General features: G+C 71.0%; 47 protein-coding genes (2 of these 47 cut by a window edge). 28 read left to right on the top strand and 19 right to left on the bottom strand.

Going from position 1 to position 57,671, the window contains the following annotated elements; translation table 11 throughout:
- The 4 genes from N553_RS0117400 to N553_RS25170 form a co-directional block, all read left to right on the top strand.
- A protein-coding gene (locus N553_RS0117400) for a PD-(D/E)XK nuclease family protein (protein ID WP_231505309.1) crosses the window boundary here: on the top strand, positions 1–2,224 show its 3' portion. 824 nt of this gene lie to the left of the window's left edge; only the last 2,224 of its 3,048 coding nucleotides appear in the window; its start codon lies off the left edge, out of view; its stop codon occupies positions 2,222–2,224.
- Positions 2,221–5,478, top strand: coding sequence for an exodeoxyribonuclease V subunit beta (locus N553_RS0117395; RefSeq protein WP_028047593.1), 3,258 nt, complete (start codon positions 2,221–2,223; stop codon positions 5,476–5,478). The genes N553_RS0117400 and N553_RS0117395 overlap by 4 nt, the downstream gene beginning before the upstream one ends.
- 362 nt (positions 5,479–5,840) lie before the next feature.
- On the top strand, positions 5,841–6,794 hold the full coding sequence (locus N553_RS25175; protein WP_156043886.1) for a hypothetical protein: 954 nt from the start codon (positions 5,841–5,843) through the stop codon (positions 6,792–6,794).
- 94 nt (positions 6,795–6,888) lie between these two features.
- Complete coding sequence (locus N553_RS25170; RefSeq protein ID WP_156043885.1) at positions 6,889–7,926, top strand: hypothetical protein; 1,038 nt, start codon at positions 6,889–6,891, stop codon at positions 7,924–7,926.
- Between the two features lie 224 nt (positions 7,927–8,150).
- Here N553_RS25170 and ggt read toward each other — a convergent pair whose 3' ends face one another.
- Both ggt and N553_RS23380 read right to left on the bottom strand, forming a co-directional pair.
- Positions 8,151–9,941, bottom strand: a complete 1,791-nt coding sequence (ggt, locus tag N553_RS0117385; protein WP_028047591.1) for a gamma-glutamyltransferase — start codon at positions 9,939–9,941, stop codon at positions 8,151–8,153.
- Between the two features lie 87 nt (positions 9,942–10,028).
- A complete protein-coding gene (locus N553_RS23380) occupies positions 10,029–12,992 on the bottom strand; it encodes a PQQ-dependent sugar dehydrogenase (protein WP_231505308.1) in 2,964 nt (987 codons plus the stop codon).
- Positions 12,993–13,018: 26 nt separating this feature from the next.
- Between N553_RS23380 and N553_RS0117375 the strand changes: the two genes are divergently transcribed.
- The gene (locus N553_RS0117375) at positions 13,019–13,312 is read left to right on the top strand and encodes a hypothetical protein (protein ID WP_156043884.1); all 294 of its coding nucleotides are present in this window, start codon (positions 13,019–13,021) and stop codon (positions 13,310–13,312) included.
- An 88-nt stretch (positions 13,313–13,400) separates the two neighbouring features.
- On the opposite strand, the gene N553_RS0117370 is transcribed toward N553_RS0117375, so the two are convergent.
- A complete protein-coding gene (locus N553_RS0117370; RefSeq protein WP_028047589.1) occupies positions 13,401–14,342 on the bottom strand; it encodes a hypothetical protein in 942 nt (313 codons plus the stop codon).
- 400 nt (positions 14,343–14,742) lie between these two features.
- Between N553_RS0117370 and N553_RS0117365 the strand changes: the two genes are divergently transcribed.
- Together N553_RS0117365 and N553_RS24465 are read left to right on the top strand one after the other, a co-directional pair.
- A complete protein-coding gene (locus N553_RS0117365; protein ID WP_028047588.1) occupies positions 14,743–14,934 on the top strand; it encodes a hypothetical protein in 192 nt (63 codons plus the stop codon).
- A gap of 275 nt (positions 14,935–15,209) precedes the next feature.
- Positions 15,210–18,167 (top strand): BTAD domain-containing putative transcriptional regulator, encoded by a 2,958-nt coding sequence (locus tag N553_RS24465; RefSeq protein WP_051640310.1) that lies wholly within the window; start codon positions 15,210–15,212, stop codon positions 18,165–18,167.
- Here N553_RS24465 and N553_RS0117355 read toward each other — a convergent pair.
- The 3 genes from N553_RS0117355 to N553_RS23370 all read right to left on the bottom strand — a co-directional run bounded on the left by N553_RS0117355 (position 18,142) and on the right by N553_RS23370 (position 20,211).
- Positions 18,142–18,831 carry a DUF998 domain-containing protein gene (locus tag N553_RS0117355; protein WP_028047587.1) on the bottom strand — a complete coding sequence of 230 codons (690 nt, stop codon included), beginning with the start codon at positions 18,829–18,831 and terminating at the stop codon, positions 18,142–18,144. The two genes, N553_RS24465 and N553_RS0117355, sit on opposite strands and share 26 nt — an antisense overlap.
- A 118-nt stretch (positions 18,832–18,949) precedes the next feature.
- Positions 18,950–19,300 (bottom strand): group 1 truncated hemoglobin, encoded by a 351-nt coding sequence (locus N553_RS0117350; RefSeq protein ID WP_034623220.1) that lies wholly within the window; start codon positions 19,298–19,300, stop codon positions 18,950–18,952.
- Positions 19,297–20,211 carry a DMT family transporter gene (locus N553_RS23370; protein ID WP_197030115.1) on the bottom strand — a complete coding sequence of 305 codons (915 nt, stop codon included), beginning with the start codon at positions 20,209–20,211 and terminating at the stop codon, positions 19,297–19,299. The genes N553_RS0117350 and N553_RS23370 overlap by 4 nt, the downstream gene beginning before the upstream one ends.
- A gap of 330 nt (positions 20,212–20,541) precedes the next feature.
- Between N553_RS23370 and N553_RS23365 the strand changes: the two genes are divergently transcribed.
- Positions 20,542–20,937: an ester cyclase gene (locus N553_RS23365; protein ID WP_034623216.1), complete on the top strand. Its 396-nt coding sequence runs from the start codon at positions 20,542–20,544 to the stop codon at positions 20,935–20,937.
- 10 nt (positions 20,938–20,947) lie between these two features.
- Here the strand turns inward: N553_RS23365 and N553_RS0117330 are convergent, their stop codons facing one another.
- The gene (locus N553_RS0117330) at positions 20,948–21,982 is read right to left on the bottom strand and encodes a Gfo/Idh/MocA family protein (RefSeq protein WP_081844732.1); all 1,035 of its coding nucleotides are present in this window, start codon (positions 21,980–21,982) and stop codon (positions 20,948–20,950) included.
- Between the two features lie 248 nt (positions 21,983–22,230).
- On the opposite strand from N553_RS0117330, the gene N553_RS0117325 reads away from it, so the two are divergent.
- Positions 22,231–23,127, top strand: coding sequence for an SDR family oxidoreductase (locus N553_RS0117325; protein WP_028047584.1), 897 nt, complete (start codon positions 22,231–22,233; stop codon positions 23,125–23,127).
- 4 nt (positions 23,128–23,131) lie between these two features.
- Here N553_RS0117325 and N553_RS0117320 read toward each other — a convergent pair whose 3' ends face one another.
- Positions 23,132–23,593 carry a hypothetical protein gene (locus tag N553_RS0117320; RefSeq protein ID WP_028047583.1) on the bottom strand — a complete coding sequence of 154 codons (462 nt, stop codon included), beginning with the start codon at positions 23,591–23,593 and terminating at the stop codon, positions 23,132–23,134.
- A 114-nt stretch (positions 23,594–23,707) separates the two neighbouring features.
- Between N553_RS0117320 and N553_RS0117315 the strand changes: the two genes are divergently transcribed.
- The 3 genes from N553_RS0117315 (at position 23,708) to N553_RS24460 (ending at position 26,344) form a co-directional block, all read left to right on the top strand.
- Positions 23,708–24,019 carry a putative quinol monooxygenase gene (locus N553_RS0117315; protein ID WP_028047582.1) on the top strand — a complete coding sequence of 104 codons (312 nt, stop codon included), beginning with the start codon at positions 23,708–23,710 and terminating at the stop codon, positions 24,017–24,019.
- 91 nt (positions 24,020–24,110) lie between these two features.
- Positions 24,111–25,451 carry an L-fucose:H+ symporter permease gene (gene fucP / locus N553_RS0117310; protein WP_028047581.1) on the top strand — a complete coding sequence of 447 codons (1,341 nt, stop codon included), beginning with the start codon at positions 24,111–24,113 and terminating at the stop codon, positions 25,449–25,451.
- 20 nt (positions 25,452–25,471) lie between these two features.
- Positions 25,472–26,344 carry a hypothetical protein gene (locus N553_RS24460; RefSeq protein ID WP_051640309.1) on the top strand — a complete coding sequence of 291 codons (873 nt, stop codon included), beginning with the start codon at positions 25,472–25,474 and terminating at the stop codon, positions 26,342–26,344.
- Between the two features lie 17 nt (positions 26,345–26,361).
- Here the strand turns inward: N553_RS24460 and N553_RS23355 are convergent, their stop codons facing one another.
- Together N553_RS23355 and N553_RS23350 are read right to left on the bottom strand one after the other, a co-directional pair.
- Entirely contained in the window at positions 26,362–27,039 is a 678-nt protein-coding gene (locus tag N553_RS23355; RefSeq protein ID WP_051640308.1) for a phosphatase PAP2 family protein, read from the bottom strand.
- A complete protein-coding gene (locus tag N553_RS23350; RefSeq protein WP_051640307.1) occupies positions 27,036–28,076 on the bottom strand; it encodes a diacylglycerol kinase family protein in 1,041 nt (346 codons plus the stop codon). Before N553_RS23350 ends, N553_RS23355 begins: the two co-directional genes overlap by 4 nt.
- A 188-nt stretch (positions 28,077–28,264) precedes the next feature.
- Here N553_RS23350 and N553_RS0117290 point away from each other — a divergent pair, with 188 nt between their 5' ends.
- Together N553_RS0117290 and N553_RS0117285 are read left to right on the top strand one after the other, a co-directional pair.
- The gene (locus N553_RS0117290; RefSeq protein ID WP_028047580.1) at positions 28,265–29,650 is read left to right on the top strand and encodes an ATP-binding protein; all 1,386 of its coding nucleotides are present in this window, start codon (positions 28,265–28,267) and stop codon (positions 29,648–29,650) included.
- A complete protein-coding gene (locus tag N553_RS0117285; protein ID WP_028047579.1) occupies positions 29,643–31,643 on the top strand; it encodes a VWA domain-containing protein in 2,001 nt (666 codons plus the stop codon). The genes N553_RS0117290 and N553_RS0117285 overlap by 8 nt, the downstream gene beginning before the upstream one ends.
- A 6-nt stretch (positions 31,644–31,649) precedes the next feature.
- On the opposite strand, the gene N553_RS0117280 is transcribed toward N553_RS0117285, so the two are convergent.
- The 4 genes from N553_RS0117280 to N553_RS0117265 form a co-directional block, all read right to left on the bottom strand.
- Entirely contained in the window at positions 31,650–32,099 is a 450-nt protein-coding gene (locus N553_RS0117280) for a hypothetical protein (RefSeq protein ID WP_028047578.1), read from the bottom strand.
- Between the two features lie 124 nt (positions 32,100–32,223).
- A complete protein-coding gene (locus tag N553_RS0117275) occupies positions 32,224–32,988 on the bottom strand; it encodes an SCO1664 family protein (protein WP_028047577.1) in 765 nt (254 codons plus the stop codon).
- Positions 32,985–33,533, bottom strand: a complete 549-nt coding sequence (locus N553_RS0117270) for a DUF3090 domain-containing protein (protein WP_028047576.1) — start codon at positions 33,531–33,533, stop codon at positions 32,985–32,987. Before N553_RS0117270 ends, N553_RS0117275 begins: the two co-directional genes overlap by 4 nt.
- A gap of 5 nt (positions 33,534–33,538) precedes the next feature.
- Entirely contained in the window at positions 33,539–34,255 is a 717-nt protein-coding gene (locus N553_RS0117265) for an MSMEG_4193 family putative phosphomutase (RefSeq protein ID WP_028047575.1), read from the bottom strand.
- A gap of 121 nt (positions 34,256–34,376) precedes the next feature.
- Here N553_RS0117265 and N553_RS0117260 point away from each other — a divergent pair, with 121 nt between their 5' ends.
- The gene (locus tag N553_RS0117260; protein WP_028047574.1) at positions 34,377–34,757 is read left to right on the top strand and encodes a toll/interleukin-1 receptor domain-containing protein; all 381 of its coding nucleotides are present in this window, start codon (positions 34,377–34,379) and stop codon (positions 34,755–34,757) included.
- On the opposite strand, the gene N553_RS0117255 is transcribed toward N553_RS0117260, so the two are convergent.
- Entirely contained in the window at positions 34,747–36,585 is a 1,839-nt protein-coding gene (locus N553_RS0117255) for a hypothetical protein (RefSeq protein ID WP_156043883.1), read from the bottom strand. The two genes, N553_RS0117260 and N553_RS0117255, sit on opposite strands and share 11 nt — an antisense overlap.
- Positions 36,586–36,648: 63 nt before the next feature.
- Positions 36,649–37,572 (bottom strand): L,D-transpeptidase, encoded by a 924-nt coding sequence (locus N553_RS23345; protein ID WP_034623322.1) that lies wholly within the window; start codon positions 37,570–37,572, stop codon positions 36,649–36,651.
- 111 nt (positions 37,573–37,683) lie between these two features.
- Here N553_RS23345 and N553_RS0117245 point away from each other — a divergent pair, with 111 nt between their 5' ends.
- The 7 genes from N553_RS0117245 (at position 37,684) to N553_RS23330 (ending at position 46,712) form a co-directional block, all read left to right on the top strand.
- Positions 37,684–38,484, top strand: coding sequence for a M15 family metallopeptidase (locus tag N553_RS0117245; protein ID WP_231505307.1), 801 nt, complete (start codon positions 37,684–37,686; stop codon positions 38,482–38,484).
- A gap of 124 nt (positions 38,485–38,608) precedes the next feature.
- Entirely contained in the window at positions 38,609–40,039 is a 1,431-nt protein-coding gene (locus N553_RS23340; protein ID WP_081844731.1) for a glycoside hydrolase family 18 protein, read from the top strand.
- Between the two features lie 81 nt (positions 40,040–40,120).
- Positions 40,121–42,199 (top strand): MFS domain-containing histidine kinase, encoded by a 2,079-nt coding sequence (locus N553_RS24455; RefSeq protein ID WP_197030114.1) that lies wholly within the window; start codon positions 40,121–40,123, stop codon positions 42,197–42,199.
- On the top strand, positions 42,196–42,588 hold the full coding sequence (locus N553_RS0117230; protein WP_028047570.1) for a response regulator transcription factor: 393 nt from the start codon (positions 42,196–42,198) through the stop codon (positions 42,586–42,588). The genes N553_RS24455 and N553_RS0117230 overlap by 4 nt, the downstream gene beginning before the upstream one ends.
- 8 nt (positions 42,589–42,596) lie before the next feature.
- Positions 42,597–43,601 (top strand): HEAT repeat domain-containing protein, encoded by a 1,005-nt coding sequence (locus N553_RS0117225; protein WP_028047569.1) that lies wholly within the window; start codon positions 42,597–42,599, stop codon positions 43,599–43,601.
- Positions 43,598–45,022, top strand: a complete 1,425-nt coding sequence (locus N553_RS0117220; RefSeq protein ID WP_034623209.1) for a glycosyltransferase — start codon at positions 43,598–43,600, stop codon at positions 45,020–45,022. Before N553_RS0117225 ends, N553_RS0117220 begins: the two co-directional genes overlap by 4 nt.
- Before the next feature lie 100 nt (positions 45,023–45,122).
- On the top strand, positions 45,123–46,712 hold the full coding sequence (locus N553_RS23330) for a M28 family metallopeptidase (RefSeq protein WP_081844730.1): 1,590 nt from the start codon (positions 45,123–45,125) through the stop codon (positions 46,710–46,712).
- A gap of 113 nt (positions 46,713–46,825) precedes the next feature.
- Here the strand turns inward: N553_RS23330 and N553_RS0117210 are convergent, their stop codons facing one another.
- Complete coding sequence (locus N553_RS0117210; protein ID WP_028047567.1) at positions 46,826–48,298, bottom strand: glutamate synthase subunit beta; 1,473 nt, start codon at positions 48,296–48,298, stop codon at positions 46,826–46,828.
- 112 nt (positions 48,299–48,410) lie between these two features.
- Positions 48,411–49,607 carry an acetyl-CoA C-acetyltransferase gene (locus N553_RS0117205; RefSeq protein WP_028047566.1) on the bottom strand — a complete coding sequence of 399 codons (1,197 nt, stop codon included), beginning with the start codon at positions 49,605–49,607 and terminating at the stop codon, positions 48,411–48,413.
- Positions 49,608–49,809: 202 nt separating this feature from the next.
- On the opposite strand from N553_RS0117205, the gene pdhA reads away from it, so the two are divergent.
- Genes pdhA through N553_RS0117190 form a run of 3 tightly spaced genes read left to right on the top strand, consistent with a single transcriptional unit; the run spans position 49,810 to position 53,383 of the window.
- Entirely contained in the window at positions 49,810–50,928 is a 1,119-nt protein-coding gene (gene pdhA, locus N553_RS23325) for a pyruvate dehydrogenase (acetyl-transferring) E1 component subunit alpha (protein WP_034623205.1), read from the top strand.
- The gene (locus tag N553_RS0117195; protein WP_028047565.1) at positions 50,928–51,935 is read left to right on the top strand and encodes an alpha-ketoacid dehydrogenase subunit beta; all 1,008 of its coding nucleotides are present in this window, start codon (positions 50,928–50,930) and stop codon (positions 51,933–51,935) included. The genes pdhA and N553_RS0117195 overlap by 1 nt, the downstream gene beginning before the upstream one ends.
- On the top strand, positions 51,932–53,383 hold the full coding sequence (locus N553_RS0117190; RefSeq protein ID WP_028047564.1) for a dihydrolipoamide acetyltransferase family protein: 1,452 nt from the start codon (positions 51,932–51,934) through the stop codon (positions 53,381–53,383). The genes N553_RS0117195 and N553_RS0117190 overlap by 4 nt, the downstream gene beginning before the upstream one ends.
- A gap of 6 nt (positions 53,384–53,389) precedes the next feature.
- Here N553_RS0117190 and N553_RS0117185 read toward each other — a convergent pair whose 3' ends face one another.
- Positions 53,390–53,986 (bottom strand): TetR/AcrR family transcriptional regulator, encoded by a 597-nt coding sequence (locus N553_RS0117185; protein WP_028047563.1) that lies wholly within the window; start codon positions 53,984–53,986, stop codon positions 53,390–53,392.
- 126 nt (positions 53,987–54,112) lie between these two features.
- On the opposite strand from N553_RS0117185, the gene N553_RS0117180 reads away from it, so the two are divergent.
- The 3 genes in view from N553_RS0117180 to N553_RS0117170 are tightly spaced (at most 5 nt apart) and all read left to right on the top strand, a layout consistent with a single transcriptional unit that may run on beyond the window.
- On the top strand, positions 54,113–55,711 hold the full coding sequence (locus N553_RS0117180) for a carboxyl transferase domain-containing protein (protein ID WP_028047562.1): 1,599 nt from the start codon (positions 54,113–54,115) through the stop codon (positions 55,709–55,711).
- Positions 55,712–55,716: 5 nt separating this feature from the next.
- Positions 55,717–57,648, top strand: coding sequence for a biotin carboxylase N-terminal domain-containing protein (locus N553_RS0117175; RefSeq protein ID WP_028047561.1), 1,932 nt, complete (start codon positions 55,717–55,719; stop codon positions 57,646–57,648).
- A protein-coding gene (locus N553_RS0117170) for an acyl-CoA dehydrogenase family protein (protein ID WP_028047560.1) crosses the window boundary here: on the top strand, positions 57,645–57,671 show its 5' end (the start). 1,149 nt of this gene lie beyond the right edge of the window; the window shows 27 of its 1,176 coding nt (coding positions 1–27); its start codon is at positions 57,645–57,647; its stop codon lies off the right edge, out of view. The genes N553_RS0117175 and N553_RS0117170 overlap by 4 nt, the downstream gene beginning before the upstream one ends.

Below are 57,671 nucleotides of genomic sequence, written 5' to 3'. Positions count from 1 at the left end.
GGTGCTGTACGCGAGCGCGAACCCGTACGGGCGGCTGCTGCACGAGCAACTCCAGGCGGCGCAGATCCGGGTGCAGGGGCCGGGGACGCGGCCCGTGGCGGAGCGGGCGATCGCACGGGCGGTGCTCGGCATCCTGCGCCTGGCCGACGACGACGTGCCGCGGGCGGAGCTGTTCCGGGCGCTCGCGGATGCGCCGATCCGCGACTACACCGGCCGCCGGGTGTCGGTGTCTCGGTGGGAACGGACGTCGCGCGAGGCTGGCATCGTCCGCGGCGACGACTGGGACGGCCGGCTGGCGTCCTATGTCGCGAGGGAAGCAGCCAAGGGCCTCGTGGTACCTGACGACGAGCGTCAGGGCGCCGACGACAGGGCGCGACGGCGCGCCGAGGCCGGTGCCGAGCTGGGTGCGTTCGTCGGTCGGTTGCGCGCCGAGCTCGCCGGCGCCGGGCGGATGACCTCATGGGCCGAGCTGTCGGCGTGGTGCCTCGAGCTGGTGAGCGACCTGATCGGCGTCGGCGAGGACCTGGCCACCCTGCCCCCGGAAGAGCGGAACGCGCTCGCGGTGCTCACGTCGGTGCTGCGTGGGTTGGACGTCCTGGACGACATCGGCGACGACGCGTCGCTGACCGCCCTGCGCGAGACCCTGGAGCTGGAGCTCGACGACGCCCTGCCGCGGGTCGGCCGGGTCGGGGACGGGGTGCTCGTCGCGCCGCTGTCCGAAGCCATCGGGCTCGACCTGGACGTGGTGCACGTCGTCGGGCTCAGCGAGGACCTGTACCCGGGGCGGCTCCGGGTCGACGCGCTCCTGCCGGACCCGGTGCGTGCGGTCGCGGCAGGAGGTCTGCAGACGTCTCGGGACGCGCAGGACCGAGCGTTCCGCAACCTGCTCGCCGCGTTCTCGTCGGCACCGGACGTCGTCGCGTCCTTCCCGCGCGGGGACCTGCGCAGCTCCAGCCGTCGACTGCCCAGCCGCTGGCTCTTGAGTTCCCTGCGTGAGCTGAGCGGTGACAAGGAGCTCGCCGCGACGGAGTGGGAGTACACCGAGTACCCCGCCGGGTCCGTGGACCGTGTCGGCTCGTTCGCCCGAGCGCTGCTCACGACATCCCGGGTCGCCACGGACCAGGAGTGGCGCACGCGCCGGGCACTCGAGGGTGGGCTGGAGGACGGCGTCGTCACCGCCGCCGGCGAGATGCTCCACGCCAGGGCCGGCGAGGCGTTCTCGCGGTTCGATGGCAACCTGGGACCGCTGACGGGCCTGCCGGACTACGCCGATGGAACCCGGACCATCTCGCCGACGGCACTCGAGAGCTACATCTCGTGCCCGCACTCGTTCTTCGTGCAACGGCTGCTGGGAGTCGCCCCGATCGAGGCCCCCGAAGACCTCGTGACCGTCAGCGCAGCCGACATCGGGACGCTCGTGCACGAGTGCCTCGACCGCCTCGTGCGGGACTTCGCCGACGACCTGCCCGGCGCCGGTGTGCCGTGGTCGCCCGAGCAGCGGGCCCGGCTGGTGACGATCGCGCAGGAGTTGGCCGCCGGCGTCGAAGCCGACGGGCTCAGCGGGCACCCCAGGCTGTGGAAACGGGAACGCGAGCGGATCGAGGCGGACCTGCAGGCGATGCTCGACCGCGATGACGCGTGGCGCTCGTCGGTCGGTGCGCGGGTCGTCGCGAGCGAGATGCCCTTCGGATCCGACGATGTGCCCGCCCTCGGCATCGCCGTCACGGGTGGGACGGTCCTGCTGCGGGGCAGCGCGGACAAGGTCGATGTCGGATCGGACGGGACGGTCTATGTGACCGACCTGAAGACCGGGAGCCGGCGCTCGTTCAAGGAGATCACGCAGGGCGACCCGCTTGCCGGTGCGACGAAGTTTCAGCTCCCGGTCTACGCGCTCGCCGCGCGCGAGCAGTTCGGCCGCACCACCTCGGCCGTCCGGGCCGGCTACTGGTTCGTGCGCAAGGACCCCGGACGCATCGACATCGATCTGACGCCCGAGGTCGAGGAGTCGCTTGCGCACGCCGTCGACGTCATCGTGCGGTCCATCGCCGCTGGCCGCTTCCCGCTGCGCGCCCCCGATGCGCCGGACTTCGCGTGGGTCCAGTGCTCGTACTGCAACCCCGACGGGATCGGGCACGGAGCCAACCGCGAGCGGTGGGAGCGCAAACGTCACGACGACGACCTGCGCGAGCTCGTCGAGCTGATCGAGCCGGAGGTGCTCTCGTGACCACCCCGGTGGACCAGGCCGCGCGCGAGCGGATCAGGACCGACACCGCATCCACGCTCTTCGTCAACGCGGGCGCGGGTTCGGGCAAGACGACTGCCCTGGTCAGTCGGATCCTCACGCTCGTGCTCGACGACGGCATCCCGCTGGCCTCGATCGCGGCGGTCACCTTCACCGAGAAGGCGGGCGCCGAGCTGCGGGACCGCCTGCGCGCGAAGCTCGAGGCGGAGCGCCGCTCCTCCGACGGCAGTCGCCGCGCATGCGCCTCGCAGGCGCTCGACGATCTGGACGGTGCCGCGATCGGCACGCTGCACGCATTCGCGCAGCGGATCCTGGCCCAGCACGCGATCGCCGCGGGCCTGCCGCCGGTCCTCGAGGTGCTCGACGAGGTCGGGTCGTCCGTGGCGTTCGCGGAGCGGTGGGCCGTCCTGCAGACTGCGCTGCTCGACGATGACGCGATGGAAGAGCCGCTGCTGCTGGGGCTCGCGATCGGGCTGAAGCTCGAGCACGTGCGCTCGCTGGCCAAGGCGCTGGGCGCGAACTGGGACCTGATCGCCACGCGGGTGCTGGTCGGCGAGCCCGCGCCGATCCGCCTGCCCGACCTGACGTCCCTCATCCGGCGCGCTCATGAGGTGGTGGCCAGCGCGGCGAGCTGCACCGACCCAGCAGACCTCCTCGTGCCCAAGATTCTCGCGGTGCGCGAACCGCTGGCCGCACTCGAGGCCGCCATCGACGACGGCGCACGCGTCGCCGCGGTCCGCGCGATCAGCGCGCTGAAGTTCTCGTACGGCAAGAAGGGCTCGTGGGCCGACATCGACTCCGTTCGAACGGAGGCCAAAGGGCTCGCCGCGGAGGCTGACGACATCGTCGCCGGTCTGCTTGACGCGTGCGTGCGCCGCGTCACCCGCTGGACCGCCGAGCGCGTCCTCGACGCCGCCGATGCACGTCGGCGTGACGGCCGCCTCGAGTTCCACGACCTGCTCGTGCTTGCGCGCGAGCTGCTCGTGCGCGACGCCTCCGCTCGGGCCGACCTGCACCACACGTACCAGCGGCTCCTCCTCGACGAGTTCCAGGACACCGACCCGATCCAGATCGAGATCGCCGTGCGGATCGCCGGCGGCGCCGACGCCGACCAGGCGCAGTGGACCGACGTCGTGGTGCCGTCGGGACGGCTGTTCGTCGTCGGCGATGCCAAGCAGTCCATCTACAAGTTCCGCCGCGCCAGCATCGCCACCTACCTCGAGGCCCAGGAGCACGTGGGCGAACCCGTCAGCCTCACCACGAACTTCCGCACCGTTGCGCCCGTCCTCGACTGGGTCAACACCGTCTTCTCGCAGCTCATCACGCCGACGCCCGAGGCGCAGCCCGCCTACGAGCCTCTGGACCAGTTTCGCGACGAGCTCGGCCGCGGCGACGCGGTCGTCGTCCTGGGTGCCGAGGCCCACACGGACCTGCCCCGTGCCGCAGCCGCTGTCCTGCGGGAGCGCGAAGCGGCCGACGTGGCCGGCATCGTGCGCCGAGCGCTCGACGACGGGTGGCAGGTGTACGACGAGCCCGCACGCGCATGGCGTCCGGCGCAGCTGAGCGACATCGCGATCCTGGTCCCCGCGCGCACCTCGCTGCCGTTCCTCGAGGACGCGTTCGAGGCGACTGGTGTGCCGTACCGGGCCGAGGCCAGCTCGCTCGTCTACGAAGCCGCGGAGGTTCGAGACCTGCTCGCCTGCGCGCGTGCCATCGCCGACCCGACCGACGAGCTCTCCCTGGTGACCGCGCTACGCTCCCCGTTGTTCGGGTGCGGCGACGACGACCTGTGGCGTTGGCGTCGCGACGGCGGACGCTTCGTCCTGTGGTCGCGGCAGGACGAGGATCTCCGCGGCCCGGTCGCGGACGCTCTAGCAGCACTCCGGCGGCTCTCGGCGGCGGCCCGATGGAGCTCGCCGAGCGAGCTTCTCGGCGCGATCATCGACGACCGTCGCATGCTCGAGGTCGCCGCCACCGGGCCGCGCGCCCGGGACGGCTGGCGACGGCTGCGGTTCGTCGTCGACCAGGCCCGCGCCTGGTCCGAGGTGTCGCACGGGGGACTGCGCGCCTACCTCGCGTGGGCCGCGTTCCAGGGCCAGGAGGCGACGCGCGTCGCCGAGTCCGTGCTGCCCGAGACCGACGTCGACGCCGTGCGCGTGATGACCATCCACGCGGCCAAGGGGCTCGAGTTCCCGATCGTCATCATGTCCGGCATGACGGCCCAGCCGAACCGCCCTCGCGGCGTGCAGCTGCTCTGGCCGCCGACCGGCGGGTACGCCGTGAAGCTCGGGGCGGGAGTGCAGACCGAGGACTTCGACGATGTCGCGCCCGTCGACGAGCAGATGGACGAGAAGGAACGACTGCGTCTGCTCTACGTCGCCGCCACCCGCGCGCGTGACCATCTGGTGGTCTCCCTGCATCGTGCCGCGGGATCGAACGCCGGGACCGCGGCGGCGACGCTCGCCGGCGCCGTCGGTGCGACTGCTGGGACGTCCTTCGTCGCGCCGACGGTCGAGAGACCTCCCCGCCCGGCTCAGCAGCCCCCCGCGGAGCCCGTCCCGCCATACGACGAGTGGCACAGCGGGGTCGTCGCGGCTCGGGCGTCTGCGGCGAAGGACGCCTCGATCGTCGCCTCGGGCCTGGAGGGGACCGAGCCGGACGTCGTCCTGTCGGACGCCATCGACCCTGGTCTCGCCAAGGGTCCGCGCAACCTCGAGCTCCCCCCGTGGTCGAAGGGTCGCTACGGCTCGGCCATCGGTCGCGCCGTGCACGCCGTCCTGCAGACCGCCGACCTCGCGACCGGTGACGGGCTGGCTTCCGCAGCTGCGGCGCAGGCGCTGGCGGAGGGCGTCACGGCGCAGGCGCAGCTCGTCGAGGACCTGGCCCGCTCGGCGATCACCAGCGACCTCGTGCGCCGGGCCGCGGCTCGGGAGAGCTGGCGGGAGACCTACGTCGGCACGCTCCAGGATGACGGAACGGTTCTCGAGGGGTACGTCGACCTGATCTTCCGCGACGACGACGGGACGCTGGTCATCGTGGACTACAAGACCGACGCCATCCCCGCCGGCGCGGTCGACAGCCGTGTCGTCTACTACCGGCCACAGCTCGAGGCGTATGCGCGGTGCGTTTCTGACGCCACCGGCGCACCGGTCAGGGCTGTGCTGCTGTTCCTGCACCCCGAAGGGTCGGTGGAGCGGGAGGTGGGCCTCGGCACCTCCTTCGCCGCAGCGCGCTGAGCGGCGGTCCGGCACCTGTCCGAGTGTGGGCGAGGGTTCGGGGTGACTCAGCGCGAAACGCAGGTGGTCAACCGGCACTACAGCAGTCGCCGACTCCACCGCAGGCAAGCCGGCGGCAGCCCGGGACTGCGCATCGCCCACGCCTAGGAATCGACTCGCGTCGGACCGGAGGATTCGGGTCTGCCACGACGCGATCCATACAGGCGAGAGCCGCACCTTCCCACCGGCGGGGACGGGCCACTAGTCTCCGATCCACCACGGTCGTCCGCTGCGAGTATGGAAACCCGTTGACTCACGCGTTGAGGAACTCATTGCTGGCGATCGCCGGACTCGCCACTGCGGTCCTTGGAGCGTATTCGTGCATGCAGTATGCCAAGACGCCGGTTGTGGCCACGCCCAGCGACTTTTCCTACATCGCCGTCGTCTCAGAGCAGAGCGGCGGATCCCTCTGGCTCGACGTAGCGACAAACACTCCGATCGATATCAGGGGTGATGATGTGATCCAGTTGACCATCGCGGTTTCCTCAGATCGTGACGCGCCGATTCGGCTCATCATCGGTGGCCCGATTTCTCGAGGCATAAGCACCTGCGTCGGAAACGGAGCTCACGTCACGGATTCGGCATGGGCTGATCGGTCGACAATCAGCCCACTCGACGCAGACAGCCTGATGAAATACTGGCGCCACCGACCGAGCACTGGGACGCTGTTTGGCTACGAACGGACCTACTCGGAGTCGGACGCGTCGGCACAAAAATGGCTCGATGGGCAGCAGTTCCTCACGACAAATGTTGTGCCAGCAGTGCCAGATTCGAAGCAATTTGATGGTGACAGCGACGGTGTCAAATCGATCGACGTAAAAAGCGCCACTCTGCAGTGCTCCATCGATCGCACGTCGATAGTGGCGAACAACAAGTATGTTTCAGCAATTCGCGAGCCGGATCTCGTCGCCACCGCCGCGGAGCAGGCCGGGGAAGGCCCCATCCAGATCTCGTATTCAACGTCGGTCCAGTTCAAACAGCAGATGCGCCGCATTTCGAATACGTTCCCGGATGCCGCGGAGCATGTCCAGCAAGACGGCGTGACCCGGCTCGTCACCTATTCCGGAAATTGGTGGATCAGAAATCAAGCCGGCAGCACGGGTACCGCCATAACCGGTCCGGTCGTGACGGTCGAGCCGACGGATAGGCAGAATTGGCGCACGTACTCGAGGCTGCTCGCAGGTTTCTTCGCATCGGTGACGATCGCTATCCTTACTCTTCTGGTCACCGCGATTGTCAAGCGAATCGAGGGCGATAGTGCAGCCCAGGCACCTTAAAGCCGGCGCTTTGATTGTGGTTTCTGCTGCAGCGCTCTACGGTGCAGGGTTTGTCGCGCACAAGGCGAGTCCCCGTGCCGTTGACAGGGGAGTGGTGAGCACTCTTTCGGCTGTATCGCTCCAACCTGCCCAGAGTGTCCTCGGCGACATCAACGTCCTGAACGTCACTCCCGAGGGGGGACAACACGGCCGGATCTCTGTCTACATCGCCGCCGGATCTAGCGTCAGCGCAGGCGGCGCGTTGGGTGCTCAAACGGCTTTGCAGACGGACGAGCGCTCGGATGATGGGTCTGTGGTGCCTCATGAGCACCGTGGTTTGGAACTGATTGCGGGCGGCGCGGCAGCTCCCGGATTTGCTGGATGCGCGTCCGACGGCATTCGGGTCCGCCAGGATCTGTCCTACGACGACCTCTCGGAGTCCGAGCAAAACGCCGTGATTCGTAGCGTGGAGCTGCAGAATGAGGATAGGTCCGTGCAGTACGGGTCGCGATCCGGCGGCGTCGAGGAGAAATCTCCCATCGAAACGGCGGGCGGCTTCCGCTTCACGACCCTGGAGGCAATCACTGTTGCGGGAGAGTCGTGGTCCATGCCCGCCTATTCGGGCGGCGCGTCGGGCTCGTCAGCGGCGTCGTCATCGGATTCTCCCGTCGCAGCCGAGGAAGCTTTTGGGTATGGTGTTTTCTTTCAATGCGATGTCGATTTTGCGAGTCTCTGGCTGCGACAGAGTTGGGGTGCGCGATTCGAGTTGCCAGCATTTACGGTCGCGACCGCGCCGATCCCGTCGGGTGTGCCCGCTCGCTCCGCGGCCTTCGTCGGGATCTATCGCTGGATCGGCTCTCCCCGGTATCTGTTCAGCACCACTCAGGGAATGGATGGCGCGGAGTTGCAAGAAAGCTCCGCTGGATTGTACGGCTCCCGTGCTGGTGTGACCACTTTCACCAGCGGCGGCGTTGCGGTAGCCTCTCGACCCGATGTGAGCGTCACCTATTCCCGCGTTTCATACTCGGAGCAACGGGACGCCAAACTGTTTCTCGCGGGTATATTGATGTCCCTTTTTGCGTCGACCGCCATCAAGGTGGTTCCGGTGGCCAGGGGGCGCAGGAATTCTTCGGGCGGGGCGCCACGGCCATGATGGCGTCTCATCCGCGCCGGAGCCGGTTCACGTGGTTGAACTAAGTCACTGATGTCCGTGCGAGACCTCGCCGGCCTTCTCGACCCTGGGTGCTCCGCCGAGTAGGCGCTCGATTCGATGCATGTCCGGCGCTCTCCACCGCGGTCGCGCCAAGTTCCAGCGCGCCTCGGCGGTTTGGTCGACTTCTTGCATCGCAGGCGAGCAGTCTGTCCGCGGCAGGTCTGTCAGCCTCCCTGCACGACCGCCGCGCTGCCGCCGCCGCGGCGGGCAGGTTCGGCCACGGCCAGCAGCGCCCCGCCGGGGAGGAACTCGATCCCGGTGGCCGCGCCGATCTCCGGGTTGTCGGTGAACACGTGGCCGAGGGCCTGCAGCGCCGTCCGGTCGAAGCCGGGCTCCGCCTGGACCGCGGCGGTGTTGCGCTGGCTGGCGCGTGGCGCTGCGACGGCGGCCGGCAGGTCCATTCCGAGGTCCAGGCGGTTCACGAGGATCTGCAGCACCGTCGTGATGATCGTCGACCCGCCGGGGGAGCCGAGCGCGAGGAACGGCTTGCCGTCAGACAGGATGATGGTCGGCGCCATGGAGCTGCGCGGCCGCTTGCCGGGGCCGGGCAGGTTCGGGTCGTTTCCGCCTTGGGTGTCGGTGAAGTTGAAGTCAGTCAGCTCGTTGTTGAGCAGGAAGCCATGGCCCGGCACCACCATGCCGTTGCCGCCGAGCGACTCGATGGTCAGCGTGTACGACACCACGTTGCCCCAGCGGTCCGCCGTGGTCAGGTGCGTCGTGGACTGACCGTCCGACACGTCCGCACCGACCGGTGCGGCCTCGCAGGAGCCGTAGTCGCCGTCCGGCACGCCGGGCGCCACGGGCTTCACCAGGGCGGCGGCCGGATTGATCAGGCACGCGCGCTCGGCCGCGAACCCGTCGGAGAGCAGCTGCTCCAGGGGCACGTCGACGAATGCCGGGTCGCCGACGTAGCGGTTGCGGTCGGCGAACGCCAGCGCGCTCGCCTCGAGGTACCCGTGCAGGGTCTGGGTGGTGTCGAACGGGCCGCCGGGTCGCGCCTCGAGGATGTTCAGGGCCTCGCCGACGGTCGAGCCGCCGGACGACGGCGGAGCCATGCCGTAGACGTCGAGCCCGCGGTAGGACACGCGCGTGGGTTCGCGAAGGGGTGCCTGGTAGGACGCGAGGTCGCTCAACTCGAGGAGGCCGGGGCGGACGACGAGCGGGCTGCGCGGCCTCACCGGCGGCCTCTGAACCGTGCGGACGATCTCGCTGGCGAGCCCGCCGGTGTAGAACGCGTCGACCCCGCGGTGGGCGAGCACGTCGTAGGTGCGGGCGAGGTCGCGGTTGCGGAAGACCGACCCGACCTCCGGGGGTGCGCCGCGCCGGAGGAAGAGGTCCGCCGAGGACCGGAAGGCGGCGAACCGCCCGGCGTTCGCGGTGGTCTGGTCCACGAACGTCTGGTCCACCACGAACCCCCGGCGCGCCACCTCCGTGGCCCCGCTCAGCGCCTGCCCTAGGTCCATCGAACCCCACTGGGCCAGAGCCGTCGCCCACGTCCGCGGCGTGCCGGGCACTCCCGCGGACAGACCCGACGTCACGGCATCCGCGAACGGGATCGGCACGCCGTCCTCCACGAACGCGTCGCTCTGCATCTGCATCGGCGCCGTCTCACGCCCGTCGATGGTGTGGACCTGGCCGGTCGCCGCGTCGTAGTACACGAAGAAGCCACCGCCCCCGATGCCCGACGAGAACGGCTCGGTCACGCCGAGCGTCGCCGCGGCCGCGACGGCGGCGTCCACGGCGTTCCCGCCCTGGCGCAGCACGTCGAGACCCACCCGGGTCGCGTCCGCGTCGACCGTGGTGACCGCCCCGCCGTACCCGATGGCTACCGGAACCTTGTCGCTCGGACCCGGCTGCTGCGGATGCGCAGAGGCGGGCGCGACGCCCAGCCCCAGTGCGAGGGTGACGGCGGCGACGAGCGCCACCCGCGAACCGGTCTGCCGGGACGGTCGCATCAGTTCTCCTCGGGCGAGAGGCGTTTAGCTCGGTCCTACCACGACGCCTCACGGGCCGCACGGGCGACGGGCATGGAGGGTGGCGTCTCAGAGCAGACGGACCTCGACGAAGCACAGCGTGTTGTTCACGGCGCCGGAGCCGTTGGTGACCGTCAACCGGCGGTCGCTGATCGTGACGACCGCGGTCGCATCGACCCAGCGCTGTGCCGACGTCGTCGTCCCGCTGGCCACGAGGACGCCCTCGGCGGACAGCCGGATCGTCGACCCCACGGACGACGGGTCGCCCCCGACCAGGCGCACGCTGTACGTGCCGTTGGGCAGGGAGAGCTCCCAGCGCGCGTCGGCGCCGAGCAGGGCCAGCGTGTCGTACCGCTGGTCCGGCGACAGGGTGGAGTCGCGGTCGCGCATGGCGGACGAGGTGTCCGCGTTCCAGCCGTATCCGAGGCCGGAGGACCGCTTGCCGTAGGCGGCGCCGGTGTCTCGCGTGTACCCGGCAGGCACAGGACGGCCCGCGGGCTGCATGTTCACCGCGTAGGAGGGCCGCAGCCGATCCGTCGGCACGATCTCCTGTGCCTGCGACGAGCTGGACCACCGCAGCTGCGCCACCGCGCCGCCCGTCGCCTCGAAGTACTCGAGGACGATGAGCGCCGGGACGCCCGCGGTGAGCGTGACCGTCCCGCTGTCGACCCGGCTCGCGTGCGTGGTCCACGCGTCGATGACCAGGGTGCCGTTCACCCATAGCCGGACGCCGTCGTCCGACGTGGTGGAGAAGGTGTACCTCTCCGAGTACCGCGGCACGACCGCCCCGGTCCAGCGCACGGAGAACGTGTCGGCGCCGATGCCCGCCACGGGCGCACCGGTTCCCCACGAGAACCCGACGGTCGGGTCCAGCCGGTTGACCGTCGCGCCCGTGAGGTCCTGGTTGTCGAAGTACAGACCCTGCAGTCCGCGCAACGACAGCGCGGCGGACAGCGTCGTCGCGGATGCCGGGGTCGTCCACGTGCGCGAGGCAGCCGTGGAGCCGTCCGACCAGCGGTCGAACCCGTAGGCCCGTCCCGCCGCGTCCGTCTGTGCCGGCACGGAGAGCTGCAACGCGAACCCGGCCCACGACACGACCGTCGTGGGGCCGGTGACCGTCTGCCCGTTGACGACGATCTGGCGTCCCGCAGGCTCCGTGGCGAGCGTGACCGCGACCTTGCGGGGCTGGAAGTCCCGCACGACCGTGGTCGTGACGCCGGCCGAGTCGGTGGCAGTCAGGCTGATCCGCAGGAAGCTGTTCGCGGCGGCTGCGAGGTCCTCCGGGCCGGGCGCGACGACGTCGATGCCCGTGCCGGTGACCGGACCGAGGAACGGGTGGGTGTGCTGGTCGTGGACGCGCAGGATCGTCCAGCTCAGCCTCGACGCCGGCAGGGTCCCGTCCTGCGCGTCGGTGGCGGAGCCGTCCAGCCGGAACGTCTCCCCGACCGCGAAGGTGGCCCCGGCGGCGGGCGAGGAGATGATCGGCACCGGGGCGGTGTTGCCGGAGCTGATCGTGACGTTCACCGCGGCGGACACCGCACCGGCAGGGTCGCGCACCCGCAGCGAGGCCGTCCACGTGCCTGCGGCGTAGGTGTGCGTGATCGTCGGGCTGGTCGTCGTCGCGTCCGCGGACCCGTCCCCGAACGTCCACAGGTACGCGAGGGCGTCGCCGTCGGGGTCGCTGCTGCCCGATCCGTCGAGCGTCGTGGACAGCGGTGCCGCGCCGCTGGACGGCGAGGCCGTCAGGGCGGCGACCGGTGTGCGGTTGGCGGTGCCCGTGTAGCTGATGCGGTGGATCTCGCCGCCGTTCACCAACGTCGTGAAGTAGAGGGCCTGCGTGCTTCCGAACGGCCCGAACTCCAGGTGCACAGCCCCGCCGAGACCCGTCGCGAGGTCGGTGCTGGTGGTGCCGGTGAGCGTCATGATCTTGCCGCACACGTAGTCGGCGTAGACGTAGGCCGTGTTGTACGACGCCGGCCACACACCGTCGGGGACGAACGCCCCGCCGGTGATGGAGCCGCAGCCCGCGGAGCGGTTGTAGTCGAAGATCGGGTCGGTCATGCCCGCGGGGGTCTCCCCACCGCAGCTCGTCGCCGAACCGGTCTGCGCACAGTGCCCTTCGCGCACCGGCCAGCCGTAGTCCGCGCCGCTGGTGCCGGCGTCGATCTCCTCCCAGACGTTCTGCCCGACGTCGTTGATCCGGAAGACGGTCCCGGACGCGTCGGGGTCGAACGCGAACCGGAACGGGTTGCGCAGACCCCACGCGAACGTCTCGCGGCAGATGGAGCCCGGTGCTGCCGGCGCGAGGCGACAGCTGGCCGATCCGGTGCCCAGGAACGGGTTACCCGGGGCGGGCGCACCGGTCGTGCGGTCCACCCGCAGGATCTTGCCGTTGAGGATGTTGCGGTCGCGGGAGGCATCGTTGGCGCCACCGCAGCCGCTGTTCCCGGCGTAGTCGCAGCCGCCGTCGCCCGTGGACACGTAGAGGTAGCCGTCCTTGCCGACGTGCACGTCACCCGCGTTGTGGTTGCCCGCGACCGAGTAGATCCCGTCCAGCAGGATCGTCTCGCTGGCCGGGTCGACGACGTTGTCGTCCCCCAGGACGAAGCGCGACACCCGGTTGGTCGGTGCACCTGCCGGGTTGCCGGTGCTGCTCGTCGGGCAGGCGGAGCTCGTGCCGCGGGCTGTGTAGAACAGGTAGATCGCCCTGGTGCTCGCGTCCGGGTCGACGGCCACCCCGAGCAGTCCCCGCTCGGAGGAGTCGCAGATCCGCGAGCTGAGGTCGAGGGCCGCGGTGGGCAGCACTGCGCCGGCCGCCGTCCGCACCCGCAGCCGGCCGCCCTTCTCCGTGATGAGGATGCGGCCGTCGGGCATGAACGCGAGCGCGGTCGGGGACGAGACGCTGGCAACCAGCGTGTCGCTGAAGCCCGAGATGACCGCCCCGGCGGCAGGAGGCGCGGCCGTGGCGGTCAGACCGGAGCCGAGGAGCGCGACGACGGCGACGAGACCGAGTCGTCGCATCTTGATCGACATTGACCCTCCAGCATCGGAGCGCGGCCGTGAGTTCCGAGGATGCTCCGGTGACCGCGGGCGCGCAACGGGTGTCTCGGCCTGAGCCGTCTCAGCTCCGGCCGCGCACCCGCGTCCGGTCCGACGGGTCTGCATCCGCAGTCCTGCAGATCGCTGCCGTGCGCGCCCGGGCGAGGGCGCTTAACGCGATCCGCGCAGCTCTCGCGCTGGGACCGGTGAACGAGTACGCCGCGGCTTTCGACGACGAGCGAGAGGTCATCGACGGCCACGGGGCCCTGCACAGCGCCGACGACCCGCCAGATCCGGACCGGACAGGTCCGTGACCTGAGCCACGGCCATGACGGATAGCGATCGCGTGACAAACGGGCGACGCTTCTTTCAGGCGGCGGTATGCATAGGTTGAGCCCGCACTTAGTGCTCGCCCTCCACAGCCGTCCAGGTGCCGCTGGGCATCGCAGCGATGATTGGGTACCGGGCCTCGAGCTCCGAGTAGGCCAGCAGTTCTCTAGAGCCACCGGTCGTCAGGTCCACCACCGCGATCGACAGCCGTAGGTCCGTCTGACGGACGGTCACGATGTGGTCGCGATCAGCGAGACCGAGCGCCCGGATCGGTCGCAGGTCACGATCGCCTCTCGCGGGAAGAACCGAGACCGCGCTCCGCGTGTCCTGAACGAGGTCGTGCACCCACGTCTCATCGAGCCCGACGTTCAAGAGGAGGCAGTCGCTATCGGGTCCCCAGGACGCCGATCCGCACATCGCGCCCGCGACACGCGCGAGTTCGTTGCCCCGGTCGACGTCGTAGACCCGAGTCTCGCTCTCGCCGCTCGGACCGTGAAGGCTCCAGGCGACGCTGGATCCGTCGGGCGACCACTGCACTGCCAAGTCGTCCACCTCGCCGCCCGGTGAGTAGCCGGCGAGAACTTCGAGCTCCTCAGCGGGCGATCCATCAAACGACGCGAGATAGAGACCCGTGTACGTGATCGGGAGCCCGGGCGGTGTCACCGACCAATCGATTTCGCCGTCCCTCCACCTGGTGCATACCGCGACGCGCTGACCGTTGGGAGACCCGCCGAACCGATAGCCGTACCGCTCGGTGCTCGGGATCGTGAATTCGGCGATCGAGTACGCGCCGGTCTGCAGATCGACTTGGCCGATGCCACCCTCGGCGCTGCCCGCATACGGATCGCCGTATCGGAGCGGAACCAGCATGGTCCGCCCGCCCGGTCCCACAATGGCGCGCGCGTCAAGCGCCTGATCACGCATCGTCGGCATCGTCTGGAGCTCGCCGCCGCCGATATGCCATCCGAGCGTTGTCCGAGCTAGCGATTCGCGGACTAGGAGAACCGTCGGCATGACCGACGGCGTCCACGGAGCGCTCGACGGTCGAGCGTCGACATCCTCCTGCCCAGGTCTTGGCTGCACGGCGAAAACCTACCGGCCGATCACAGTCGAACCGAGGGCATGGGATCTGAGCGCTCGGTACGCCTCCGCCTCGATTGACCGTTACCGGGGTTCGCGGCCGACCCGCTGGGGACGTTGACCAGGTGGTCGCCGACAGGTGTGAGCGGCGGACCCGCTTCGATGGAAGCGCGCCTGCAGGTGGGACAACGCGCCTACGCTCGGACCAGGCCCACGATCCGCGTGCGGTCGCGATCAGAAGGAGCGCTGCCGCATGATGCGACGGGGATTGGGCGGGGGACTCGGAGGCGGGATGGCACGTCGTCGACGCCGGCGCGTCAGGAGGCGGCGCATCATGCTCGTCGGCGGGATGGTGGCTTTCGGGGCGCACAAGATGTCGGAGCGCCAGGCCGAGCAGATCAAGGAGCACACCGGCGTACCGCCCGAGGAACTCGAGGACGAGGACCTGGAGGCGGCGATGGCGGAGCTTGGTATCCCGAAGCAGTCGCTGACGGACGAAGACCGCGCGGCCGGCGCAGGCGAATAGCACCACGCGGACGGCACCCAACCTGACCCGGAGCCGGAGGCCCGCCGCGATCATCTCGTCCCACAGTTCTGGGCGCGATCGCGGCGGGCACGTCCACCGACGATGTCGTGTTCTTCGGCGGAACAGCCCGTCGCGGACCTTCCTCACCGAGGCCCGGCTCAGCGAGGACATCGACCTCATCGCGCTCGGCCCTCGGGCGCAGCTCACCGAACATCACGATGCGGCAGCATCGGCCGTCCTTGACCGGCCGGACGGCGTAGGTCAGGCTCCGGCACATGGGCGCGCCGTCGCAGGGCAGGGCCGCACCACCGCCTGCGCCGACGACGCTCGTCCGGATTCTCGGACCGGTGGCCGTGACGGTGGCGGGCGCGGAGGTGGCGCTCGGGTCCCCGAAGCAGCGGGCGGTGTTCGCGGTGCTGGCGATGTCGTCCGGCCACGTCGTCTCCACGGACCGGCTGGTCAGTGAGCTGTGGGGTGACGACCCACCCGAGTCGGCGGCGTCCACGCTGCAGGTGTACATCTCCCGGCTGCGGCGAAGTCTGGGCGAGGACCTGGGAGTGCCGGCAGACGAGGAGGCCCCGCGCCCTCGTGTCCTGCGCCGGGCCCCGGGCTACGTGCTGGAGGTGGCCGACGACGCGGTCGACGCCCGCCGGTTCGCACGGCTGCTGGCGGACGCGCGGGCCGGCTTGGCGGTCGATCCGGATGCAGCGCTGCGGGGCCTGGACGAGGCCCTGGCGCTCGTGTCGGGAGCGCCGCTGGCGGATGTGGTCGAGCTGCTCGGCGATGCGGCGGTCGCCGAGGCGGCACGTCTGGCGGAGCTGGTGCTGCTGGCGCGCGAGGCCCGGCTGTCCGCGTTGCTCAGCCTGGGGGATGCGCCGACGGTCGCCACGACGGCGAGTGCGCTGGTGGAGCTGCACCCGTTCCGGGAGAGCCTGCATGCCCTGCTGATCCTGGCGCTCTACCGGGACGGGCGGCAGGCCGAGGCGCTCGCGGTGTACGACCGGGTGCGTCGCCGGCTCGACGACGAGCTCGGCGTCGAGCCGGGCCGTGCGCTGCGTGCCCTGCACGCCCAGGTGCTCCAGCACGACCTGTCCCTCGAGCAACCAGGGGAGCCGGAGGCGCGGCCCGCACCTGTGCCACGGAACCGGACGCTGCCTGAGCCCGTCACCGCGTTGATCGGCCGTGATGACGAGCTGGCGCAGGTCGCCGAAGCACTCACGCGCGGCAGGCTGGTCACGGTCGTCGGACCGGGCGGCATCGGCAAGACCCGGCTCGTCCTCGAGGCGGCGCGCTCGCGGGGTGATGCGGACGGTCCGTGGTTCGTCGACCTGGCCGGCCTGGAGGACGGCTCGCTGCTGCTGGAGACGGTGGTGACCGCGCTGGCGATCAGCGGTGCGCACGACGCGGCCGGGCTGGCCGACGTGCTCGGGGGGCGCCGCCTCGTGCTGGTCCTGGACAACTGCGAGCAGATCGCGGCCGAGGTGGCCCGGCTGGTCACGCTGGTGCTCGAGCGCTGCCCCGATGTCCGGGTGCTGGCGACGAGCAGGCAGACGCTCGGCGTCCCTGGCGAGCGGGTGCTGGAGCTGCGCACGCTGGCGAGCGCCGATGCCGAGCGGCTCTTCGTCGAGCGGGCCACCGCGGTGGTACCGGGCTGGCGGCCGGACCCGCACGAGAGGGCCACGCTGGCCCGGGTGTGCCGCGGTCTCGACGACCTGCCGCTGGCCATCGAGCTCGCCGCGGCGCAGTGCCGCGCACTGTCGGTCGACCAGCTCGCGGACCAGCTGGGGGACCGGTTCGCACTGCTCAGCGGGGGCGGCGCCAACGTGCGCCACGCCAGCATGAGCGCGGCGGTCGGGTGGTCCTACGACGCGTTGAGCTCCGACGAGAAGGCGCTCTTCCAGGTGCTGTCCGTGTTCGAGGGCTCGTTCGACCTCGAAGGTGCCACCGCGGTGGCGGGAGGGCGGAGCGTCCTGTCGACGCTGCTCTCGCTCATCGACAAGTCTCTGGTCACTGCCCTCGATGGTTCGCCGCGTCGCTACCGGATCCTGGAGACACTGCGTCAGTACGCGGCATTGCAGCGCTCGGACGAGCGCACGCGGGCGGTCCGTCGGCAGATCGTCGCCTGGGCCGCGAACCTGGCCGACCAGACGGACGCCGAGCTGCGCGGGCCGCGGAGCCGGCAGTGGATGCACCGCCTCGAGCAGGACAAGGACACCGTCCGGGCTGCTCTGTCCTGGAGCGTCGACGGGCCCGGAGAGCGCCGGGCACCCGACAGGCCCGACGAGCCCGACGCGCCCGACGAGCCCGACGGGCCCGACGCGCATGACCATGCCCACCTGCGCATCGCGGTGGGCATGGTCTGGTTCTGGTACCGGCGGGGGCACGTGGTGGAGGCTCTGCGAGCGCTGGAGTCAGGGCCGCCCACCGCACAGGCGGTTCCGGACCACCTGCTCATCGGCAGGTCCATCGGCGTGGTGCTGCTCCGCTACCTGGCCGGGGACTACGCCTCCTTGGTGGGAGAGCTGGGCACTGCTGCGGGGCTCGCCGCACGCACACAGGACTCGTCGGCCAAGAGCTACGCCTTGTCCACCATCGCGTTCTTCGAGGCCAACCTGGGCCCGGTGGAGCAGGCCGTGCACGATGCCCGCACGGCCCTGGAGCTGGCCCGCGGCGTCGGTTCGCCCCAGCGGGCCGCCGACGCCCTGCTCGCGCTGAGCACCGGCCACCTGCGCGCGGGGGACCTGGACGAGGCCCGGGCGCGCGCCGCCGAGGGTGTCGCCGTGGCGGAGGACTGCGGGTACTCCTGGTGCGTGGTGGCGTGCGAGTGGGTGCTGGCCAAGGCCGGGATCGCGGCCGGTGACTTCGCCGAGCCGACGCGGGCTGCGGTGGCCCGCGTCATCGGCATCTCCGTGGGCGACCGCGACCTGACGTCGTGGGTGGTCGGCGTGGTGAGCGCCGCCTACGTGCTGCTCCGCCGCGGAGACGTGCACTCCGCGGCGGAGCTGGCGGGGATCGCTCACCGCCAGGGCAGGGACATCGGGTACGCGCCGGAGCTCATGGACCCGCTCGACACGGCCGGGTACCTGAGCGAGCTCACCCGGCGGATCGCCGACGAGCACCTGACGGCGACGTACGACGCGGGCCGCGCCCTGGACCCCGCCGACGCGTTCGCGCGCGTCGCGGAGCTCGTCCCGGACGGGCACGCGCTCAGCTCGCCAGCGCGTCTCGGCTGAGCACCCGGTTGGCGACGAGGGCCGGCCAGCCGAACGTCACCAGGACCAGGGCGCACTCCACGAGCCCGCCGTTGGAGCCGTACGCCTCGGAGCCGAACCAGACGGCCAGGACGAGACCGGCGACACCCGCCAGCACGGTGGCCCGGGCGAGAGCCGTGTCTCGACCCCACCGGCGCAGACCCGCCGCGAGGAAGAACGCGGCGACGATGAGGAACAGGAAGATCGGGATCGACACGAGGTTGTGGATGACGTGCTGGCTGGAGACCGTCTCGGCCTCCTCGCGGGCGAGGCAGGCCGCCTGCAGGTTCGAGCAGTCCTGCCTGTTGAACCCGGCGACCAGGGTGAGCAGCCCGGCCAGCACCACGAGCACGGAGCCCGTTCGACCTGCCTTGCCGGCCAGGCGCGAGAACAGGAACGCACCGGACGCGAGCAGGGTGCTCGCCATGAGGACGAAGCCCCCGATCATGAGGGCGGCCGAGTGGGACTCCTGCGACGCGAGCGCGCTGATGGCCTCGCTGCGTGCGCTGTAGCCCGGGTCGAGCAGGCCGGCGACGACGATGGCCGCGCCGGCGCCCAGAGCGCTGACGGTGGCGATGCGGACCAGCCGGGTGCCGGTGATGGACCTTCTCGGGGTGGTGACGGGCTGGGGGGCGACGACGGTCACGATGACTCCTCTTTCAGGGTGGCGGCTCGGTGTGCCGCTCGACGTGTCGATGCTGTGCGGTGCCGGTTGTCGATTCCCTGCAGGAACCTTGCATGCGGCTCACGCCGCGCGAGACGGCTCAGGGGCCGAGGATCTGCGGCCGGAGGGCAGCCACCCGCGCGATGACGTCGTCGATCACGGTGGGGTCGACCGCCAGGTCGGCGAGGGTGTCCAGCAGGTGACCGGCGGTCCGGTCGAACACGTCGTCGGTGAGGTGCAGGCGCGCGTGCGCAGCCTCCAGCGCGACCGGCTGGGCGTGCCCGCCGAGCACCAGCACCAGGACGTCCGTCATGTGCCCGCGTTGCCGGTGCAGGTCGACGCCGTCGAAGTAGGGCGCCAGCGCGGGGTCCGCGAGCACCCGCCGGTACAGCTGGTCCACCGCGGCGTGCACCGCCGGCGGGCCGCCCAGCCGCTCCAGGAGGCCGATCATCGTCGGCTGCCCAGCTCGACCACGTACATGGCGCCGAGCAGGAGCGCCGCTCCCAGCACCACCCGGCCCGTCACGGCTGCGCCTGCCAGGACGGCGGTCACCCCGGCCATCGCCGGTTCAAGGGTGAGGATGACCGCAGCGCGGGTGCCGCTGAGCCGCGACTGCGCCCAGCTGAGCAGCACCATCGCGGCAGCGGTGGCAAGGATCGCCAGGAACAGGACGCTGCTCCACGACGCCAGGTCCGGCGGAAGCACGGGCACGGCGAGGTGTCCGCCCAGGCACGAGCGCAGGGTCACGACGACCAGCGCGAGCGCGGCCACCGTCGCCGTCTGGACGCGCGCGAGCCGCAGGGCGTGGCCCGGCAGCGACCATCGCGACAGCAGGACCACGTGCACGCCCCAGGTCACCGCGGAGCCGAGCGTCAACAGCTCGCCTGGGCCGAGCCCGGTGGCGTGCAGGCTCAGTACCGCCACGCCGGCGGTCGCCAGCCCGACTCCGGCCCAGGTGACGCTGCCGAGGCGCTCGCGGAACATCAGCCAGGCGGCGACCGGTGCGACGACGACGAGCAGGCTGGTCAGGAAGCCGGACGTGAGTGCATCGGTGAACGTCAGGGCCCACGCCTGCAGGAGGAAGCCCGCACCCAGCAGCGCGCCCAGGGCGATCGCGCGCCCGCGCAGGAGCCGCGGAAGGGCCGGCGCCGCGCGCGTGGCCAGGGTCAGCAGCACGGTAGCCAGGCCGAAGCGCCACACCACCAGGTCGGCTGCGGGCATGGTCGTGGACGCGCCGTCGGCCACCGTGAACGTCACGCCCCAGAGCACCGCGACGAGCGCGAGCGCGGCAGGCGCACGCCAGGCGGCGGTGGGCGGTCTGGCTATCGGTCGGGTGGTGGTCAGCGGTGCGGCGGCAGTCATGGTCGGGCCCCTTCGGTCGGTGGCCGGAGCGTGCTCGCCGACCTTTGCTAGAGGCCTGCAGAAAACCTGCAGATACCTCGAAGCAGGGGTCGCGCCGCTGTGGTGCAAGGAGTCCGCAACGTTCCTGCAGGCGCGTGGCGGGAGCCTGCGGGCAGTGCCGAAGCGCGGCGCACCGAGAGGGGTATCCATGTACGCGTACGAGTTCCCGGTCTGGGACGCCAGGCACCGCGCCCACGAGCACGACCTGCCGGTCTTCGACCGGCGGCCCTCCCGCCTCTGGGCGACCGTGCGCATGGTCGTGCGGTCGCTGCGTGGAAGGGCTCGGCGGTCATGAGCTTCGATCCGCAGGCGTTGCTCGACCTGTGGTCGCGGCCGTGCTCGGACGTGGCGCGGGCCGCCGACGCATTCCGCGAGCTCTACGCCGATCCGGTGCTGATCAACGGTGCGCTGCTGACCGTCGTCGACCTCGTGCACGCCGCGGAGGCGCTGCAGCACTCGCTCGACGACGTGCATCGGGAGGTGCTGGAGGTCTGCGACGCCGGCTCCAAGGTCGCCGTCGCCTTCCGCCTCCAGGGGCGGCACGTCGGACCGTTGGCGACTCCCGCCGGTGTGCTCCCGCCGACGGGCGAGCCCGTGTCGATCCGCGTGATCGACGTGCTCACGCTCGTCGACGGGCTGATCAGCGAGATCACCATGGTCGCTGAGGCGCCCAAGGCGGCTGCGTGATGGTGGGCGCTCAGACGGACACGCGTCGACCCGTCTCGAACGACTCGATGCAGCCCATCGCCAGTGCCAGCGCCCGACGGCCCGCGCGAGCGTGGATGGGCGGCTGGCCTCCCGACCGCAGAGCGGGCAGCAGCGCATCGACGTGCCGGTCGAACGTGCGCTGGAACTGCCGGGCCTCGTCGTTGAAGTAGCCGGCCTGCCACACCTGGCTGGTCTCGTCGCCGACGGTCGAGATCGTCAGGCGACGCACCGTGTCCTCCACCAGCAGCCGGCCGGCTCGCCCGTTGATCTCCAGCTGGTGGGTCAGGGGGTAGGCGTACGACGAGTCGTAGGTGCCGACGAGACTGCCGACGCCGCCGTTCGCGAGCTCGAGCGCTATGGCGACGGTCGTGTAAGGACCCGAGGACGGTCGCGCCATCTGGGCCATCACGGAGACGATCGGTCCACAGAGGTGCTCGATCGTGTCGAACGCGTGGCACTGCGTCTCGATCAGCTGTGCGTGCGGGTGCGTCCCCAGGTTCGCCTCGCCGCCGAACCGCCAGCTCGTGAAGACGATGTCGCCGAGGGCACCGGCCGCGATCGCGGCCCGTGCGCGGAGCATGGGCTCGGCGTAGCGGTGGTTGAAGTTGATGGCCAGGAACAGGTCGCGCTCGGCCGCCTCGTTCAGGAGCTGGTCGGCCTCCGCGAGGTCGAACACCAACGGCTTCTCGACGAGGAGGGGGACTCCGCTGCGGATCAGCTGGAGCGTCGGGGTGAAGTGGTGCTCGTTGGGCAGCGCGACGGTGACGAGGTCCGGCTGGGCGGCGTCCAGCATCGCGGCGATGTCGGTGTAGCCCGCGGTACCCGCCTCGGCCGCCTGGTGTCGTACGCGCTCGGCGTTCCTCCCGACGATCGCGACGACGGTCGTGTCGGGCCGCTCGGTGAACACCCGGATGTGCTGTCGACCCCACCCGCCGGGGCCGACGACCGCGACGCGCAGGGGCGAGCCGCTCCGGGAGTCCGCGACCCGTGATTCGTCGGCGGGACTGCCCAGGCTCTCGGTCATGGCCGTCCCCCGTCGTCGGGCATCGCGTTCCTGCAGTGAAACGTCACCGATCGTGCGAGTCAATCCCTGCCCAGCCGCACGTGGGCTGCAGCGTGAGCATCGGCTCGCCGAGCTCCCGGCGGCCGCTGCGGCCCGAGTCCATGCAGGCGCGCGGATCCGAGGAGGTCCAGGGGCCCGTTGGCCGCGGGGCAGGTTCGATAACGTTCTCCATGCCCGGAGTTCCGCCGGCTCTCGCAGAGGAGACGACGATGTCGCCCGATCAGCTCACCTTCGACAACCCGGTGGAGCGCCACGCGCACATCACGCCGCACGCCTCCTGGCAGCCGGTGCCGGGCCTGGACGCGAAGCTCGACCCGAAGGCCGACCACGGCGAGACCACCTACCGCGGCACGGGACGCCTGCCGGGCCGCAAGGCGCTGATCACGGGTGGCGACTCGGGCATCGGGGCGGCGGTGGCCATCGCGTTCGCGCGTGAGGGTGCGGACGTGGCGCTGAGCTACCTGCCGGAGGAGCAGGTGGACGCGGAGGCCATCGCTGAGCACGTCCGTGCGGCCGGCCGGAAGGCGGTGCTGCTGCCCGGCGACATCCGCGACCGCGCGTTCTGCCGATCGCTCGTCGACCAGGCGGTGGAGGGGCTCGGCGGGCTGGACATCCTGGTCAACAACGCGGCGCACCAGGTGTACCACCAGACGTTCGACCACCTGGACGAGGACGACCTGGACCGCACGATCCAGACGAACCTGTACGCGATGTTCTGGATCACGCGCGACGCGCTGCCGCACCTTCCCCCGGGGGCGACGATCATCAACAGCACCTCGGTCCAGGGGTACAACCCGTCGCCGATGATCATCAACTACGCGTCCACCAAGTTCGCGATCATCGGCTTCACCAAGGCGCTCGCCGCCGATCTCGCCCCGCGCGGGATCCGGGTGAACGCCGTCGCGCCGGGCCCGGTGTGGACGCCGCTGCAGGTCTCGGACGGTCAGCCCACGGAGAAGCTGAACGGCTTTGGGGACTCGTCCTGGCTGGGCCGGACGAGTCAGCCCGTCGAGCAGGCGCCCGCGTACGTGTTCCTCGCCTCACCGGAGTCGAGCTTCGTGGTCGGTGAGGTCATCAACGTCAACGGCGGCGCGAACGTGCCCTGAGACCTCAGACGTCCTCCGTGGCCACGGCCGTGACCGGGACGTGGAAGTGGTGGGCGAGCCGGTCGGGCAGGTCCTGGTGCATCCACAGGGAGAAGCGCGTCGGGAGCGTCACCACGACGATCTCGTCGAACGACCGCCCGGCGACCGCCTCGTCCACGGCTCGCAGCGGGTCGGGGTCGGCGACCGACCCGTCGGCCGTCACGCCGGCAGCCCTCAGTCTTGTCAGGGCGGCGTCGAGCTTGGCCTGGGCCAGCCTGCGGGCCTCCGCCGGTGGGTGGGGGAGCGCGAGGGTGCCACCCATGACCGGCATCGGGACGGCGACGACGTTGGACGCCAGGTCCTTGACCGGGGTGGCCGGCACGACGAGCCAGAACTCTGCGGGGCCCTGGGACGCCCGTTCCGTGACCACGCTCAACAGCTGGTCGCTGTCGAGGGTCTGGTTCGCCACGATCGCGTAGCGCCGCATGACGGCCTCCGATCCTCGTCCGACCGGCGCCTGTGCGACCGGACCGGCCTCGTTTCCGTTCTAGCACGTCCGACCCGCCCCGGCGCGCGGCGTGGAACTGGTGTAGGACGAGGTATGAGCCCGCAGGACGAGCAGACCCGGCCGCTGTTCCTCGTCGTGACGATCAAGCCACGCAAGGACCGGCTCGCCGAGGCGGAGGCGCAGCTGCAGTCGATGCGCCGCAGCACGCTCACCGAGCCCGGGTGCGTGTTCATGCACCTCGTCCAGCCGCAGGACGACCCCGACTCTTGGGTGATGCTCGAGATGTTCCGCTCGCGCGCGGCCTGGGACGAGCACATGCAGCAGCCCCACACCACCGAGGGCAACCGCATCCTGGAGGACCTGCTCCGCGAGCCGTCGGACCTGAGGCTGCTCGACGAGAAGTGACAGCCCGAGTGGTCGGCTCATTGACTCGGGGCTAGCGTCGCATTGACTGGACAAGAAATGCCTGGTCGCACGCAGCCAAGGGGGGCTCGCCGTGGACCGACCGACTGTCATCACCCCAGAGCCTGAGCTCGGGAGTCCGCGGAAGAAGAGCCTGGTCTATCCCGGCCTCACGGTCCCGTTCATCCTCGTCGTCGCGTGCTTCGCGGCCTGGGGTTCGGCGGCCAACCTGACCGATGTCCTCGTCGGGGTGTTCCGGCACATCTTCCTGATGACGAACTTCCAGTCGGCGCTCGTCCAGTTCGCGTACTACGGGGCGTACTTCGCGCTGGCCATTCCCGCCGCGCTGATCAACAAGCGGTTCGGGTACAAGACCGGCGTGCTCACCGGACTGGGACTGGCCACGGTCGGCGGGTTCCTGTTCATCCCGGCCGGGATGCTGCTCGAGTACGGCTTCTTCCTGATCGCGCTGTTCGTGCTGGCGGCGGGCCTGTCGATCCTCGAGACCTCGGCCAACCCCTTCGTCATCTCCATGGGCCCGGAGCCGACCGCGACGCAGCGGCTCAACCTTGCGCAGGCCTTCAACCCGGTCGGCGCCAACATCGGTGTGCTGCTCGGAGCCGTGCTGATCCTGCCGAACATCACGTCGGAGGCCGAGAAGGCCGACATGTCGGCGCAGCAGCTGGAGCAGGCCCAGGAGAGCGACCTGTCCCTCGTGCTGGGTCCGTACACCGGCATCGCGTTCGGGTTGCTGCTGATCTGGCTGCTCATCGCGTTCCGCAAGATCACCGTGCCCGACGACCATGCGCACTTCGGGCTGGACGAGCCGTCCGGGGGAGCGTTCGCGCGCCTGTGGCAGAACCGCCACTACCGGTTCGGCGTCGTCGCGCAGTTCCTCAACGTGGGTGCGCAGGTCTGTGCCTGGAGCTTCACCATCCAGTACGCCCAGGACGTCGTCGGGGTACCCGCCTCGCACGCCGGGTGGTACCTGCAGGCCAGCCTGATCCTCTTCCTGGTCTCACGGTTCGTGATGACGTACCTGCTCGGCATCATCCGGCCGACGAAGCTCCTGTTCGTCATGGCGCTGCTCGGCGTGGTGCTGGCGCTCACCGCCGTGCTCGTCCCCAGCATGGTCGGCCTCATCGCCGTCGTCGCGATCTCCGTGTCGCTGTCCCTGATGTTCCCGACGATCTACGGCGTCGCGCTGCAGGGCCTGGGCCGGGACACGAAGTTCGGGGCTGCCGGTCTGGTCATGGCGATCCTCGGCGGGGCGCTCCTCCCGCCCGTGATGGGCCTGATCATGGACCGCTCGGGCACGGCCCGCGGGTTCATCGTCCCGGCGCTGTGCCTGGCCTTCGTCGCCGCGTACGCGCTGTTCGACCTGCGGTCCGACCGCCACCCGGCGCCGCTCGTCACGGAGGGCGTCGCGCACTGACGGTGAGGGGGGAGCCGGTCATGGCGTCGCCGCAGCAGAGCGATGTCGCCCTGGTCACCTACCGCCATCTGCGCATGGTCATGGTGGCGCTGCCCCTGCTGATGTTCGTCGCCTCGGTGGGGACGTTCCTGGCGATCGGCACGATCCCGGGGTCGATCAGCGCCTACTACCAGGGCCCGCTCCGCGACGTGTTCGTCGGGATGCTCGTCGGGCTCGCGGCCTGCCTCGTGGCGTACAAGGGCGCCCCCGTCGAGGACTACGCGCTCGACCTGGCCGGCTTCTACGCGCTCTTCGTCGCGTTCGTGCCGTTCGAGGGCTACCTCGAGAGCCTGACGCCGGACGCGGTCGACACCGCCCTCGTCGGCGTCAGGATCGTCACCGTCTCGGTGCTTGTCGTCGTCGGGGTGTTCCTCCTCGTCGAGAAGCGGTCCGGGCACTGGGTGGGCGGGACGGTGACCACGAGGGGATGGAAGGCCCGGCTCTTCTACCGGATCTCACAGGTCATGGCCCTCGCGTACCTGGCGCTGCTGGGCTACCGGACGTTCATCGAGACGCCCACGACGTTCGAGGGGATCCACCTCGTGTCGGCGTTCTTCCTCATCATCAGCCTGACCGTGGCGGTGGCCACGCACGGATGGCCGAGCGCGGCCGGCGAAGAGACGCTGCCGGAACCGCACCTCGGCTGGTACCGGGGTCTGGTGCTGCTCATGACGGTCGGCGTCGGCGTGGTCTTCGCAGTGGCGTCCTGGCGGTGGCGCGTCCACAGGACGCTCATCATCGAGTGGTGGGAGATCGTCCTCTTCGCCGTGTTCTGGGCACGAGAGACGTCCCTGAACTGGAACCGGCCGCCCGGCGCGGGTGCGCCAGAGCTCGGCCTGGACGCCCCACGCTGACCGGCGGCTTGCTGCCCTCAGCGCGGCGGCGTCGGTCGGAGCACGAGGCGCGCGGCGGTACGGCCGACGACGAAGCCGGTCGCCACCCCGACCACCACGTCGCCCGGGTAGTGCACGCCCGTGTACACGCGTGACAGCGCGACCGTCGCCGCGGCGACGCGCAACGGGAGGCGCAGCTCGGGCATGACGTGCCCCACGGCGGCGGCGAACGCGGCCGCCGATGCGGAGTGCCCGGACGGGAACGACGTCGACGTGGGCATGGGCACCCACCGTGGGGTCGGCACCTGCAGCGCGTGCCGGTCGGGTCGGAGTCGGGCCCCGGCGCGCTTCATCGGCTGGTTGACCACGAAGGACGTCGCCGCGATGGCCGCTGCCCCGGCCAGTGCGGCGTTCCGCCCTCGGCGCCCGCCGAACGCCGCGAGGACCGCTGCGGTCGCGATCCACGGCTTGGAGTGGTTGGCCAGCTGGGCGACGTGCCGCATCGGCTCGTCGAGAAGCGGCGTCGACCACCCCGCCACGGCCTCGTAGGCGCGCCTGTCCCACCGCCCGAGCGTGCGCAGCGCACGGAGCAGCGCCTCGGGCTGCTCGCCCGGTATGGCGTCGGCGATGCGCTGGGCGAGCCAGTCCTCGACAGGCTCCCGGGCTTCCGCAGTCGGTCCGGCCGCAGCCGATGCCGCACCCACCGGCTCGCTCACGCGTGACCCCCTCGTCCGGACAGCAGCCGCGACAGCGCCGAGAACGGCACGGGTCGCGGCCCCCCGACGGCGGAGGGCGTCGACCGGCGCTGGACGCGCTCGCGGGCGATCCGCACCACCAGGGCTCCCGGGCGGCTCACGAAGGTCAGGGGAGGGTCGAGGGTGACGGCCTCACCGTCGATGCCCAGGGCGATGGGCTGCCCGGACGTGACGTCCAGCTGCGTCGTCGTCCACTCGTTCCACCCGGAGAACAGCTCGCTGTGCCCGGCCGCGGCCAGTGCGGCCAGCTGTTTGGCCTCTGCGCCGTCCAGGACGTGCACCGACGCGACACCCAGCAGGCCTGCGTCCAGCCGGGGACGCGCACCGCGGGGCGATGCGGACAGGTCGTAGGGGTTGTTCGAGACGAGGAGGACGTGGGCCGTGGTCGCCTGCCCGCCTCCTGGTAGGGCGTACCGAAGGTCGACGGATGCCGCCGACGGGCCGACGAGATCCGGCAGCAGCTCGACGGCGGTGCGGACCTTCGCGTCCCGGTAGCGCGGTGAGCGGACCAGCTGGGCGTACGCGCCCATCGACGCGTTGTTCACGAACACGCGGCCGTTGACCTCGGCCAGGTCGACGCGGAGATCGACGCCGTCGACGAACGCCGCCAGCGAGCCGACCACACCCGTCCCGACGCCGAGGTCGCGGGCGAAGTTGTTGCGCGTGCCGGCGGGCACCACGACGAACGGGATCCGGTGCCGCGCGGCGACGGTGGCGACCAGCGCCTGCGACCCGTCGCCGCCGGCCATGCCGAGCAGGTCGCAGCCCTGCGCGACGGCGGCCTCGGCGAGCGTCAGCAGGTCGTCGCCCGGACCCAGCACGATCGGCTGGACGCCCAGGTCGCGGCAGCGGTCGTCGAGCCGGAACCTGGCCATCTTGCCGCCGCCCGACCTCGGGTTCATCAGCAGGACGGGGTGCGTGGCCTTGGGTGCGCGGTCGGCGACGTGCCGTGCATGTCGCTGCACTCCGGTGGCGTTGCCCGTACCCGGGTGCGACATGCCGGTGTGCCTCCCGACTCTCGATCCGCTGGGCTGGTGGTGACAGTCAAGCAGAGGAGGCCTCCCGGTGCGCTCGTGAGCCCAGGAAGGAGCCGCCTGGCTCGTCGGGACGCACCGGACGCCTCGGTCGGTGGACGCCGCCCAAAATCCCAGAGCGCATGTCCGAAGCCAGGCTTACGCTCGACGAGATGATGCGACCAACTGCGGCAACCGTCGGCGAGCTCCGCGCTTCGGGGCACGTGCACACGTCGGTGCGGGTCGAGATCCGCGCCAACCTTCTCGCAGCCCTTCGCGAGGGCCGCGACCCATGGCCTGGCATCCACGGCTTCGACGACACCGTCGTGCCGCAGCTCGAGCGGGCCCTGATCGCCGGGCACGACATCGTGCTGCTCGGTGAGCGTGGGCAGGGCAAGACGAGGCTGCTGCGCACCCTGATCGGCCTGCTCGACGAGTGGTCGCCGGTCATCGAGGGGTCCGAGCTCGGGGAGCACCCGTACGAGCCGATCTCGGCCGCGAGCCAGAGGCTGGCCAGAACGCTGGGTGACGACCTGCCCGTCACCTGGCGCCACAGGGACGAGCGGTACGTCGAGAAGCTCGCGACACCGGACACGAGCGTCGCGGACCTCATCGGCGACGTGGACCCGATGAAGGTCGCCGAGGGCCGGGCCCTCGGCGATCCCGAGACCATCCACTTCGGCCTGGTCCCGCGGGGGCACCGGGGGATCGTCGCGATCAACGAGCTTCCCGACCTCGCCGAGCGCATCCAGGTCGCGATGCTCAACGTGATGGAGGAGCGGGACATCCAGATCCGCGGCTACGTCCTGCGCCTCCCGCTCGACGTGCTCGTGGTGGCCACCGCGAACCCCGAGGACTACACGAACCGCGGGCGGATCATCACCCCGCTGAAGGACCGGTTCGGCGCCGAGATCCGGACGCACTACCCGGCGGAGCTCGCCGACGAGGTCGCGGTCATCCGGCAGGAGGCCCAGCTCCAGGCGGACGTGCCGGACCACCTCGTGGAGATCCTTGCGCGGTTCACCCGGGCGCTGCGGGAGTCCAGCGCGGTCGACCAGCGCAGCGGGGTGAGCGCCCGGTTCGCGATCGCAGGGGCGGAGACCGTGGCGGCTTCGGCGCTGCACCGGGCGGCCCGGCAGGGTGAGGACGTGGCGGTCGCACGGCCGGTCGACCTCGAGACCGCCGTCGACGTCCTCGCGGGCAAGGTCGAGTTCGAGTCGGGCGAGGAGGGCCGCGAGGACGAGATCCTCGACCACCTTCTGCGCACCGCCACGGCGGAGACCGTCCGCGCGCACTTCCGTGGCATCGACTTCGGCGTCCTGGTGAACGCGATCGGGAACGGGTCGGTGGTGTCCACGGGTGAGCAGGTCGCGGCACGCGACGTCCTTGCCGGCCTGCCGGCCCTGGGGGAGTCCGAGCTCTACGACGAGATCTGCGCGCGTCTCGGCGCGACGAACGACGGTGAGCGGGCTGCAGCGATCGAGCTCGCGCTCGAGGGGCTGTACCTGGCGCGTCGGATCAGCAAGGAGTCTGGGGGCGGCGAGACGATCTATGGCTAGGGCCAACCGGCGACTCGCCAGGCGGTACACCCCGTACGTCGACGGGCCGGACCCGCTCGCGCCGCCGGTGGACCTGGCCGAGGCGCTGGACGCGATCGGGCAGGACGTGATGGCGGGCTCCTCGCCCGAGCGCGCGATGCGCGAGTTCCTGCGGCGGGGCGGCCGGGGGCACGAGGGCCTCGACGAGCTTGCGCGGAGGGTCGCCGAGCGGCGCCGCGAGCTGACGCAGCGCAACAACCTCGACGGGACGCTGCAGCAGGTCAAGGAGCTCCTGGACCGGGCGGTCCTGGCTGAGCGCAAGCAACTCGCGCGCGACGTCGACATGGACGAGGGCATGCGTGCCCTGGCGCAGATGCAGCTCGACAACCTGCCGTCCTCGCCCGCGGCCGCCGTCAACGAGCTCAACGGCTACGACTGGCGCAGCAGCGAGGCACGGCAGGAGTTCGAGAAGATCAAGGACCTGCTGGGCCGCGAGATGCTGGACCAGCGGTTCGCCGGCCTGAAGCAGGCGCTGGAGAACGCGACCGACGAGGACCGCGCCGCCCTCAACGAGATGCTGGCCGACCTCAACGGGCTCCTGGAGAACCGCCGGCTCGGTGAGGACACGCAGGAGCAGTTCGACGAGTTCATGGCCAAGCACGGCGACTACTTCCCCGAGCAGCCGCAGAACCTCGACGAGCTCCTCGACACCCTCGCGACACGGGCGGCCGCCGCACAGCGCATGCGGAACTCGATGACGCAGGAGCAGCGCGACGAGCTCGACGCGCTCGCCCAGCAGGCGTTCGGCTCGTCGGAGCTGCTCGGCGAGCTCAGCCGGCTCGACGACAGCCTGCGCTCGCTGCGGCCCGGCGAGGACTGGGGGAGCTCGGAGCGCCTGGACGGCGAGAACGGGCTCGGGCTCGGCGACGGCACGGGGGTGTTCCAGGACCTCGCCGACCTCGACGCGCTCGCGGACCAGCTCGCGCAGTCGTACCAGGGGTCCCGGCTGGACGACCTCGACCTCGAGAAGCTGGCACGGCAGCTCGGGTCCGACGCCGCGGTCGACGCGCGCACCCTGCAGCGCCTCGAGCAGGCCCTGCGCGACTCCGGCACGATACGGCGGGGCTCGGACGGCCAGCTCGCCCTGACGCCGAAGGCCATGCGCCAGCTCGGCAAGGCCGTGCTGCGGGCCGTCGCCGACACCATGTCCGGCCGCACCGGCGGGCACGACGTCCGCCGCTCCGGCGCCGCGGGGGAGCCGTCCGGCTCCACCCGGGAGTGGGCGTTCGGCGATACCGAGCCGTGGGACGTGAGCCGGACGATCACCAACGCGCTGGTGCGCCAAGGCGGCCCGGGACCCCTCACCATCCACGTCGACGACGTCGAGATCCAGGAGACCGAGGCGCGTACCCAGGCGTGCGTGGCACTGCTCGTCGACACGTCGTTCTCGATGGCGATGGACGGTCGGTGGGTCCCGATGAAGCGCACGGCACTCGCGCTGCACACCCTGGTCACGAGCCGGTTCCGCGGCGACGACCTGCAGCTCATCGGCTTCGGGCGCAGCGCCTCGGTCATGCAGATCGAGCAGCTCGTCGGGCTCGACGCGCAGTGGGAGAAGGGCACCAACCTGCACCACGCCCTCATGCTCGCCAACCGGCACTTCCGCAAGCACCCGAACGCCCAGCCCGTGCTCCTCATCGTCACCGACGGTGAGCCCACGTCCCACCTGGAGTCCAGCGGCGAGGTCTTCTTCGACTACCCGCCCCACCCGCTGACGATCGCGCTCGCGGTGCGCGAGCTCGACGGGTCGGCTCGCCTGGGCGCCCGCACGACGTTCTTCCGGCTCGGCGACGACCCCGGCCTTGCGCGCTTCGTCGACGCCATGGCCAGACGGGCGGGTGGCCAGGTCGTCACACCGGAGTCGGACGAGCTGGGCGCCGCGGTGATCGGCTCCTACCTGGGCTCTCGCCGCAGCGGCGCCTTCGGCGGCTGGGGTCGCGACGAGGAGTGGTGACGCCGCTCAGCCGACCGACGTGGCGAGCTCGTCCAGGTAGGCGACGAGCGGGTCCTTCCCGTCGATGGCGGTCTCGCACGACGACGCGGCGCCCGACTCATCGTCGAGGGTCCACGTGTAGCGCACCGACGTCCCGTCAGCGTCCGCCGCGCACTCCTGCGTCGCCGCGCTCGCGCCGCCCAGCGCAGTGTCCGCAACCGCGGCGTACAACGCGTCGAGCTCGGTGTCGGACAGCGTCCCGGATGTGTCCTGCGTCTCGGACGACGAGTAGGTCCAGGTGCCGTCGTCCTGCACGACGAGGTCCGACGCGCACGGCCCGGTCGCGCACAGCCCGCCCCACGTGTGCCGTTCGACGTGCACCGTCGCCTCCCCGGGGGCGCGCTGCTCGGAGGTCGCTGCGCACGCACCGAGCAGGGAGATGACTCCCAGCGCGGCGGCAGCTCGAACGGTGCGCATGCCCACGGTGGCCCTCTCGTCGCGCGCTCAGGGGCCCGTGCCCTGGCGGGTCATCCTGGCACCGGCCCGCCGCCGCTCGGTGCACGACGCTCAGAAGCCCACGCTCAGAGGGTGCGAGCGACGCTCAGAAGAAGGGCCACGGGAACGCCGGCATGTCGCCACGGGGTCGCGGGAAGACGCGTCGCACGAGCAGCCGGTCGCACCGGGTGGCCAGTGCGACGAGCTCGTCGTCACTGAGCAGCTCCGCCAGTTGCCGGCCGAGGTCGTCGTCCAGCCGGGCGCGCACCCGTTGCACGCCCGCAACCTCGTCATCGTTCAGCGCGTCGCCCAGCCAGCCCCACAGGACCGTCCGCAGCTTGTGCTCCACGTGGAAGGTGACGCCGTGGTCCACGCCGTAGCGGTGGCCGTGACGGGTCGGGAGGATGTGGCCACCCTTGCGGTCGGCGTTGTTCACGACGACGTCGAACACGGCCATCCGGCGCAGGGCGAGGGAGTCCTCGTGGATCAACGTCAGCGGCTGGTCGCCCTCGTCGACCCCCTGGAAGACCGCACGCCAGCCCTCCTGGGGAACCGCACGCGCTGGGACGATGTCGACCGGATCCTGCTGCGCGTCCGGCTCCTGCCACAGCTGCACCATGCCGGGGCCCAGCGGCCCGTCGCGTAGGAAGGTACGCGGCACGATGTCCCAGCCGAACGCCTGCGAGACCAGGTACGCGGCCGTCTCCCGGTTGGCGAGCGTCCCGTCGGGGAAGTCCCACAAGGGCTTCTCGCCGGCGACGGGCTTGTAGACGACCTGCGTCTCGCCGATCGTCGCGAGGAACGTCGCGTTGGATGCGACCGTGATCCGCCCGACGAGCTCGAGCTCACCTGCGAGGAGGTCGCTCGTCACAGGGTCGTGGTCGCGCCGCACACGTGGCCGTCGTCGTCGATCGGCCTGCCGCACAGCGGGCACAGGGGCCGGCCCGACGCGACGACCTGCCGGGTGCGGTGGACGAACGCCCGCGCGGTACCGACGGGCATCCGGACCAGGAGCATCTCGCTCGGTTCCGCCGCGGGCTCCTCGTCATCGGACTCGCCGGCCTCGACGAACGGGAACGCCTCGACAACCACCTGCGCGGTCGAGGGATCCCATCCAAGACGCATCAGCCCGGCCCGGAACTGCTCCTCGACGGGCTGGTCCAGGGGGTCGTTGTCGACGAGCTCGACGGGCGTGTCGGCGGGGACGCTGAACGGGTTCCCCTCGTCGGCCATCAGCGCGTCCAGGATCTCGTCGATCTTCTCGGCGAGCATGGCGGACTGCTCCTTCTCCAGCCCGACGCTCGCATTGCGGGCTCCGTCGCGCACCTGGAGGTAGAACGATCGCGAGCCGGGGCTCCCGACGGTGCCGACGACGACACGGTCAGGCCAGTCGAACAGGTGGACGAGGGCGGGCACGTCGCTCATTTTACGAGGTCCGCTCCCTGAGCGGCGGTTCCGGGATGAGCGGCGCCCCCGAGCTGCGCGTCGCCGACCGGAGCCTGCCCGCGCAGCCAGGAGAGGTCACCGGAATCGGTGTTCGTGGCGACGACCTGAGGGCGCGTGCTCCCGTACCGGACGATCGACACCGATCCCGTGGTGACGGTGAGGCGCTGGTAGAGGTCGAGATCCATACCCAGCGCGTCCCCGAGGACGGTGGCGATGATGTCGCCGTGGCTGACTGCGACCCACACCGCTTCGGCGCCGTGCTCAGCCTCCAGCGCCGCGTCGTGCCGGCGGATCGCCTCGACCGACCGTGCCTGCATGGCGGCCAACGACTCGCCGCCCGGGAACACCGCCGCGGACGGCCGGCTCTGCACCACCGACCACAGCGGCTCCTGGGCGAGCTCCTTGACGAGCCGGCCTTGCCACTGCCCGTAGTCGGTCTCGACGATGCCCGGCTCCAGCTGCATCGGCACCGTCTGGGCCTGGTGCTCCGCGATGATCCCCGCCGTCTGCCGGCATCGGGCCAGCGGGCTCGAGACCACCGCGACCAACGGCACCGCCGCGAGGCGTTCCGCTGCCCGCTCGGCCTGCCGGCGCCCGACCTCGTCGAGGTCGACCCCCTCGGCCCGCCCCGCCAGGATCCCTTCGACGTTCGCCGTGCTCCGACCGTGCCGGACGAGGATGACTGTGGCCATGACGGGAGCCTAGGCAGAACTCGTTGCGCCTCGTCGGCTGTGCGTCCCGCGGTGGACGCCCGGGTGTTCGAGCCCGCTGCCCGTGTCGGCATGTCGACTCCGAGAATGGTCGCGACGCGCCATGATCGAACTCGTGTTGGTCTTCATCTCGCACGCACGAGGCGACCGCGCTGTGGTCGAGGCGCTTCGTGACCGTGTCCGCGCGGCGCCCGGTGCGGCATGGAGTCCTGCGGAGGCGCTCAAGGAGAGCCCCGAATGGCGCGGCGAGTTCGCTTCGCTCATCCGCGGCTGCCAGGCGCTCCTCGTCGTCGTGAGCCAGCACTCTCGCGACTCCGAGCACTGCCGGTGGGAGCTCGAGCAAGCGCTCGAAGCGGAGGTCCCCATCTGGGCGTGGTTCCGGCAGCCCGTGCCGTGGCATCCCGCGTTGTCGTCGGCGTCAACGCTGCGCGTCAGCCCCGAGGTCGCGCCCGAGACGTGGGGCCGAGGCGCGCTCAGCCGCTGAACCCAGAGGCGTAGGCACTCGCCTGCTTGGCGCCCCGGTTCATGTTCTGGACCCACGCGTCGCCCTGGCGCCGGAGAATCGCCTCCACGGAGCGAACGAGACGTCCCACCCCCCGGTGGGGATCCCAGGCGAGCCGCGCATCTTCGATGTCGGCGACCGCGCGGTCGAACGTCTCGAGCTCCTCGCGGACCTGCTGGCGCATCCGGACGATCGCGAGCGTGGCGACGACGAGGAGGAGGAAGCCGAACCACGGAGCCCAGGTGGTCCCGGCGGTCGCTACGGCGACGGCAGCCACGACGGCGGCGATGACACCCGTTCGTCGGTCTCTGCGGTCGCGGGCGAGGTGGGCGTCGTGAAAGTACTCCAGCTGGTCTGCCACGCGGTGCCGTAGGTAGAGCCGGGCCGTCAAAGGTGCCAGTGCATCGGCATGGACCCCCTCGCTAGGACGCTCACGGACCACGCGACCGCCGAGCGAGGCCAGTGGGACACCTGCTTGCAAGAGCTGGGTGTCGACCGCGTGCATCGTCGCGGCGAGCCGCCTCGTGGGTTTGCCGGTCTCGACCGTCTCGGCTGGTGCGTCGGTCGAGAGGGCCGCCCGGTAGAGGTAGATGCGCGCTAGCAGCGACTCGGATCCCGCCCGCACGGCCCGCCAGCGCCTGTCTGGGCTCAGGTTCGCCGCGATCGCAGCCCCGACCGCGAGCGCGATCGGGAGGAAGACGAGCAGGACACGCGCGATCGCAGTGACGTGGGTGAGGAGGCTCTCGTTGTGCCCGAGGAGCATCGCGTCACGAAGCCAGATCGACAGCTGGTCGACGATGTCGGCCGGTGGTCCGGCGGCTGGAGCGTCTCGATCGAGCCGGATCTGGACGAACCAGCTGGCCAGCGCGACCGGTAGCAGCAGACCGCAGACCGCGAGCCGCCGCAGCAGGGTGGCGCGCGCGCGGTACCGACCGGCTGCCGCGTCGAAGGCCGCGTGCCTGGTCCAGGCAGCCTTGAGGGACGTGTCGGACGAGAGTCGCCAGTCGAGTGCGGCGAGGGCCTGGGCGGCGTCCGAGCTCAGCACCTCGATGTCCACGGTGCTGGGCAGCTCTCTGGTCAGACGAGGGAGATCAGGGGGTAGGACCGGTGGCCGCCTGAGACCGACGCGTCGCAGGACCCGTCCGAAGGAGCGTTCCGAGTCCAGCCGCACCTGTTCGGCGTGCTTCAGCGCGAGGAGCTCGGCCGCGCCGCTGGTGGCCGGCACGACGAGGATGGGCCAACCGCCGTCCGTGAACCGCTCGACCTCCTCGACCGTGACGCGACCTCCGTTGGCGACGACCACAAGACCAGGACCGCGATCACCCGTGATCGCCTCGGCGAGCGCGAAGAGCGTCCGCGTCTCCGAACCCCACGTCTGGCCCGCAGTCATCACGACTGCGTCGTGCCTCGGCTCAACGATTTCCTTCGCGGAAGCGCCGGCGACCTTGACCTTCGGGACCACCCCGACAAGCTTCTCCGCGTCGCGCTCCAGGAACTCTCCCGCAAGCTGCATGATTCCGGTATTGGTTCCGCCGGTGAGGAGAACCGCCCCGGCATCGCGAATCGCCGGGCCGAGCGAACGTTCGAAGAACCGTGTGATCACGGCGCGGATCTCGGCCAGCTGCGTCACGTCCGGCGGCCAGCCCGCCGCAGGACCCGATGGCGCAGGTGCGGGCATGTCGAGGTTGCGTGCGCCGCCGACCAGCACTACGACGGGAGTTCCCACCTGGATCCCGAGTTCTTGCACGATGTCGCCGACGCTCAGGTCGCCCGCGTCGATCATCCGTGGCCGCGTGCTTGGTGGGGGCACGCAGGCAGCATCCCAGGCGGTACCACGCCTGGCGCCGGCGACACGCGGCGCCCGTGCCGGAGGTCAGGTCACGGTCACGACGGTGCCTGCGGGCACGCGGTGCCACAGGACGTCGAGCACCTCGTCGCTGACGCGGACGCACCCGTTCGACACGGGCCCGGAGCCCTTCAGCAAGGACGTGTGGATCGCGCTCACAGCCGTCCCGGTCGGGCGGTCCCAGCGGTCGATCGTCTCGGACTGCGAGGACAGCAGGATCACGCGTGGCGTGAAGGTTCCGGGCTCGTCCCAGAACGGGCCGACGATGAACGACATCCCTGCCGGCGTCGGGGTCGACGCCGAGCCGGTCGCCCGCACGGGGTACACCTGCGGTCCGGTCCCGTCGTCGATGGTGATGGTCTGTGCGGCCGTGTCGACGTGGATCGACCAGGTCGTGCTCGAGGGGCGCGTGTCTGCTGCGTTGATCCACGCGGTGCGCCCGTTGACCTGGCTCCGGTCCTGGGACGGCAGCGCGCCGCGGGTCGCGACCATGACGCGCACCCAGCCGTTGCCTCGGGCGTCGAGCACCGGCAGGACCGTCGGCACCTGGCCCAAGGTCTCGCCGGGGATCAGCCCGACGGCGCTTGGGTGGCGGTACCCGTCGAACGCGACCGTGTCCCGCAGCAGCGTGACGGTCTGCCAGGGTCCGCTGGAGGCGCCGCCGACGTGGCGCTGGGTCGCGTCACCGATCCCGGGCAGGCCGGCGACGACGGTCAACGGGCTGATCTGCACGAGGGCCGACGTGTCGACGGCGGGTGGCGCCGGAGGGTCGGGGACGGCGGGGGCCGCGACCTTGGCGGACACGATGGTCGACGGCACGAGCACCGTGGGGGCCGCGGTCGGCGTGCGGGGTGACGCGCCGCTGGTCGAGCAGCCCGCCGCGACGACCGCCAGCGCCACGGCGCCCGCGAGGATGAGGTGCCGCGAGGCTCGTCCGGATCCGTGCCTCATGCGTCCCAGCGTCGCACGCACAGCGCGACCTACGAAGGTCAGGCGAGCGAGAGCGGTCGTTCGGACGGGGGTCAGGACGCGGCAGCTGCGCACTGGCGGCAGAGTTGCCCCGTGAGCGGTCTCGGACGGGGTGTGGCGGTACTCGCGGTGTGCCTGCTCGCCGCGTGCGGCCCGACGGAGAGCACCACGGTCGCCAGTGAGCCGGCGAACGGGACGCCGGCGAACGAGACTCCGCTGGGCTCGCGGCAACCGACGAAGGTGCCCCCGCCGAGCCCCGCGGCGCGGGCGAGCGAGCCCGTCCCGGCGCCCGAACTGAGCGTGACGGCGCCGCCGCCCGCCCCTGCGTTCACGTCCACCGTCAGCGCGATCACTCCTGAGCTCGCCAGCCGGATGTCGCCGTCGTGGCATCCCGGCTGCCCCGTCGACCTTGCCGACCTGCGGTACGTGACGGTCACCCACCACGGGTTCTCGGCCGGGGAGGTCGCCCAGGGCGAGCTGGTGGTGCACGCGGACGTCGCCGACGACGTGGCCTCGGTGTTCCGGATCCTCTTCGAGGCCGGCTACCCGGTCCGGTCGATGCGGCTGGTCGACGACTTCGGCGGGAGTGACGACGCGTCGATGGCGGCGGACAACACGTCGGCGTTCAACTGTCGGGCCATCACGGGCGGCACCGAGTGGTCGCAGCACGCGTACGGGCGGGCGATCGACCTGAACCCTGTCGAGAACCCGTACGTCCTCGGTCGGTCGGTCTACCCGCGCGAGGGCCGACCCTTCGCGGACCGGGCGAGCGGTCCCGGGGTGATCCAACCGGGGGACGCCGTGGTCCAGGCCTTCGAGACCATCGGCTGGTCCTGGGGCGGTGCGTGGGCGAGCCCGGTGGACTACCAGCACTTCTCGCTCACCGGCGGTTGAGCGGCCGGACCTGGACGATCCGGACTCTTGACGCGGATCGGACGTCGGGCAATAGGGTGGGGGTTGCCGCTATTTGGTAGGAGTACTTACTTATCCACCGACCAGAAGTGTCTGGGAGAGCCTCATGCGCCGTTCCCGCCGGTTGTCCGTGTCCACCGTGGCTGCACTCGGTGTGAGCGTGGCACTGCTCGCGCCGCTGCCTGCACAGGCCTCCCCGAAGCCGTCGCCCGACGTCCCGAGCAAGGTGGTGTCGGCCTACTTCGCCGACTGGGACGTCTACGGGCGGGGCTACTTCGTGAAGGACATCCCGGTCACCCAGCTGAACGTCATCCAGTACGCCTTCGGGGTCCCCGGTTTCGACCCGGCCACGGGAACCGCGAGCTGCAACGTCCTCGACCCGTGGGCCGACTACCAGCAGGTGTACTGGACAGGAGACAACACGGTCGACGGCGTCGCGGACGACCCGAGCAACCCCGACCAGCACCTGTTCGGCAACTTCAACCAGCTCCGCAAGCTCAAGGCCGCGAACCCGAGCCTCAAGGTCGAGATCTCGCTCGGCGGCTGGACCAAGTCGACCTGGTTCTCCACGCTCGCCTCCACTCCGGAGCTGCGGCAGTCGTTCGTCGCGTCCTGCATCGACACGTTCATCAAGGGCAACCTGCCGGGCGGCGGCTGGCCCGAGGGCGCCGGGGGAGCGGGCGCCGCGGCCGGCCTGTTCGACGGCATCGACCTGGACTGGGAGTACCCGACCCAGGTGGCCGGCGGGAACGTCGACGTGGGCCCGGCCGACCGGCACAACGCGACGCTCCTGGCGGCCGAGTTCCGCGCCCAGCTCGACGCGTACGGCGCGACCACCGGCAAGCACTACCTGCTCACCGCGGCGCTCCCGGCGGCGAAGAGCTCGACGACGTACTACGAGCTGAAGGAGATCACGAAGTACTTCGACTGGGACAACGTGATGACGTACGACTTCAACGTGCCCAGCGGTCCGAAGGCGTCGCCGAACACGCTGTTCACGCCGGACCCGCGCGATCCGCACGCCAAGGACCTGACGTGGAACACCAGCGGCACGGTCGCCTGGTACCTCCTCAACGGCGTCCCGGCGAACAAGATCGTCGTCGGGGTGCCGTTCTACGCCCAGCAGTACCTGCGCACGGGGACCGCCAACCACGGGCTCTACACACCGTTCGACAACACCGGCACGGACTCGAACTCGTTGACCGTGGACGTGACACCCCAGCCGAGCTACCACGCGCTCGTCGACGAGGGCGGGTACGTGGACGCGGCCGGGGTCACCGGTGGGGCCGGCTACACCGTCTACTGGAACGCCCTGGCCGGTGAGCCGTACTTGTTCAACCCTGCGGCCGTCCACCCGAACCTGACCACCGGGCCCGCGACCGTCCCGACAGTCGTCGCGTACTCCAGCCCGCGGTCGATCGGCGAGCGGACCAAGCTCATCAAGGCGCTGCACCTGCGCGGCGCCATGGCGTGGGAGATCAGCCAGGACTCGAACAGCCATGCTCTGATCGGGGCACTCGCACCGGTGCTGCAGTAGCGCCCGGGGCTTCGCGACCCGCGGAGGCTCGGCGGGCCGGAACACGAGGTGCTCCCGCCCGCACCGTGGGAGCATCGGACCGTGGCTCGAGCAACGCTTGACCCTGGGCCCGTTGCGGCCGTGAGCAGCGCGGACGCACGCCTGTGGCGCAGGGGTGCGTGGTGCGCGACCGCCGTCCTGGCCGCGTTCCTGGTGGTGCCCGACTCGTACGTCGTCCTGCACGCCGTGGTGCTGTACCTGGCGGTCGACCTCCTCGCCTTGAGCATGGTCCTGTACGGCGTGTTCCGGTACCGGCCACGCAAGCCGCTGGCATGGCTTCTCATCGCCGGCGGAATCGCGGCCACGACCGTCGGGGACCTGCTGTTCGGGATCCACCAGGCCAGGGGCACCTACCCGTTCCCGTCCAGCCCGGACGTCTTCTACCTCCTGGCGTACCCCATGTACGCCGGCGGGTTGCTCGTCGCGAGCAGGGCACGGGCGCGCGAGGGTGAACGAGGCACGTTCATCGACGCCGGGATCATCACCATCAACGCGACGCTCTTCGCGAGCCTGGTGGTCGCCAGCCAGGTCGCAGAGAACGAGGACCTGACCCTGGCGGGAGTGATCGTCGCCAGCGCCTACCCGCTGGCTGACGTGCTGCTCGTCGCCGTCGCCTTCCGGTTCCTGCTCTTCGTGAACTCGCGGCCGGTGTCGCTGCGGATGCTCACCCTCGGCCTGTCGTTCGTCCTTCTGGGCGACTTCCTCTACAGCGCGCGCGGCCTGTTCACATCGGCAGGGGAAGGCCGCGGCCTTGCGGACGCGTTGCTGCTCGCCGGTGTGGCGAGCATCGGTCTCGCCGGGCTGCATCCGTCGATGACCGTGATGACCGCCGAGCCCAGTGGGCCCACCCCGACGCGGTACAGCGTGCGCCGGGTCGTCACGCTGTACCTGATCAGCCTGATCCCGGTCCTCGTCCTCGCCATCCAGGCGCTGACGGGCAACACCAGGTACGTCTGGCTCACCCTCGTCGCCCTGGTCGCGGTCGCGGGGCTGGTCATCATCCGGTTCGTGGACCTGGTCGGGCGGACCTTGCGTGCGGCCGACCGCGGATCCACGCTCAGCCAGCTCGGCTCCGAGCTTCTCGTCAACGAGGGCCGTGAGGAGCTCTTCGCGTCCGCCGAGCGCGCGGCGTTCCGGCTCGTCCCCGGAGGTGACGCGCGGGTGCTCGAGGCGAGCGTCGAGCTCCCCGACGAGCCCGAGCTCTACACGGCTGCGGTCGAGGTCGACGGCCGGGTGGTCGCCAACGTGGTCGCCGACGCGGAACCGACGATCGAGCAGGGCGCGTTCGACGTCCTCGACACCGTCGCGCGCGCTCTCTCCCTCGCGTTGGAGCGCGCGGACCTGCTCGCGGTGCAGCGCGCGGCAACCGACAGCCTCGCCGAGCAGAACGCACAGCTGCTCGAGCTGGACCGCATGAAGGACCAGCTGGTGAGCTCGGTCTCGCACGAGCTGCGCACGCCGCTGACGTCGATCGGCGGGTACGCCGAGATGCTGCTGGATGACGAGTTCGGTGAGCTCAACGACGAGCAGAAGGAGTTCGTGGGCGTCATCTCCCGCAACTCCCGCCGCCTGAACCGGATCATCGACGACATCTTGTTCGCCGCCAAGGTCGACGCAGGAAAGCTGTCGCTGGAACGCACCTGGATCGACCTGCTGGAGGTCGCCTCTGCGAGCGTCACGGCCGCCCGCCCGAGAGCGGAGGACGGTCAGGTGACGGTCGAGCTCGTCGCACCGGACACCGTCGAGCCGATGTTCGCCGACCACACCCGTCTGACCCAGATGTTCGACAACCTGATCTCGAACGCGGTGAAGTTCACACCGCCAGGCGGCACCGTGACGGTGACCCTGGCCGGGGCGGTCGACGGTGTGAACGTCACCGTCACCGACACCGGTGTCGGCATACCGGAAGCGGAGCACGACCGGCTGTTCGAGAAGTTCTTCCGAGCCTCGACCGTGGGCGCCGTCGACGGGACAGGGCTCGGGCTGAGCATCGTGAAGTCCATCGTGGAGGTCCACGACGGCACGATCGCGGTGTCCAGCATCGAGGGAAGCGGCACGACGTTCACCGTCGATCTGCCGAACCGCCCGACCTCTCTACACGACAAAGAGGTGTACACATGAGCGCCGAGGACTCGGCACCGAAGCAGGTCATCCTGATCGCCGACGACGATGAGGACATCCTGCAGCTCGTCGCGTTCCGCCTGGAACGCTCCGGGTACACGGTCATCAAGGCCAGAGACGGCGAGGAAGCGATCGAGGCGGCCCGCAAGCAGGTCCCCGACCTGGCCGTCCTGGACGTGCGGATGCCCAAGTTCGACGGTTTCGAGGTGACCCGTGCCCTTCGCGCCGACGAGGCGACCAAGCGCGTCCCGGTCATCTTGTTGACCGCCAAGGTCCAGGACGGGGACGTCCAGCGAGGCTTCGACGCCGGGGCCGACGACTACGTGCGCAAGCCGTTCAGCCCGCAAGAGCTGCGCTCGCGGGTGCAGGCCATCCTCGGCCGCAGGTAGGCGCGCACGTGACCCTCGCCGCCGGCGTCCTTGTGCTCGCTCTCGCGGGTGTGGTGCTGGTGCTGGTCTTGATCGTCGACCGCGGTCGGGCCCGGGCACGCGTGGATCGTCTGCGTGAGGTGGCCGACCGCTTGCGGCCTGCGGCGATCGACCTCGTGGACGACCCGGAGGTGGCGGAGGCTCCTGTCCTGACCGGCACGGAAGCGCGGGTGTTCGCCGAGCTGTTGGCGCACTACTCGCGGCTCCTGCGCGGTGAGGCCGAGGACAGGATCGGCGCGTACTTCGAGGCGTCCGGCGCCGTGGACCACATGCGCCGTCAGCTGCGGAGCCGGCGTGTGCGGCGCAGGGTGCAGGCCGCGTTCGAGCTGGGGGACATGGCCTCGCAGCGCTCGGTGCCGGACCTGCTGCATGCCATGGCGGACCGCAGCCTGGATGTTCGGGCGGCGGCGGCCAGGAGCCTCGGGCGGCTCGGCGCGACCGCCGCCGTCGAGCCGCTCATCGACGCGGCGATCGGGCAGCGGGTGCCGCGGTCGGTCGCTGGTGCCGCCCTCCTGGAGATCGGCGCACCGGCGGTGCCCGACCTGCTGAAGCTGCTCGACCACCCCGACCCCCGCTTTCGTTCGTACGCCCTCGACCTCGTCGGACTCGTCGGGTCCGCCACGGACGCCGACGCGCTCCCGGCACGGTTGCGCGACCCGTCCTCGGAGGTTCGGGCTACCGCCGCCGCAGCGATCGGTCGGCTCGGCGCAGCAACGGGACGGGACGCCCTGATCGTCCTGCTGGAGGACCGGGTGCCGTTCGTGCGGGCCGCGGCCGCGACCGCGCTGGGGCAGATCGGCGGGCGGTCGGCGACGACCGCGCTGCTCGAGGTCGCCCGGCACGACGTGTTCGACCCGGCCTCGGAGGCGGCTCGAGCGCTGGCCCGCATCGACCCGGAGCTCGTGTTCACCGTGGCGGAGGAACCAGACGCGGGCCCCCACCTGCGCGAGGCGGCAGATCGGCTCGATCTGTGAACCCCGTAGAAGTCGCGCTCGTCGCGTTCTCGGTGGTGTCGTTCGTCTACTTCGTTGCGCTCGACATCCTGTACCTGCTGCTCACCGGCCTCGCGTGGAACGACCTGCGGCAGTCGCTGTGGCGCCGCCGCTACCTCGGTCTCGACGAGGCGTTCGCCTCACCGCTCACGCCCGGCATCTCGTTGCTCATCCCCGCGTACAACGAGGAAGCAGGGATCGTCGAGAGCGTCCGGTCGCTGCTCGCGCTGCGCTACCCCAAGCACGAGGTCGTGGTCGTCAACGACGGGTCGACGGACGGCACCATCGCTGCGTTGGTCAAGGCGTTCGACATGGTGCCGGTGCGTCAAGCGGTCCGGGAGGGCATCGCGACAGCGACCATCAGGGTCGCGTACGCCTCGCGGCCGCACCCGAACCTGCTGGTGCTCGACAAGGAGAACGCGGGCCGCTCCGACGCGGTCAACGCGGGAGTCAACGCAGCCCGGTACCCGTACGTCTGCATGATCGACGCCGACTCGTTGCTTGAGCACGACGCGCTCTTGCGCATCGCCAAGCCTCTGCTGGACGACCCCGAGAACGTGATCGCGGCGGGCGGGACCGTGCGCGCGGCGAACGGGTGCCGGATCGACCATGGCCAGGTGCTCGACGTGCGGCTCGGCAAGAGCCGCCTGGCGACCATCCAGACGTTGGAGTACATCCGCGCGTTCCTCGTCTCCCGCATCGGGTGGAGTCGTCTGCGCGCGCTGGGACTGATCAGCGGCGCCTTCGGCATCTACGACCGTGCACTGCTGCAGACGGTCGGAGGGCTGTGGACCGACACGGTCGGCGAAGATCTCGAGCTGACGTTGCGCCTGCACCGGCACCTACGAGACCGCGGCGAACCGTACAAGGTCGTCTTCGTCGACGACGCGGTGTGCTGGACGGAGGTCCCGGAGGATCTCGCGACGTTGGGCAAGCAGCGACGTCGCTGGCAGCGCGGTCTGTTCGAGTCGCTCAGAAGGCACCGGGTCATGATCGGCAACCCCAAGTACGGTCCGATCGGCCTCGTCGCAGCCGTGTACTTCGCGGTGTTCGAGTTCCTCAGCCCGCTCTTCGCGCTGCTCGGACTTGGGGTCAGCGTCGTGCTGTGGGCGATCGGCGCCGTCTCGACCGGATACATCGCGTCATTCCTCGCCGTGTCTGTCGGCATGGGCGTGGTCCTCTCGACTGCCGCCCTGGCGATCGAGCTGATCGGCTACGGGCGGTACGAGAGGCGCAGGGACGTCGGGCGGTTGTTGTCGTACACCGTCATCGAGAGCTTCGGCTTTCATCAGCTGCACAACTGGTGGCGGTTCATGGGGTACTTCGACATCTTCCGAGGCAAGACCGAGTGGGGCGAGCAGAAACGCAAAGGGCTCGCACGGCCAGCCGACGAGACACCCTGAACCCTGCAGCCCGGACGTCTCGGCGTGCCGCGCCGCTGCCTCGTCCTTAGGCTCCGAGAGTTCGGGCGCCACCCCGACGCCCCGACCGGAGGGACTGACGATGTTCTCAGCCCAGAAGTCACGACATGTGTGGACCGGCGTAGCCGTCGCGGGTCTCGCGGCCGCGTCGGCTCTCGTACCGGCCGCGTCGGCGGTCGCGTCGCCGTTGTCTCAGGCGTGCGAGCGGCGGATCAACAACACCTACGACAAGCTGCTCCGATGCGTCACCGTCGACGGCGTCCTGGAGCACGAGCAGGCCCTCCAGGCCATCGCGGATGCCAACGGAGGCACCCGCGCGGCGGGCACAACCGGCTACACGGCCAGCGTCGACTACGTCGTCGACACGCTGAAGGCCGCGGGATGGTCCGTCGAGCTCGACACGTTCGACTTCACCTTCGTGCCGCCGGCGCAGCTGGAGCAGCTGACTCCGGTGCAGGCGACGTACGGCACCGGCGTCTTCACCGGCACCGGGTCCGGCGAGGTGACCGGCAACGTCATCCCCGTCGACATCACGCTCGATCCGCCGCGTGAACCGGTCGACAGCGGGTGCGACGCGGCGGACTTCGCGGGCCTGGACTTCACGGGCACGGCCGACATCGCGCTGATCCAGCGCGGAACCTGCGAGTTCGGCATCAAGGCCATCAACGCCCAGAACGCGGGCGCCGAGGCGGTGATCATCTTCAACCAGGGGAACACCCCGCTGCGTGAGGACCTCATCACCGGAACGCTCTTCGGCGAGAACCAGCAGCCGGCCAGCATCCCGGTCGTCGGTGCGAGCTTCGCGGACGGCGCCGCACTGGCCGCCGCGGGTTCGACCGCCCGGGTGCACGTCGACCCGCCCGAGTCCCGGCCGCAGGTCAACGTCATCGCCGAGCTGCCCGGCCGCAACGACGCCAACGTCGTCATGGCGGGCGCCCACCTCGACTCGGTCCAGGCCGGTCCGGGGATCAACGACAACGGCAGCGGCTCCTCGGCACTCCTGGAGCTCGCTCAGCAGATCGGGCACGTCAAGCCCGAGAACACCCTGCGCTTCGCCTGGTGGGGAGCCGAGGAGAGCGGCCTGCTGGGATCCACCGCCTACGTCGAGGGACTGGACCAGCCGAGCCGTGACCGGATCGCCCTGTACCTGAACTTCGACATGGTCGCGTCGCCGAACTACATCTTCATGGTCTACGACAGCGACGAGTCAGGCTTCGAGGCGCCCGTCGTGGTTCCCCCGGGGTCCGTCCAGATCGAGGACTTCTTCGAGTCGTACTACACGAAGATGGGGATCCCCTACGACGACGCCGAGTTCAGCGGTCGCAGCGACTACCAGGCGTTCATCCAGAACGGCATACCGGCGGGCGGCCTGTTCACGGGCGCCGAGGTCCCGAAGACCCCGGAGCAGGCGGCGATCTGGGGTGGGACGGCGGGTGAGCAGTACGACTCGTGCTACCACCTGGCGTGCGACACGATCTCCAACCTCTCGATGTACGCGCTCGACGTGAACACCGATGCGATCGCGGCGGCGGTCCTCACGTACTCGTACTCCACCGAGACCGTGAACGGTGTCGTCGGCAGGCGGGTTCCCGGGAACTTCCAGCTCCCGGCACCAGCCGGTCCGCAGGGGACCGTCGGCAGCGGCGGCGGCTACGAGCACGGTGCCGCCTGACGACTGGTCCGTAGGGCAGTACCGAGGGTCCGGGGCCTCGCGGTCTCGGACCCTCGGGGCGCCCGGGCCACGGGCGGCGTCGGCAACCGCGGGGGAGACCGACGACCTACGCCTCAGGCGCGCAGGGCCAGCGTGCTCGCCCTGATCGGTGACGGCAGCTCCGTGCGCCCGGTGAGGAACCGGTCCGCCGAGGCAGCCGCCGACCGGCCCTCGGCGATGGCCCAGACGATCAGCGACTGGCCACGGCCGCAGTCACCCGCGACGAACACCCCGGGCGTCGCCGTGGAGAAGTCGTCGCCGCGGACGAACGAGCCGCGCCCGTCCGTCGTGAGTCCGAGCTGCTCGCCGAGCCCCTCACGTTCCGGGCCGACGAAGCCGAGCGCCAGCACGACGAGCTGCGCCGGCAGCACCCGTTCCGTCCCGGCGACAGGCTCGAACCGTCCGTCGACCTGCTCGACGTCGACCACCTGCAACCCCCGGACGCGACCGGCGTCGTCGCCGAGGAGCGAGACGGTGCTCACGGCGAACACGCGCTCGCCACCCTCCTCGTGGGAGGACGAGACGCGGAAGATGGTCGGGTACGTCGGCCACGGCTGCGCGGCAGGGCGCGCCCGGGACGGCTCGGCCAGGATCTCGAGCTGGGTGATGGAGCGGGCACCTTGGCGGACCGCGGTCCCGAGGCAGTCCGCGCCGGTGTCGCCGCCGCCGATGATGACGACGTCGAGTCCGGTCGCGACCGGGGCGTCGGCCACGGGCTCGCCGAGCGCGGCGTGGTTCGCGGGCACGAGGTAGTCCATGGCGGGCATCACGCCGTGAAGTGCTCGGCCGGGCACGGGCAGGTCGCGCGGCAGCGTCGAGCCGGTGGTCACGACGACCGCGTCGAAGCTGGCCAGCAGGCCGTCGCCGGTGACGTCCGTGCCGACGTCGACGCCGCACCGGAACACGGTCCCCTCGGCACGCATGATGTCCAGCCGCCGCTCGACGACGGACGCCGGGAGCTTGTACTCGGGGATGCCGTACCGCAGGAGCCCACCCGGGGCGTCGGCCCGCTCGAACACGGTGACCGTGTGGCCCGCACGCGTCAGCTGCTGCGCCGCCGCCAGCCCCGCAGGACCGGAGCCGACCACCGCGACCGTGCTCGCCGTGTGCCGGTCGATCACCGCCGGCTGCACGAGCCCCCGCTCGAACGCCTCCTCGACGATCGACAGCTCGACGTGCTTGATCGTCACGGGAGGCTGGTTGATGCCGAGCACGCACCCCGTCTCGCAGGGCGCCGGGCAGATCCGGCCGGTGATCTCCGGGAAGTTGTTGGTCAGGTGGAGCCGGTCGGACGCGTCAGCCCACATCCCGCGCCACGTCAGGTCGTTCCACTCGGGGACCAGGTTCCCGAGCGGGCACGCGTGGTGGCAGAACGGCACGCCACAGTCCATGCACCTGCCGGCCTGGCGGTGCAGGGAGTCCAGCGCGCCGTCGTCACCGACGGGATGACGGTGGATCTCGTCCCAGTCCTGGATGCGGACCGGTACGGACCGGTCGGACGGGAGCTCTCGGTCGCGGGTTCGAAGGAAGCCCCGGGGGTCGGCCATGCTGGGGACTGTAGCGGCGACCGTGCGCCCGACATACGGACCTTGGTCCTTTTCGAGACACGTCCCGCCGGGGACGGCCGTTCACCACCGCCCAGGCCGTGTCCCGGGCGCGTCAGTCCGCATTCCTCCACAGGAGCAGGGCCTCGCCCTGGCCGCCCCCGCCGCACAGCGCGACCGCGGCTCGTCCGTGGCCTCGTCGGGACAGCTCCGCTGCGGCGGTGCCGGCCAGTCGGGCGCCGGAGGCCCCGATGGGATGCCCGAGCGCGATGGCACCGCCGTGGATGTTCGTCTGCGCGAGCGGGTAGCCGAGGTCGGTGAGCGACTGCGCCACGACCGACCCGAAGGCCTCGTTGATCTCGACGAGGTCGACGGTCGAGAGGTCCCAGCCTCCGCGGTCGAGGGCTGCCGCGATCGCCGCGGACGGCTGCGAGTGCAGCGAGTTGTCCGGTCCGGCCACCTGCCCGCAGGCGCCGACCGTCGCGAGCCACGTCAGCCCGCGGGCCTCGGCGACGTCCCGCGCGGCGACGACGACCGCAGTGGCGCCGTCGGTCAAGGGGGAGGCGTTGCCTGCGGTGATGGTCCCGTCGGCCGTGAACGCGGGCCGCAGCGCCGCCAACGAGTCGAGCGTCGTCTCGGGCCTGATGCCCTCGTCGAGAGCGACCACCACCGGTGAGCCCCGCCTCTGCGGCACCTCGACCGGCACGATCTCCTCGGCGAACACCCCGGACTGCACGGCTGCGGCCGCGCGGCGGTGGCTCTCGGCAGCGACGTGGTCCTGGGCCTCGCGCGAGATGGACAGCTCCTTGTTGCCGCGCTCGGTGGACGATCCCATCGACTCGCGGTCGAACGCGTCGGTCAGCCCGTCGAAGGCGAGCGAGTCGACGGCCTGGATGTCGCCGTACGTCCACCCTCGCCGGGAGCCGGGCAGCAGGTGAGGCGCCTGGCTCATCGACTCCTGGCCCCCCGCGACGACGACGGAGGCCTCGCCCAGCCGGATCATCCGGGCGGCGTCGATGATTGCGGTCAACCCGCTGAGGCAGACCTTGTTGACGGTCGTCGCCGGAACCGTCCACGGCAGGTCTGCCAGCACCGCGGCCTGCCGCGCGGGGTTCTGGCCGGCGCCCGCCTGGACGACCTGGCCCATGAGGACCTGGTCCACGTCGGAGGGGTCCACGCCGGCCCGAGCGAGTGCGCCGCGAATGGCGGCGGCGCCCAGCGCCGCGGCCGTCATGGAGGACAGGCTCCCGTTGATCCGCGTCATCGGCGTGCGTGCGAACGACAGGATCACGACCTCACGATCAGGGCTCATCACAACGCCACCTCCCGTCGGCCGGAGCCGCGACGGCGGACCGGACGACCTCGTCCATGACTGCATGCTCCTCGACGAGGTCATTGTGCATTGACGTGTCGAGGCTCGCGCTCCGTGGAGCGGGGACTTACATTGGCGGGACATCAGGCAATGGGGCCTAGCTTCACAAGAGCGACGGTTCCGCCACCAGACGGAGCGAAACATGTTGCGTGCAGATGTGTCCCCCAGCCGTGCCTTGCGCAAGAACAAGGCCCAGACCGGCGATCTCGTCCAGCTCCTGACGCCCGACGGCGTCCGTCGCGAAGACCCCGTGTACGACCCGGTGGTCGCCGACGTCGACGACGAGCAGCTGACGGGCCTCTACGAGGACATGGTCGTCGTCCGCCGCTTCGACACCGAAGCCGTCGCACTCCAGCGGCAGGGCCAGCTCGGGCTGTGGCCGCCGCTGCTCGGCCAGGAGGCCGCGCAGATCGGCTCCGCGCGAGCGCTCCGGGACGACGACTTCGTCTTCACGAGCTACCGCGAGAACGGCGTCGCGTACTGCCGCGGAGCGCAACCGGCGGACCTGATGCGCGTCTGGCGCGGGACCGCGCTCGCAGGGTGGGACCCGCGGAGCATCGGCATGGCGACGCCGCAGGTGATGATCGGCTCGCAGACCCTGCACGCCACCGGGTACGCACTCGGCTGCGTCAAGGACGGGGTCGACTCGGCCGTCGTCGCGTACTTCGGCGACGGCGCCACCAGCAAGGGGGACGTGCACGAGGCGATGGTCTTCGCCGCGAGCTTCCAGGCGCCGGTCGTCTTCTTCTGCCAGAACAACCAGTGGGCCATCTCCGAGCCGGTGGGCCTACAGGCTCAGCGCCCGATCGCCGACCGGGCGCCCGGGCTGGGCATCCCCAGCATCCGCGTGGACGGGAACGACGTCCTCGCGGTCATGGCGGCCACCCGCGTCGCCCTGGACCGGGCGCGACGCGGCGACGGACCCACGTTCATCGAGGCCGTGACGTACCGCATGGGCCCGCACACGACGTCCGACGACCCGACCCGCTACGTCGACCCGGCGGACAAGGAGCTGTGGGCGGCGAAGGACCCGATCGCGCGGCTCGAGAAGTTCCTGACGATCCCCGACGACCGGGTCGCGGACATCACGAGCAAGGCGGACGCGTTCGCGACGGCGATGCGCGAGGCCTGCTACGCGCTGCCGGACCCCGAGCCGCTGAGCGTGTTCGACCACGTCCTCGTCGAACCGACGCCCGACCTCATCCGTCAGCGCAGCCAGTACGCCGCGTACCTCGAGATGTTCGAGGGGGGCGAGGGCTGATGGGCACGATGACGATGGCGGCCGCCCTCAACGACGGCCTGCGGCACGCGCTCGACGACGACCCGAGCGTGGTGCTGCTCGGCGAGGACATCGGCCAGCTCGGTGGGGTGTTCCGGGTGACCGACGGGCTGCAGCGCGACTTCGGCGCCGACCGGGTCATGGACACCCCGCTCGCCGAGGCCGGGATCATGGGCGTCGCCGTCGGCCTCGCGTACCGGGGCTACCGGCCCGTGGTGGAGATCCAGTTCGACGGGTTCGTGTACCCGGCCGTCGACCAGCTGGTCACGCAGGTGGCGCGCATCCACTACCGGACCGGTGGGGCGGTCACGATGCCGATCACGGTCCGCATCCCCTACGGCGGTGGGATCGGCGCGGTCGAGCACCACTCCGAGTCGCCCGAGGCCTACTTCGCGCACACGCCCGGCCTGCGCGTGGTGACCTGCGCGAACCCGCAGGACGCGCACACGATGATCCGCCAGGCGATCGCCTGCGACGACCCTGTGGTGTTCTTCGAGCCCAAACGCCGGTACTGGGTCAAGGGCGAGGTGTCCGACGAGCTCGTCGGCGCCCTCGCGCTCGACCGTGCACGCGTCGTCGTCGAGGGAACCGACGTCACGCTCGCCGCATACGGTCCGCTCGTCGTGACCGCGCGGGACGCCGCGCTCGCAGCACTGGACGACGGGCTGTCCGTCGAGGTCGTCGACCTGCGCTCGCTGTCACCGCTCGACCTCGACACGCTCGAGGTGTCCGTGCGCAAGACCGGTCGGCTCGTGGTGACGCACGAGGCGCAGCGCAGCGGTGGGCTCGGTGCGGAGATCGCGGCGAGCATCGTGGACCGCTGCTTCGACGTGCTCAAGGCTGCGCCCGTGCGCGTCACCGGGTTCGACACCCCGTACCCCGCCGCCAAGTCCGAGGACCACTTCCTGCCCGATCTCGACCGGCTTCTCGATGCGGTGGATCGCGTCATGGGCAGGGCGCACTCACTGACCGGGTGGAGGGCGTCATGATCAGGACCATCACGCTGCCCGACCTCGGTGAGGGTCTGACCGAGTCCGACCTGGTCGAGTGGTCCGTGGCGGTGGGCGACACGGTCGAGCTGAACCAGGTGGTCGCCGAGGTGGAGACAGCCAAGGCGCTGGTGCAGCTGCCGTCGCCCTACGCGGGGGTGGTCGCCGAGCTGCTCGTCGAGCCCGGCGCCACCGTCCCGGTCGGGTCGGCACTGCTGACGGTCGCGGTCGACGAGCCGAGCGTCGTCGAGAGCGCCGGGACGCCCCACCCTGCAGCGGACGTCCCGCCGGATCCGGCAGCGCCCGCGCGGACCTCGGTGCTCGTCGGGTACGGGCCGCTGGCGGAGACCTCGGCCCGGCCGCGGCGCCGGTCGCGGTCGGCGGCCTGGGCCGCAGCGCACGCGACCGCCGAGGACGCCGCTGCCGTGGCGCTGTCGGCCCGTCGAGTCGGGCCGAAGGTGCTCCCGCCCGTGCGCAAGCTCGCGCACGATCTCGGCGTCGACCTGAACAAGGTCGACGGGAGCGGCAAGGACGGCATGATCACGCGCGAGGACGTCCTGCACGTGGTCTCGGGGGCCGATCCCGCTCCGGTTGCGCAGGCTCGTGCGGCGACCGCGGGCCGGCCGGCCTCCAGGTCTGGGACCGTCAGGCCCGCAGGGGGCCGCGTGGGCGGGGCAACGGCGAGCGGCGGCACAGTCCGAGCGGCTGCCGCGCACGAACCCGCGAGCCCGCCGAACGGGGGAGCGGCGAGGGAGGTTCGGACGCCCATCTCGGGTGTTCGCAAGCAGACCGCCGCAGCGATGGTGGCGAGCGCGTTCACCGCACCGCACGCGTCGACCTCGCTCACGGTCGACGTGACGCCCACCCTGGAGCTGCTCGAGCAGTTCCGGGCAGACCGCGTCCTCGCGGGGCATCGCATCTCGATCCTGACGCTCGTCGCCAAGGCGGTGGCGATCGCGCTGCGCCGCAACCCGACGCTCAACGCGCGCTGGGACGACGCCGCCGGGGAGATCGTCCAGTACGGGTACGTGAACCTCGGCATCGCTGCGGACACCCCACGCGGGCTGCTCGTGCCGTGCGTCAAGGACGCCGACGGGCTCAGGCTCCCCGAGCTGGCCGACGCGATCGGGGCGCTCACGGAGGCTGCACGGGCGGGCACCACCACCCCGGCCGACCTGGCGGGCGGGACGATCACGATCACCAACATCGGGGTCCTCGGCGTCGACACGGGCACGCCCATCCTGGTGCCGGGTCAGGCGGCGATCCTGGCGATGGGCGCGATCCGTCGGCAACCGTGGGAGTTCCAGGACCAGATCGCGCTCCGGCACGTGATGACGCTGAGCGTGTCCTTCGACCACCGTCTTGTCGACGGCGCCGAGGCCGCCCACTTCCTCACAGATGTCGGCGCGATCCTCGCTCGCCCGGGATCGGTGCTGTCGATGGTGTAGCCGGCGTCACTGGTCGAGGGCGGCCAGCGCCATCTCCTCCAGCAGCGCCCGGGTCCGGGCCGCGGTGACCGACCGGGCGCTGTGCGGGGTGCTGTTGAGCAGGCCGAACGTCGCCTGGGCACGCAGCCGCAGCTCGGCGCGCTCGGTCGAGGGGCGCAGCCGGCCGAGCACGTCGACCCACAGGCCGACGTAGCGACGCTGGAGGTCACGCACCGACTCGCGATCCCGCAGCGACAGTGCGGCGAGGTCCCGGTCCTGCACACGGATCACGTCGGGGTCGCGCAGTGCGAACTCGACGTGGAACCGGACGAGCGCCCGCAGTGCGGCCGGGTCGTCGTCGGCGGAGTCCACCACGGCTCGACCGCCGACGAGCAGTCCGTCGCTGACCCCGATCAGGAGCGCGGCGAGGACGGCCTGCTTGCTGGTGAAGTGGCGGTAGACCGCGGGACCGCTGATGCCGACGGACGCGCCGAGGTCCTCGATGGATACGCCGTCGAAGCCGCGGGTCGCGAACAGGTGCGCTGCGGATGACAGCAGAGCGGCGCGGCGCTCGGCCTTGGCGCGACCGCGGGCCGTCGGCAGAGCGTCCAGCGTCTCGGCCATGGCGCTCCTTCGCGGAGCCCTGGTGGGCTCCTTCGTGGACAACGGCGTGGGAGAACTGTAGCCTGATTTCAGTTAGCGATCCCTAACTGAGTTGCCTTCTCCCACCACCCCGTGGAGACAGCGTCGATGGAGATGCTCAGCACGACGGCCGACCCCGCCGCAGACGCGTTCCGGACGAACGACGCCTCCCAGCGTGCCCTCGTCGCGGAGCTGGACGACAGGCTGCGCACCGCTGCCCTCGGCGGACCGGAACGCTCCCGCGAGCGGCACGTGGCCCGCGGCAAGCTGCTGCCCCGCGAGCGGATCGACGTGCTGCTCGACGACGGCAGCCCGTTCCTCGAGGTCGCGCCGCTCGCCGCGGACGGTCTCTACGACGGTGAGGCGCCGGGCGCCGGAGTCATCGCGGGCATCGGGCTCGTCCACGGGCGGCACGTCATGGTGCTGTCCAACGACGCGACGGTGAAGGGTGGGACCTACTACCCGCTGACGGTCAAGAAGCACCTGCGGGCGCAGGAGATCGCGCTGGAGAACCGGCTGCCGTGCATCTACCTCGTGGACTCCGGCGGCGCGTTCCTGCCCAAGCAGGACGAGGTGTTCCCGGACCGCGACCACTTCGGTCGGATCTTCTTCAACCAGGCGCGCATGTCGGCGGAGGCCATCCCGCAGATCGCGTGCGTGATGGGCTCGTGCACGGCCGGCGGCGCCTACGTGCCGGCCATGTCAGACGAGACCGTGATCGTGCGCGACCAGGGCACGATCTTCCTCGGCGGACCGCCGCTGGTGAAGGCCGCGACCGGCGAGGTGGTGACCGCCGAGGACCTCGGCGGCGGGGAGCTGCACTCGCGCAGGTCCGGGGTGACGGACCACCTGGCGGAGAACGACGCGCACGCGCTGCAGATCGTGCGGGACATCGTCGCGACGCTGCCCGCGCCCCGACACACCGCGTGGGACGTCCAACCGCCGAGGCCCCCGAAGGTCGACGAGAGCGAGCTGTACGGCGTGGTCCCCACCGACCTGCTGACCCCGTACGACGTGCACGAGGTCATCGCGCGGCTGGTGGACGGGAGCGAGCTGCACGAGTTCAAGCGCGAGTACGGGACCACGTTGGTGACCGGCTTCGCGCGCCTGCACGGGCACCCCGTGGGCATCGTCGCGAACAACGGGGTGCTGTTCAGCGAGTCCGCGCTCAAGGGGGCGCACTTCATCGAGCTCTGCGACCAGCGGGGCATCCCGCTGGTGTTCCTGCAGAACGTCAACGGCTTCATGGTCGGGCGCGACTACGAGGCGGGCGGCATCGCGAAGCACGGCGCCAAGATGGTCACCGCGGTGGCGACGACCCGCGTGCCCAAGCTGACCGTCGTCATCGGCGGCTCGTTCGGGGCCGGCAACTACTCGATGTGCGGTCGCGCCTACTCGCCGCGGTTCCTGTGGATGTGGCCCGCGAGCCGGATCTCGGTCATGGGCGGCCCGCAGGCGTCGTCGGTCCTGGCGACCATCCGGCGCGACCAGCTCGGCGACGACTGGAGCGTCGAGGACGAAGAGGCCTTCAAGGCCCCCCTGCGTGAGCAGTACGAGACCCAGGGCAGCCCGTACTACGCGACCGCGCGGCTGTGGGACGACGGGATCATCGACCCCGCCGACACCCGGCGGGTCCTCGGCATGGCCCTCGACGTCTGCGCGGGCGTGCCGCTGCCCGAGCCGCGCCTCGGCCTGTTCCGGATGTGAGCACCATGTTCCAAACCGTGCTCGTCGCCAACCGCGGAGAGATCGCGTGCCGGGTGATCTCCACCCTGCACCGGCTCGGCATCCGTGCCGTCGCGGTGTTCACGCCGGCCGACCGCGGTGCGCTCCACGTCACGCGCGCCGACGACGCCATCCTGATCGAGAGCTACCTGTCGATCGAGTCGGTGGTTCACGCCGCGAGGGAGACCGGTGCGGAGGCGATCCACCCCGGCTACGGCTTCCTCTCGGAGAACCCCGACCTCGCGCGCGCGTGCGACGCGGCCGGTCTGGTGTTCGTCGGCCCCGGCGTCAAGGCCCTGGACGTCATGGCCGACAAGATCCGCGCCAAAGAGCACGTCGCCGCCGCGGGGGTCGCGGTGATCCCCGGGGTGGCGCTGACCGGAGCTGCCGACCAGGACGCCGCCGACCGGGTCGGGTACCCGCTGCTGGTGAAGCCCTCCGCGGGCGGCGGTGGCAAGGGCATGTCGGTCGTGGCGGAGCCCTCGGAGCTCGCAGCCGCGCTGGCCGGCTCGCGGCGTGTCGCCGCGGCCGCGTTCGGCGACGACACCCTGCTGCTCGAGCGCCTGGTACGGACCCCGCGGCACATCGAGGTGCAGCTGCTGGCCGACGCGTTCGACAACGTCATCCACCTCGGCGAACGTGAGTGCTCGCTGCAGCGCCGGCACCAGAAGGTCATCGAGGAGGCGCCGTCGCCGCTTCTCGACGAGGCGACCAGAGCCGCGATCGGCGAGGCGGCGTGCGAGGTCGCTCGGAGCGTCGGCTACCTCGGCGCGGGAACCGTCGAGTTCCTGGTGTCCGACGTGGCGCCGACGGAGTTCTTCTTCATGGAGATGAACACCCGGCTGCAGGTGGAGCACCCGGTCACCGAGCTGGTCACGGGACTCGACCTGGTCGAGTGGCAGCTGCGGGTCGCCGCCGGCGAGCGGCTGACGATCACCCAGCAGGACGTGGTCCTGGCGGGCCACGCGGTCGAGGCGCGCGTCTACGCCGAGGACCCGTCGCACGAGTTCCTGCCGTCCGCCGGGACCGTGCTCCTGCTCGACGAGCCGTCGGGGGAGGGCGTCCGGGTGGACAGCTCGCTGGTCGAGGGACTGGTGATCGGGTCCGGGTACGACCCGATGCTCGCCAAGGTGATCGCCTGGGCGCCCACCCGGGCCGAGGCCATCGCGCGGCTGGACGGCGCCCTGTCGCGCACCACCGTGCTGGGCGTCCGGACCAACATCGAGTTCCTGCGGCAGGTCCTGTCCGACGACGACGTCCGCGAAGGTCGGCTCGACACGGGCCTGCTCGGGCGGCTCATCCCGGGCCTGGTGCAGCGGACGCCCTCGGTCGCGGCGTACACCGCGGCGGCGCTGTCGCGGCGTGACGACGGCACCGGCCCATGGCGATCCGACGGCTGGCACGTGGGCGACCGGCGCCCGGTTCTGTACGACGTCGACGGTGTCGAGGTGTCCGTCGCCGGCCCAACGGTGACCGTCGGCGACGCGCCGCCGGTGACGGCCTCGTCCTCAGCGCCGGGGACGGTCGAGGTCGACGGCGTCGTGCACCGGCTGCGCCTCGCTGCGGACGGCCCCATCACGTGGGTCGGCGAGGGCGGGTCGGCGTTCGCGCTCCGCTTCCGGAGCCGCATCGAGCGGCTGGCCGACGACCTCGCGGGGCGAGCGCGCGGCACCAGGACGGTGGACCCGCAGGTCCGTTCCCCGATGCCCGGCACCGTCGTCTCGATCGACGTGGCGACCGGCGACGACGTGGTCGTCGGACAGGTTCTGCTGACGATCGAGGCCATGAAGATGGAGCACCGGATCACTGCGCCGTGCGACGGCGTCGTCACGCTCTCGGTCCGACCGGCCGAGCAGGTGACCCTCGACCGAGTGGTCGCCACCCTCACGCCACACCCCCCACGAAGGGATCCGGAATGAGCTACGGACTGAGCCCCGAGCAG

This window comes from Cellulomonas sp. URHE0023 (genome assembly GCF_000688475.1).
In the GTDB taxonomy this organism is placed as follows: Bacteria; Actinomycetota; Actinomycetes; order Actinomycetales; family Cellulomonadaceae; genus Cellulomonas.
The sequence above is the reverse complement of the archived record's forward strand: the minus strand, read 5'-3'. Positions and strand labels throughout refer to the sequence as shown.

Bases quoted from the DNA above. Each gene is read 5' to 3' on its own strand.
- N553_RS23345 (WP_034623322.1), bottom strand. From the start codon at position 37,572: ATGAGGCACGGATCCGGACGAGCCTCGCGGCACCTCATCCTCGCGGGC.
- N553_RS0117350 (WP_034623220.1), bottom strand. From the start codon at position 19,300: ATGATCGGCCTCCTGGAGCGGCTGGGCGGCCCGCCGGCGGTGCACGCC.
- N553_RS0117260 (WP_028047574.1), top strand. From the start codon at position 34,377: ATGATCGAACTCGTGTTGGTCTTCATCTCGCACGCACGAGGCGACCGC.
- N553_RS23340 (WP_081844731.1), top strand. From the start codon at position 38,609: ATGCGCCGTTCCCGCCGGTTGTCCGTGTCCACCGTGGCTGCACTCGGT.
- N553_RS0117325 (WP_028047584.1), top strand. From the start codon at position 22,231: ATGTCGCCCGATCAGCTCACCTTCGACAACCCGGTGGAGCGCCACGCG.
- N553_RS0117190 (WP_028047564.1), top strand. From the start codon at position 51,932: ATGATCAGGACCATCACGCTGCCCGACCTCGGTGAGGGTCTGACCGAG.
- N553_RS0117365 (WP_028047588.1), top strand. From the start codon at position 14,743: ATGCTCGTCGGCGGGATGGTGGCTTTCGGGGCGCACAAGATGTCGGAG.
- N553_RS0117315 (WP_028047582.1), top strand. From the start codon at position 23,708: ATGAGCCCGCAGGACGAGCAGACCCGGCCGCTGTTCCTCGTCGTGACG.
- N553_RS0117285 (WP_028047579.1), top strand. From the start codon at position 29,643: ATGGCTAGGGCCAACCGGCGACTCGCCAGGCGGTACACCCCGTACGTC.
- N553_RS0117320 (WP_028047583.1), bottom strand. From the start codon at position 23,593: ATGCGGCGCTACGCGATCGTGGCGAACCAGACCCTCGACAGCGACCAG.
- N553_RS23380 (WP_231505308.1), bottom strand. From the start codon at position 12,992: ATGTCGATCAAGATGCGACGACTCGGTCTCGTCGCCGTCGTCGCGCTC.
- N553_RS0117210 (WP_028047567.1), bottom strand. From the start codon at position 48,298: ATGGCCGACCCCCGGGGCTTCCTTCGAACCCGCGACCGAGAGCTCCCG.
- N553_RS0117265 (WP_028047575.1), bottom strand. From the start codon at position 34,255: ATGGCCACAGTCATCCTCGTCCGGCACGGTCGGAGCACGGCGAACGTC.
- N553_RS0117205 (WP_028047566.1), bottom strand. From the start codon at position 49,607: ATGAGCCCTGATCGTGAGGTCGTGATCCTGTCGTTCGCACGCACGCCG.
- N553_RS23350 (WP_051640307.1), bottom strand. From the start codon at position 28,076: ATGTCGCACCCGGGTACGGGCAACGCCACCGGAGTGCAGCGACATGCA.
- ggt (WP_028047591.1), bottom strand. From the start codon at position 9,941: ATGCGACCGTCCCGGCAGACCGGTTCGCGGGTGGCGCTCGTCGCCGCC.
- N553_RS25175 (WP_156043886.1), top strand. From the start codon at position 5,841: ATGCAGTATGCCAAGACGCCGGTTGTGGCCACGCCCAGCGACTTTTCC.
- N553_RS0117330 (WP_081844732.1), bottom strand. From the start codon at position 21,982: ATGACCGAGAGCCTGGGCAGTCCCGCCGACGAATCACGGGTCGCGGAC.
- N553_RS0117195 (WP_028047565.1), top strand. From the start codon at position 50,928: ATGGGCACGATGACGATGGCGGCCGCCCTCAACGACGGCCTGCGGCAC.
- N553_RS23330 (WP_081844730.1), top strand. From the start codon at position 45,123: ATGTTCTCAGCCCAGAAGTCACGACATGTGTGGACCGGCGTAGCCGTC.
- N553_RS0117290 (WP_028047580.1), top strand. From the start codon at position 28,265: ATGATGCGACCAACTGCGGCAACCGTCGGCGAGCTCCGCGCTTCGGGG.
- N553_RS0117175 (WP_028047561.1), top strand. From the start codon at position 55,717: ATGTTCCAAACCGTGCTCGTCGCCAACCGCGGAGAGATCGCGTGCCGG.
- N553_RS0117230 (WP_028047570.1), top strand. From the start codon at position 42,196: ATGAGCGCCGAGGACTCGGCACCGAAGCAGGTCATCCTGATCGCCGAC.
- N553_RS24465 (WP_051640310.1), top strand. From the start codon at position 15,210: ATGGGCGCGCCGTCGCAGGGCAGGGCCGCACCACCGCCTGCGCCGACG.
- pdhA (WP_034623205.1), top strand. From the start codon at position 49,810: ATGTTGCGTGCAGATGTGTCCCCCAGCCGTGCCTTGCGCAAGAACAAG.
- N553_RS23370 (WP_197030115.1), bottom strand. From the start codon at position 20,211: ATGACTGCCGCCGCACCGCTGACCACCACCCGACCGATAGCCAGACCG.
- N553_RS23365 (WP_034623216.1), top strand. From the start codon at position 20,542: ATGAGCTTCGATCCGCAGGCGTTGCTCGACCTGTGGTCGCGGCCGTGC.
- N553_RS0117370 (WP_028047589.1), bottom strand. From the start codon at position 14,342: ATGCCGACGGTTCTCCTAGTCCGCGAATCGCTAGCTCGGACAACGCTC.
- N553_RS0117185 (WP_028047563.1), bottom strand. From the start codon at position 53,986: ATGGCCGAGACGCTGGACGCTCTGCCGACGGCCCGCGGTCGCGCCAAG.
- N553_RS0117180 (WP_028047562.1), top strand. From the start codon at position 54,113: ATGGAGATGCTCAGCACGACGGCCGACCCCGCCGCAGACGCGTTCCGG.
- N553_RS24460 (WP_051640309.1), top strand. From the start codon at position 25,472: ATGGCGTCGCCGCAGCAGAGCGATGTCGCCCTGGTCACCTACCGCCAT.
- N553_RS0117280 (WP_028047578.1), bottom strand. From the start codon at position 32,099: ATGCGCACCGTTCGAGCTGCCGCCGCGCTGGGAGTCATCTCCCTGCTC.